At 69.3% G+C, this 57671-nt stretch carries 40 protein-coding genes (1 of these 40 running past the window's edge); 23 read left to right on the top strand and 17 right to left on the bottom strand.

All coding sequences use genetic code 11. The annotated features are described in order from the left end of the window. The 4 genes in view from ACFWDI_RS35180 to ACFWDI_RS35165 are tightly spaced (at most 4 nt apart) and all read right to left on the bottom strand, a layout consistent with a single transcriptional unit that may run on beyond the window. Positions 1-507: the 5' portion of an AAA family ATPase gene (locus ACFWDI_RS35180; RefSeq protein ID WP_385310403.1), read on the bottom strand. Its footprint begins 477 nt before the window's first position; the window shows 507 of its 984 coding nt (coding positions 1-507); the start codon lies at positions 505-507; the stop codon falls past the left edge of the window. Next, positions 504-1703 carry a DUF4350 domain-containing protein gene (locus tag ACFWDI_RS35175; protein WP_385310400.1) on the bottom strand — a complete coding sequence of 400 codons (1200 nt, stop codon included), beginning with the start codon at positions 1701-1703 and terminating at the stop codon, positions 504-506. The genes ACFWDI_RS35180 and ACFWDI_RS35175 overlap by 4 nt, the downstream gene beginning before the upstream one ends. After that, positions 1700-2389, bottom strand: coding sequence for a DUF4129 domain-containing protein (locus ACFWDI_RS35170; protein WP_385310398.1), 690 nt, complete (start codon positions 2387-2389; stop codon positions 1700-1702). Before ACFWDI_RS35170 ends, ACFWDI_RS35175 begins: the two co-directional genes overlap by 4 nt. A 4-nt stretch (positions 2390-2393) precedes the next feature. After that, positions 2394-3623 carry a hypothetical protein gene (locus tag ACFWDI_RS35165; protein WP_385310396.1) on the bottom strand — a complete coding sequence of 410 codons (1230 nt, stop codon included), beginning with the start codon at positions 3621-3623 and terminating at the stop codon, positions 2394-2396. Between the two features lie 182 nt (positions 3624-3805). On the opposite strand from ACFWDI_RS35165, the gene mtnA reads away from it, so the two are divergent. The 7 genes from mtnA to ACFWDI_RS35130 all read left to right on the top strand — a co-directional run bounded on the left by mtnA (position 3806) and on the right by ACFWDI_RS35130 (position 12297). Next, entirely contained in the window at positions 3806-4954 is a 1149-nt protein-coding gene (mtnA, locus tag ACFWDI_RS35160) for an S-methyl-5-thioribose-1-phosphate isomerase (RefSeq protein WP_385310394.1), read from the top strand. A gap of 4 nt (positions 4955-4958) precedes the next feature. Further along, a complete protein-coding gene (mtrA, locus tag ACFWDI_RS35155) occupies positions 4959-5648 on the top strand; it encodes a two-component system response regulator MtrA (protein WP_187438793.1) in 690 nt (229 codons plus the stop codon). A 1-nt stretch (position 5649) separates the two neighbouring features. Next, the gene (gene mtrB, locus ACFWDI_RS35150) at positions 5650-7683 is read left to right on the top strand and encodes an MtrAB system histidine kinase MtrB (RefSeq protein WP_385310391.1); all 2034 of its coding nucleotides are present in this window, start codon (positions 5650-5652) and stop codon (positions 7681-7683) included. Beyond that, a complete protein-coding gene (locus tag ACFWDI_RS35145; protein ID WP_385310389.1) occupies positions 7673-9529 on the top strand; it encodes an LpqB family beta-propeller domain-containing protein in 1857 nt (618 codons plus the stop codon). The genes mtrB and ACFWDI_RS35145 overlap by 11 nt, the downstream gene beginning before the upstream one ends. Before the next feature lie 72 nt (positions 9530-9601). Then, entirely contained in the window at positions 9602-10333 is a 732-nt protein-coding gene (locus tag ACFWDI_RS35140; protein WP_385310387.1) for a ComF family protein, read from the top strand. Between the two features lie 331 nt (positions 10334-10664). Further along, a complete protein-coding gene (gene hpf / locus ACFWDI_RS35135; protein ID WP_327323950.1) occupies positions 10665-11354 on the top strand; it encodes a ribosome hibernation-promoting factor, HPF/YfiA family in 690 nt (229 codons plus the stop codon). 190 nt (positions 11355-11544) lie between these two features. Then, positions 11545-12297: a response regulator gene (locus ACFWDI_RS35130; protein WP_385310385.1), complete on the top strand. Its 753-nt coding sequence runs from the start codon at positions 11545-11547 to the stop codon at positions 12295-12297. 72 nt (positions 12298-12369) lie between these two features. Here ACFWDI_RS35130 and ACFWDI_RS35125 read toward each other — a convergent pair whose 3' ends face one another. Together ACFWDI_RS35125 and ACFWDI_RS35120 are read right to left on the bottom strand one after the other, a co-directional pair. Continuing rightward, entirely contained in the window at positions 12370-13536 is a 1167-nt protein-coding gene (locus ACFWDI_RS35125; RefSeq protein ID WP_385310382.1) for a winged helix-turn-helix domain-containing protein, read from the bottom strand. Between the two features lie 138 nt (positions 13537-13674). Next, on the bottom strand, positions 13675-14256 hold the full coding sequence (locus tag ACFWDI_RS35120; RefSeq protein ID WP_385310380.1) for a GNAT family N-acetyltransferase: 582 nt from the start codon (positions 14254-14256) through the stop codon (positions 13675-13677). Positions 14257-14507: 251 nt separating this feature from the next. On the opposite strand from ACFWDI_RS35120, the gene secA reads away from it, so the two are divergent. After that, entirely contained in the window at positions 14508-17327 is a 2820-nt protein-coding gene (secA, locus tag ACFWDI_RS35115) for a preprotein translocase subunit SecA (RefSeq protein WP_385310378.1), read from the top strand. Positions 17328-17421: 94 nt separating this feature from the next. Here secA and ACFWDI_RS35110 read toward each other — a convergent pair whose 3' ends face one another. Further along, the gene (locus ACFWDI_RS35110) at positions 17422-17664 is read right to left on the bottom strand and encodes a hypothetical protein (RefSeq protein WP_385310376.1); all 243 of its coding nucleotides are present in this window, start codon (positions 17662-17664) and stop codon (positions 17422-17424) included. Here ACFWDI_RS35110 and ACFWDI_RS35105 point away from each other — a divergent pair. Beyond that, positions 17603-17914, top strand: a complete 312-nt coding sequence (locus ACFWDI_RS35105; protein WP_385310409.1) for a MarR family transcriptional regulator — start codon at positions 17603-17605, stop codon at positions 17912-17914. The genes ACFWDI_RS35110 and ACFWDI_RS35105 overlap by 62 nt on opposite strands. Positions 17915-17977: 63 nt before the next feature. On the opposite strand, the gene ACFWDI_RS35100 is transcribed toward ACFWDI_RS35105, so the two are convergent. After that, positions 17978-18406, bottom strand: coding sequence for an Rv3235 family protein (locus ACFWDI_RS35100; RefSeq protein ID WP_385310374.1), 429 nt, complete (start codon positions 18404-18406; stop codon positions 17978-17980). A gap of 279 nt (positions 18407-18685) precedes the next feature. Between ACFWDI_RS35100 and ACFWDI_RS35095 the strand changes: the two genes are divergently transcribed. Both ACFWDI_RS35095 and ACFWDI_RS35090 read left to right on the top strand, forming a co-directional pair. Continuing rightward, a complete protein-coding gene (locus ACFWDI_RS35095) occupies positions 18686-19192 on the top strand; it encodes a DUF6912 family protein (protein WP_385310372.1) in 507 nt (168 codons plus the stop codon). A gap of 145 nt (positions 19193-19337) precedes the next feature. Continuing rightward, complete coding sequence (locus tag ACFWDI_RS35090; RefSeq protein WP_385310370.1) at positions 19338-20009, top strand: HAD family hydrolase; 672 nt, start codon at positions 19338-19340, stop codon at positions 20007-20009. A gap of 44 nt (positions 20010-20053) precedes the next feature. On the opposite strand, the gene ACFWDI_RS35085 is transcribed toward ACFWDI_RS35090, so the two are convergent. Further along, entirely contained in the window at positions 20054-20620 is a 567-nt protein-coding gene (locus ACFWDI_RS35085; protein WP_327323940.1) for a DJ-1/PfpI family protein, read from the bottom strand. 443 nt (positions 20621-21063) lie between these two features. Between ACFWDI_RS35085 and ACFWDI_RS35080 the strand changes: the two genes are divergently transcribed. Continuing rightward, the gene (locus tag ACFWDI_RS35080; RefSeq protein ID WP_385310367.1) at positions 21064-25998 is read left to right on the top strand and encodes an NAD-glutamate dehydrogenase; all 4935 of its coding nucleotides are present in this window, start codon (positions 21064-21066) and stop codon (positions 25996-25998) included. Between the two features lie 102 nt (positions 25999-26100). Here ACFWDI_RS35080 and ACFWDI_RS35075 read toward each other — a convergent pair whose 3' ends face one another. Genes ACFWDI_RS35075 through ACFWDI_RS35060 form a run of 4 tightly spaced genes read right to left on the bottom strand, consistent with a single transcriptional unit; the run spans position 26101 to position 30086 of the window. Further along, positions 26101-27054 (bottom strand): serine/threonine-protein kinase, encoded by a 954-nt coding sequence (locus tag ACFWDI_RS35075; RefSeq protein WP_385310364.1) that lies wholly within the window; start codon positions 27052-27054, stop codon positions 26101-26103. Between the two features lie 45 nt (positions 27055-27099). Continuing rightward, a complete protein-coding gene (locus tag ACFWDI_RS35070; protein ID WP_385310362.1) occupies positions 27100-28350 on the bottom strand; it encodes a glycosyltransferase 87 family protein in 1251 nt (416 codons plus the stop codon). Between the two features lie 49 nt (positions 28351-28399). Beyond that, the gene (locus ACFWDI_RS35065; protein ID WP_327323936.1) at positions 28400-29173 is read right to left on the bottom strand and encodes an ABC transporter ATP-binding protein; all 774 of its coding nucleotides are present in this window, start codon (positions 29171-29173) and stop codon (positions 28400-28402) included. After that, complete coding sequence (locus tag ACFWDI_RS35060) at positions 29166-30086, bottom strand: ABC transporter permease (RefSeq protein WP_385310407.1); 921 nt, start codon at positions 30084-30086, stop codon at positions 29166-29168. Before ACFWDI_RS35060 ends, ACFWDI_RS35065 begins: the two co-directional genes overlap by 8 nt. A 199-nt stretch (positions 30087-30285) precedes the next feature. On the opposite strand from ACFWDI_RS35060, the gene ACFWDI_RS35055 reads away from it, so the two are divergent. Continuing rightward, positions 30286-30891, top strand: a complete 606-nt coding sequence (locus ACFWDI_RS35055; RefSeq protein WP_362690216.1) for a TetR/AcrR family transcriptional regulator — start codon at positions 30286-30288, stop codon at positions 30889-30891. Between the two features lie 157 nt (positions 30892-31048). Here ACFWDI_RS35055 and ACFWDI_RS35050 read toward each other — a convergent pair whose 3' ends face one another. The 4 genes from ACFWDI_RS35050 to ACFWDI_RS35035 form a co-directional block, all read right to left on the bottom strand. Continuing rightward, entirely contained in the window at positions 31049-31930 is an 882-nt protein-coding gene (locus ACFWDI_RS35050; RefSeq protein WP_385310360.1) for a carbohydrate ABC transporter permease, read from the bottom strand. After that, positions 31927-33276 carry a carbohydrate ABC transporter permease gene (locus ACFWDI_RS35045; RefSeq protein WP_385310358.1) on the bottom strand — a complete coding sequence of 450 codons (1350 nt, stop codon included), beginning with the start codon at positions 33274-33276 and terminating at the stop codon, positions 31927-31929. The genes ACFWDI_RS35050 and ACFWDI_RS35045 overlap by 4 nt, the downstream gene beginning before the upstream one ends. A gap of 4 nt (positions 33277-33280) precedes the next feature. Then, complete coding sequence (locus ACFWDI_RS35040) at positions 33281-34642, bottom strand: ABC transporter substrate-binding protein (protein ID WP_385310356.1); 1362 nt, start codon at positions 34640-34642, stop codon at positions 33281-33283. 148 nt (positions 34643-34790) lie between these two features. Further along, the gene (locus ACFWDI_RS35035; RefSeq protein ID WP_385310354.1) at positions 34791-38312 is read right to left on the bottom strand and encodes an FHA domain-containing protein; all 3522 of its coding nucleotides are present in this window, start codon (positions 38310-38312) and stop codon (positions 34791-34793) included. A gap of 469 nt (positions 38313-38781) precedes the next feature. Here ACFWDI_RS35035 and ACFWDI_RS35030 point away from each other — a divergent pair, with 469 nt between their 5' ends. The 10 genes from ACFWDI_RS35030 (at position 38782) to ACFWDI_RS34985 (ending at position 57611) form a co-directional block, all read left to right on the top strand. Beyond that, entirely contained in the window at positions 38782-40449 is a 1668-nt protein-coding gene (locus ACFWDI_RS35030) for a serine/threonine-protein kinase (protein WP_385310352.1), read from the top strand. A 222-nt stretch (positions 40450-40671) separates the two neighbouring features. Next, complete coding sequence (locus tag ACFWDI_RS35025; RefSeq protein ID WP_385310350.1) at positions 40672-41943, top strand: serine/threonine-protein kinase; 1272 nt, start codon at positions 40672-40674, stop codon at positions 41941-41943. Positions 41944-41981: 38 nt separating this feature from the next. Beyond that, a complete protein-coding gene (gene prfB / locus ACFWDI_RS35020; protein WP_327323928.1) occupies positions 41982-43091 on the top strand; it encodes a peptide chain release factor 2 in 1110 nt (369 codons plus the stop codon). 398 nt (positions 43092-43489) lie between these two features. Then, positions 43490-47029 carry a LamG domain-containing protein gene (locus tag ACFWDI_RS35015; protein ID WP_385310348.1) on the top strand — a complete coding sequence of 1180 codons (3540 nt, stop codon included), beginning with the start codon at positions 43490-43492 and terminating at the stop codon, positions 47027-47029. Positions 47030-47239: 210 nt separating this feature from the next. Continuing rightward, a complete protein-coding gene (locus ACFWDI_RS35010; protein WP_385310346.1) occupies positions 47240-53701 on the top strand; it encodes an RHS repeat domain-containing protein in 6462 nt (2153 codons plus the stop codon). Continuing rightward, positions 53698-54048: an Imm8 family immunity protein gene (locus tag ACFWDI_RS35005; RefSeq protein WP_385310344.1), complete on the top strand. Its 351-nt coding sequence runs from the start codon at positions 53698-53700 to the stop codon at positions 54046-54048. Before ACFWDI_RS35010 ends, ACFWDI_RS35005 begins: the two co-directional genes overlap by 4 nt. 544 nt (positions 54049-54592) lie before the next feature. Next, positions 54593-55843 (top strand): helix-turn-helix domain-containing protein, encoded by a 1251-nt coding sequence (locus tag ACFWDI_RS35000; RefSeq protein ID WP_385310342.1) that lies wholly within the window; start codon positions 54593-54595, stop codon positions 55841-55843. 132 nt (positions 55844-55975) lie between these two features. Beyond that, a complete protein-coding gene (locus ACFWDI_RS34995; protein WP_385310340.1) occupies positions 55976-56269 on the top strand; it encodes a hypothetical protein in 294 nt (97 codons plus the stop codon). Beyond that, on the top strand, positions 56269-56580 hold the full coding sequence (locus ACFWDI_RS34990) for a hypothetical protein (RefSeq protein WP_385310338.1): 312 nt from the start codon (positions 56269-56271) through the stop codon (positions 56578-56580). Before ACFWDI_RS34995 ends, ACFWDI_RS34990 begins: the two co-directional genes overlap by 1 nt. A gap of 356 nt (positions 56581-56936) precedes the next feature. Continuing rightward, positions 56937-57611 (top strand): hypothetical protein, encoded by a 675-nt coding sequence (locus ACFWDI_RS34985; protein ID WP_385310336.1) that lies wholly within the window; start codon positions 56937-56939, stop codon positions 57609-57611. Positions 57612-57671 lie beyond the last annotated feature (60 nt).

Genomic DNA, 57671 nt, shown 5'->3' with positions numbered 1-57671 from the left:
GAGCGGGTAGGTGCCTTCGTACTCCACCGGATTCTGGGTCGCGGCGACCAGGAACGGGTCGGGCAGCAGGCGAGGCGTGCCGTCGACGGTGACTTGCCGCTCTTCCATCGCTTCCAGGAGCGATGACTGGGTCTTGGGCGGGGTGCGGTTGATCTCGTCGGCGAGAAGGAGATTGGTGAACACGGGGCCGGGCTGGAACGAGAACTCAGCAGTGCGCGCGTCGTAGACGAGGGACCCGGTGACATCGCTGGGCATCAGATCGGGGGTGAACTGGACGCGTTTGGTGTCGAGTTCGAGGGAGGCCGCGAGGGTGCGGACCAACAGCGTCTTGGCGACGCCCGGTACTCCTTCGAGAAGGACGTGGCCGCGGCAGAGCAGAGCCACGACGAGACCGGTGACAGCGGGGTCCTGGCCAACCACGGCCTTGGCGATCTCGGTGCGCAGTGCCTCGAGGGAGGTGCGGGCGCGGTCCGAGTTCTGAGCTGTCTCGGGGGTCGGGGCGCTCATGAAGTGCGTACCTCTCTTTCGAGGGCGTCGAGTTGGTCTGCCAGACGGATGAGAGCGGTGTCGTCGGCCGGTGCCGGGCCGAAGAGCAGGGTCTTGAGGTCCCGGTCGCCGGCGGGAAGCTGGGCCGACACCGCGGGGAGCAGGGCCTCGGGGGAGTGGGCGTCGATCGGGGGGACGCCGAGGAGCGGGGCGAGGCGGGTGCGGGTTGCCGAGCGCAGGGCTGAGGCCGCGCGGTCGCGGGCGTTCACCTTGCGGTAGAGGCGGGCGCGGCCCTCGGTGGCCTCGGAGGCGCGGATGGCCACGGGGAGTTGTTCGGTCACCAGGGGGCCGAGTCGGCGGGCGCGCCAGACGGCGGCCAGGACGGCGGCGAGGGCGAGTTGGAGAGTTCCCCAGAGCCAGCCGGAGGGGATCAGGTCGAGGAATGAGCTGTTGCCGCCGCCGTCGGTGCTGTCGTCAGCGGCGGAACTGTCACTGAGCGAAGGGAGGTACCAGACCAAATGAGTGCGGGAACCGAGGAGTTGCAGGGCGAGGGACGCGTTGCCGTGCTTGTCCAGACGGTGGTTGTAGAGGATGTCGGGGGAGCCGAGCAGGACGGTGTCGCCATCGTTCGCGTCGTCGATCCTGAGCAGGGTGGGCAGGCCACCGCTCGGGTAGCAGTTGTCGGCATGGGAAGTCTCGGTGGCGTACCGCTCACCGCCGAGGTCGGCATTGCCGGCGCTGCGCGCGGCGGGGAGGGCGCACTGGGGGGTCCGCGCAGAAACCGGAGCCGGGGTTTCGGTGCGGACGCCGGGGGCCAGCGCGTCGATGGACACAGGACCGGCGGAGAGGAGGACTGTGCGTCCGCCGGACGAGGCGGTGGCGGTGTGCAAGGTCTGCTGCTGGTGGTCCGTCAGCAAGTCGGGAGCGGCGACGAGAAGCGTGGTATCGGGGCCGACCGCGGAGGTGGCCTCGTCGAGGGTGGTGACCACGCGGGTGGAGACGCCGCGGCCCTTGAGCAGTTCGGCCACGGCGCGGCTGCCGTAGCGGTCCGCAGACCGGGGATCGAGGCGGCCGTGCTGGTCCCCGGAGCGCAGGGCAGCCATGGCGATCCCGGCTACTACGAGGATGACGAGCGCGAGGAGCAGGCCGCGAGTGCGGGTCCACACCTGGCGGGTGGTGGGAGACGTGGAGGTGGAGCTGAGGGTGGCCGCGGTCATTCGGCTGCTCCTTGGGCCGCGCCGGTCAGCCGGGGCTTCGCGCGCTCCAGCTCGACGTCCAGATCCCGAAGGCGTAGGTATGCCTGCCGGTCGGCGGTGCGGCCACCGTACGTGACGTCGTCGAACTCCCGGGCGGAGGCACGGAGTCCGTCGGCGTGGTCGGGGAGGGAACGGCCGGCCTCGGCGGCGGCCTCGTCGGCTGTGCGGCCCGGGCGCGGGTCGAGGACGACTCGTTCCTCCAGGGAGCGGACGATTGCCCGCATCCGTTCCTGGACGGCTTGGTTCCAGCGTCCGGCGGTGGCGTGCTTTTCAGCGGCCGCACGGTGTTCGGACGCGCTGCGGGGGCTGTCGTCGAAAAGGGTGTCTACGGAGCCAGGGGTGCGTTGCGGCGTGCCAAGACGCCACCAGAGAGCGACCACCAGGCCGATGACGACCAGGATGACGACAAGGAGACCGAGCGGACCGCCGGGGGCGGCGCCGGACGCGGCGTCGAAGATGCTGCCGACCCAGTCCCAGAAGCGGTTGAGCGCGCGCTGGAGGAGGCTCGGGTCGTTCTCGTGGTACATCGGTTTGGACAACTCCCGCTCCGCCGCCTCTCGGGCGGGGATCCGCGGAGTGTCCACCGGTACGTCATCGCCTGCACGGATCAGTAGCCGCGCTGTCGTCACGCCCCCCGTCGTGGACACCGCATCAGCTCCTGGTGGAGTGGTTGCCAGGCGGCTCGGAGCTGTAGCCGGGGACGCCGGCGGCACGTGCGAGTTCGAGGTCGAGGGCCTCGCGGCGGATGCGCTGGTCCACGTAGAGGAGGACCGTCACGCCGGCGGAGATCGGGTAGGTGATGGACGAGGCGATCACCGAGCCGATTCCCGTGATGATCAGGAAGGGCCAGCCGAAGTCCGGGGTGGTCCCGGCGAAGAGGTCGCTGAAACTGCTGCCGTCGACCGCGTACGCGACCAGGCTGAACGGCACGGCGATGATCATCGACACCAGCAGGGTCAGCAGCAGCGTGAGGGCCAGGATGCCGAAAGTCCGCCACCAGGCGCCCTGGACCAGTTTGGCGGAACGGCGCAGGGACGGGATGACGCCCTGGCGCTCCAGCATCAGCGCGGGGGAGGCCAGGGCGAACCGGATCATCAGCCAGAGGATGACGCCGCCGGCCGCGAGGCCTCCGAGCAGGGCGAGCGCGATTCCCGCACCGCTGCCGAGCAGCACGCCGGGGAGGATGCCCACGGTCATGATGGCGGCGCTCATAAGAGGCAGCAGCAGGGTCAGGCCCAGCAGCTGAGGCAGCCGGGGTCGGGCCTCGTGCCAGGCCTCGGAGAGCGTCACCGGGCGGCCCAGTACCGAGCGGCTGATCACCATGGTGAGAAGTGCGGTGGTGAAGAGCGTGCCGATCAAGGTGATCAGCAGCGACGGGCCCATGGCGAGCAGGCTGGACTGCAGCGAGTCCACGGACTGGCTGAGGGCTTCCGACGGGCTTGCGTTCGGGTCGACCTCGGGCGGATCCGGGAGCAGGTAGCGCTCGACCAGGATGTTGCAGATCTGGGAGATCACGGAGACGGTGATCGTGACGCCCAGCACCGTGCGCCAGTGAGCGCGCAGCGTCGACACCGCGCCGTCGAGGATCTCGCCGACACCGAGAGGACGCAGCGGGATGACGCCCGGCTTCGCCGCGGCCGGCGTCCGGCCCCAGCTGCCGTGCGGCTGACCGCCGCCCCAGCCGGGGGCAGGCGGTGGCCCCGGTACGGGGTCGGTACGAGGTGCGGTCGGAGCGGACCACTGTCCCGCGGGCGGCTGTGCCTTGGACCACTTCGAGGCGGGGCCGCTCTCGTCGGCGGGCTCGGCGGGCCGCGGCACACCGGTTTCCTGCCCGTCGGAGGGAGCAGATCCGGGCGAGGCCCAGCCCGGAGTGTCGTTCACGGTCGTCCACCTCATGGCTTGGTCGCGGGGCCGGCTCGGCGAGCCGACACGTTCACGGTGCCCGTCCGCCCATCAAGGCGGCAGGTTGGCAGCCATCGTGCCACGCGTTGCCCGCTGGTGGGCCGGGCCCTGTGTCTCCTTCGTACCTTCATTGTCGGTGCCTCACGGGGCAGACTGGGCGGATGGCTGATCAGTACGTACAAAACCCGGCCGGCACAGAGCCGCCCACGCTTCCGGTGCTGCGCTGGGACGAGCCACCGGAAGGGCCCGTACTGGTGCTTCTCGACCAGACCCGGCTGCCTGCCGAGGAGGTCGAACTGGTCTGTACCGATGTGCCTGCCCTGGTGCGGGCGATCCAGACGCTCGCTGTGCGAGGGGCGCCGCTGCTGGGCATCGCCGGTGCGTATGGTGTGGCCCTCGCCGCCGTGCGGGGATTCGACGTGGATGAGGCGGTGGCCCTGCTGGAGAGTGCGAGGCCCACCGCGGTGAACCTGGGGCACGGAGTGCGGCGGGCGGCGGGCGCCTACCGGGCGGCGGTGGACAAGGGAGCGGACCCGGAGCAGGCGGCCCGGGCGGCGCTCGCGGCGGCCAGGGAACTGCACCGGGAGGATGCCGAGGACAGTGTCCGGATGGCTGAGCACGGGCTGGTGCTCCTTGATGAGCTGCTGCCGGGCGGCGGTCACCGGATCCTGACCCACTGCAACACCGGGGCGCTGGTGTCGGGAGGCGAGGGCACCGCGTTCGCGGTGGCGCTCGCGGCCCACCGGATGGGCCGGCTGCGGCGGCTGTGGGTGGACGAGACGAGGCCGCTGCTGCAGGGCGCCCGGCTGACCGCCTACGAGGCGGCGCGCAGTGGAATGCCGTACACACTGCTCACGGACAATGCCGCGGGGTCGCTCTTCGCGGCGGGCGAGGTGGATGCCGTACTCATAGGGGCGGACCGGATAGCGGCTGACGGATCGGTGGCGAACAAGGTGGGCAGTTATCCGCTGGCGGTGCTGGCGAAGTACCACCATGTGCCGTTCATCGTGGTCGCGCCGACCACGACGGTGGATCTGAACACGCCGGACGGGGCGTCGATAGAGGTGGAACAACGGCCGGGACGTGAAGTGACCGAAGTCACAGCGCCGCAGATAGCGGCGGCCGGGGCCGGAGCGGACGGCGGGCTGCCGGTCGCGCCGCTGGGAACCCAGGCGTACAACCCGGCTTTTGATGTCACGCCCCCGGATCTGGTGACGGCGATCGTCACTGAGGAGGGTGCGTTGTCCCCGGTCACAGGGGGAGGAATCGCGGAGCTGTGTGCCAGGTCACGCCAGGTAACGATTAGCTAATGGGATGATGTCGATTATGAAGGGACGAGTCCTTGTCGTCGATGACGACACCGCACTGGCCGAGATGCTCGGGATTGTGCTGCGTGGTGAAGGTTTCGAGCCGTCGTTCGTAGCGGACGGCGACAAGGCGCTTGCCGCTTTCCGTGAGGCCAAACCGGATCTGGTTCTGCTGGATCTCATGCTGCCCGGACGGGACGGCATCGAAGTGTGCCGGCTCATCAGGGCCGAGTCCGGCGTGCCGATCGTGATGCTCACCGCCAAGAGCGACACCGTGGATGTGGTGGTCGGCCTGGAGTCCGGGGCCGATGACTACATCGTCAAACCGTTCAAGCCGAAGGAGCTGGTCGCCCGGATCCGGGCGCGGCTGAGGAGGTCGGAGGAGCCGGCGCCGGAGCAGCTGGCGATCGGGGATCTGGTCATCGATGTGGCCGGTCACTCCGTGAAGCGGGAGGGGCAGTCCATCGCTCTGACCCCGCTCGAGTTCGACCTGCTGGTCGCGCTCGCCCGTAAGCCCTGGCAGGTGTTCACCCGCGAGGTGCTGCTGGAGCAGGTGTGGGGCTATCGCCACGCCGCAGACACCAGGCTGGTCAATGTGCATGTACAGCGGTTGCGTTCCAAGGTCGAGAAGGACCCCGAGCGCCCGGAGATCGTGGTGACCGTCCGTGGTGTCGGTTACAAGGCCGGGCCGAGCTGACATGTCCCGAGGCAGTGTTGCTCCGAAGCCCGGGCAGCCGGGAGTCCGTGCGGGGCGGGCTGCCGGACCGGGGTGGGGGGCCTCGCGATTCGGCCGCCTGCTCCAGGGCGGACGGCCGCTCCAGGACGGGGCGCCGGGTGGACCGGTGCTCCGGCTCGTCATGCGCTTGATCCGCCGTCCGTTGCTGCCCGCGGTGCGGCTGTGGCGACGGAACATCCAGCTCAGGGTGGTCGCGGGCACGCTGCTGATGTCGCTCGGTGTGGTGCTGCTGCTCGGCTTCGTCGTCATCGGGCAGGTGCGCAACGGTCTGCTCGACGCCAAGGGCAAGGCGGCGCAGAGCCAGGCGGCCGGTGGCTTCGCCGTGGCGCGGGAGAAGGCGAATGCCTCGGTGGGGCCCGGTGGGCAGGACGGTGCCGTCACGGACGGCCGGACCGCGCGGAGCTCCTGGCGGTCCGATCTGGTGGACCAGCTCGCCAGTGGCGGGCAGGGGGCGTTCAACCTGGTGGCGCTGAGTGCCGACTCCCAGGACGCGGGTTCCAGCCGTGCGCCCCGGACCTCGGGCGGTGTGGACCACACCAGCATTCCCGTGGCCTTGCGGGAAGCCGTCGACCAGGGCACCGGGACGTACGAGACGTACGTTCGGATCAAGTACAACAACGATGTGCACGAGCCGGAGCCCGGGCTGGTCGTCGGCACCCGGCTGAACGACATCGAGGGCAATCCCTACGAGCTCTACTACCTCTTCCCGCTGGCGCAGGAGGAGCAGTCGCTCAACCTGGTCAGGGGGACCCTTGCCACGGCGGGGCTGTTCGTGGTCGTCCTGCTGGGAGCCATCGCCTGGCTGGTGGTGCGGCAGATCGTCACGCCCGTGCGGATGGCCGCCGGGATCGCCGAGCGGCTCTCGGCGGGCCGGCTCCAGGAGCGGATGAAGGTCACGGGCGAGGACGACATCGCAAGGCTGGGTGAGGCCTTCAACAAGATGGCGCAGAACCTCCAGCTGAAGATCCAGCAGCTGGAGGAGCTCTCCAGGATGCAGCGGCGCTTCGTCTCGGACGTGTCGCACGAGCTGCGTACGCCGCTGACGACCGTGCGGATGGCCGCGGATGTCATCCACGAGGCGCGCGTCGACTTCGACCCGGTGACCGCGCGCTCCGCCGAGCTTCTCGGCGATCAGCTCGACCGCTTCGAGTCACTGCTCTCCGACCTGCTCGAGATCAGCCGCTTCGATGCGGGAGCCGCGGCGCTGGAGGCCGAGGCGATAGACCTTCGCGAAGTCGTACGACGGGTGATCGGCGGTGCCGAGCCGCTGGCCGAGCGCAAGGGCACCCGGATACGGGTGACCGGTGACGAGCAGCCGGTTGTGGTGGAGGCCGATGCCCGGCGCGTGGAGCGTGTGCTGCGCAACCTGGTCGTCAACGCCGTCGAGCACGGCGAGGGCCGGGATGTCGTGGTGCGGATGGCCGTGGCCGGCGGCGCCGTCGCGGTCGCCGTGCGGGACTACGGCGTGGGACTGAAGCCGGGCGAGGCGACCCGGGTGTTCAGCCGCTTCTGGCGGGCCGATCCGGCGCGTGCCCGTACCACCGGCGGCACCGGCCTTGGTCTGTCCATCGCGGTCGAGGACGCCCGGCTGCACGGCGGCTGGCTGCAGGCGTGGGGCGAGCCCGGCGGAGGCTCGCAGTTCCGGCTGACCCTGCCGCGTACGGCGGACGAGCCGCTGCGTGGTTCTCCGATACCGCTGGAGCCGGAGGACTCGCGGCAGAACCGTGAGCGCGCCGATTTCGCGGGACCGCAGACGAGCGGGCAACTGCTGACGTCCGTGCCGATGCAGCCGGTGTTGGACCGATCGCCCCTGCCCGTACCGCCGCGCGCCCCCGTGCCGCCCCGTACAGGGCCCGGCGGGGTGGATCCGGCGGCCCTTCCGGGCAACGGTGCCCGGGTGGTGGCACGCCAGGCCGGGGAGCGGCGAGACGGCGACTCAGCGCCACAGCTTTCTTCGGAGCGTTCGGAACGTGAGGACACGACTCGTGGGCGCTGATCCCCGTCGGACCGGCCGCACAGGCGCCGTGCGCGCGTCGGCGCTGCTCGCCTGCAGCGGTGTGCTGCTGGCCGGGTGCGCGTCGATGCCGGACAGCGGTGACATTCATGCGGTGAAGGCATCCCAGCGTGCCGACTCCCAGGTACGGGTGTATGCGGTGCCGCCGCGGCAGGGGGCGACGCCGGCCGAGATCGTCGCAGGTTTCATGGAGGCCATGACCAGCGACGACACGAACTTCGCCGTCGCCCGGAAGTATCTGACGCCCGATACGTCCAAGAGGTGGCGGCCGGAGGCCAGTACCACGGTGCTGACGGCAGCGCCGGACTCCGGACAGCCCGTAGCCGGTGGCCGGGACAACCCGGGCATGGACTATCCGCTCATCGGCAAGCAGATCGCGACGGTGGACTCGCAGCACGCCTATCAGGCGGTTTCGCCCACCCCGTACCGCACGACCATTCACCTTTCGCTGCAGAGCGGTCCGGACGGCAAGGAATGGCGCATCGACGCCCTGCCGCCGGGGCTGGTGCTCGGAGCATCCGACTTCCAGCGCAACTACCGTTCCGTTAACAAGTATTACTTCGCCTCCGCATCCAGGAGGAATGTGGTCGTTGCCGATCCTGTCTACATCCGGCAGCGACTGGATCCGGTGACCCGGATGGATCCGGTCACGCAGACGGTCAAGGCGCTGCTCGAAGGCCCGACCAACTGGCTGAAGCCGGTGGTCGAATCGCCGTTCCCTGCCGGTACGGCGCTGAAGGAGGGCACCAAGTCGCTGGCGTTCGACGACCGGAACGCGCTGAAGGTGCCGTTGAACGAGAAGGCGTCCAATGTGGGCCACCCGCAGTGTATGAAGCTGGCGGCCCAGATCCTCTTCACCTTGAAGGACCTTTCGGCCACTCGGATCGAGCAGGTGGAGATTCAGCGCGCGAACGGCTCACAGCTGTGCGTGCTCGACGGTGGCCAGGCGGAGGCGATCGCGCCGGACCACACCTCGGTCAGGCCCGTCAGCCAGTACTTCGTCGACAAGAAGAAGCAGCTGACGCTGCTGTCGGGCGGCGCCAAGGACATCAGCGAATCGCAGCATGTGCCGGGGCCGTTCGGCAATGGGCAGCTGCCGGTCGGCCTGGTCGGCGTGGCCCGCGACGAGCGGACCGCGGCAGCGGTTTCCACCGACTCCAGCCGTCTTTTCGTGGCGTCCATCAAGGCGGGGAGCGAGGTGGGCGACGCGGTGGTGCAGAGCACGGGCAAGGACGCCGCCCATCGCCTCTCGGCGCCCAGCTGGGACGGCCGGGGCGATTTGTGGGTGGCGGACCGCGACCCGAAGAATCCGGCGCTGCTGCGCCTCGCGGGCGGCTCCGGCGCACCGAAGAACGTCAGGATCGTGCCGGGTCTTGAGGGTGCGCGTATCGAGGCGCTGCGGGTGTCGGCGGACGGTGTGCGGATCGCGCTGCTGCTCACGAAGGACGGGACGACCACGCTGAAGATCGGACGCGTGGAGCGCCAGGGCGCCACCGACAACCCGGTGGTCTCCGTGGCGGATCTGCGGCCCGCCGCGCCCCAGATGGAGACCGTGACGGCCGTCTCCTGGGCCGGTCACAGCAGGCTCGTGGTGGTCGGCAAGGAGTCCGGCGGGGTCCAGCAGGTGCGCTACATCCAGACGGACGGCTCGAGTTCGGCCGCGAGCATTCTGCCGGGGCTCAACCGGGTCAAGGCCGTTGCGGCGTCGGACGACGAGAACCGGCCCCTGGTGGCGTACTCCGAGGACGACGGCATCGTATGGCTGCCGACCGGTGCCAACTGGCAGACGCTGGTCGAGGACGGATCGTCGCCGGTCTATCCGGGGTAGCGGAGCCGGCCGCCCGGGACGGGTTGTCCACAGGGGTGGCAAGGTGCCCCCGGCATCGGCACAGTGGTTGCCATGCGGGGGTGGTGGCGAGAAATCTCCGGTCTGGTGCTGCCGGCCGCCTGTGGCGGCTGCGGCACTCCTCGTACGCCGCTGTGTGAGGAGTGCGCTCGTGCGCTGTACGGCGCCGGGGCGCGCCGCGCGAGGCCTGTGCCGGAGCCTGCGGGCCTGCCGGTGGTGCATGCTGCCGCCCCGTATGCGGACGCCGTACGTGCGGTGCTGCTGGCGCACAAGGAGCGGGGTGCCCTGGGGCTGGCCCGGCCGCTGGGTGTCGCGCTCGCAGGGGCGGTACGTGCGTCGCTGCCGGTGTCCCGGGCCGCCGGGGGACGGTGGCCGCTGCTGCTCGTACCCGTGCCGTCCGCGCGGCGGGCGGTGAGGGCGCGCGGGCACGACGCCGCGCGACGGATCGCGCTGGCGGCCGCGGGTGAGCTGCGGCGTACGGGGATCGAGGCGAGGGCTCTGCCGGTGCTGCGGCAGCGGCGGGCGGTGGCCGACCAGTCGGGGCTCACGGCCCGCGAGCGGGTGTCGAATCTGGCGGGGGCGCTGGAGGTCGTGGCGGGGGGCGGACGGCTTCTGGAGGGCGGCCCGGCGGTGCTGGTGGACGATCTCATGACGACCGGGGCTTCGCTGGCTGAGGCGGCGCGGGCGCTCCGCGCGGCCTCCGATCTGCAATTTTCTGGATTCGTACAGCCGAGCGCAGCGGTTGTCGCAGTGCCGCCGCTGTCTTTCGAAATAAACTGGAACTGACAGAGTACTTGCGTCGTTGCACGTAGTGAGAGGCGAAAACGCTCTGATCGGAAGTACGCGCTGGTAGCGGGTGCCGACACCCGTCCGATCGAGCTATGTTCGGATGTGAGGAATGGCGACAGCTGTTTACCTCACCGAATGCACTGTCGTGCCTCCGGCCAGGCTTTCGAGGAAGTGAGAACCTCGAAAATTGGTGGGGTGGGGATCTTGTCGACTGGGGAGGAGGAGGTGAAAGTCCGTCCGAGGCTCCGGTGATCACCGGGGTCTGGTGCAAGAGGGAGATGCTCCGCAGCCTGCGAGCGGGCGGGGCTATCCGGGAACGGAGTTCTGCGTGGACATCGTCGTCAAGGGCCGCAAGACCGAGGTGCCCGAGCGGTTCCGCAAGCACGTGGCCGAGAAGCTGAAGCTGGACAAGATCCAGAAGCTCGACGGCAAGGTGATCAGCCTGGACGTCGAGGTGTCCAAGGAGCACAACCCGCGGCAGGCCGACCGTTCCGACCGTGTGGAGATCACACTCCACTCCCGAGGCCCGGTGATCCGGGCGGAGGCAGCGGCAGCCGATCCGTACGCAGCGCTCGATCTCGCCACGGGCAAGCTGGAGGCGCGGCTGCGCAAGCAGCACGAAAAGCGCCACAACCGCCGCGGCAACGGCCGCATTTCGGCATCCGAGGTGGCCGATGTCGTTCCCGGCGTCGCCGAGTTGAACGCCAATGGCCGGCCCGTCGCCGAAGAGGCGCCCCAATCCGTTGCCACCACCAGGATCGGCTCGCTCGAAGTCCAGGGCGAAGGACCGCTGGTGGTCCGCGAGAAGATCCATACCGCAGCCCCGATGTTGCTCGACCAGGCGCTCTACGAGATGGAGCTGGTCGGGCACGACTTCTACCTGTTCGTCGACTCCGAGACGAAGCAGCCCAGTGTCGTCTACCGACGGCATGCCTATGACTATGGCGTCATCCACCTGGAGACCGACCCGCTGGCCGGGTCCGAGGCGGGCGGCGCAGGAGGTGCACTCGGCGGCTGACTCCGTCAGCAGGCGGCTGGTGCCCCTGGAGCGCCCTATGTGCCCCCAGGGGCACCACCGTGCGGCCACGGGATCACCGCTCTGTCGTCCGGGCATGAAAGCATGGCGTCGCAAGCCAACCGATGCGCTGTGCACTGACGTTGGCGAACCACACATGATCTTCAGGCCACGGCCTTCAGGGGGAGGAACGATGGCGGACAGCTTCGGCCCGGTTCACGACGACTCCGGCGACGCCGGTGCCACAGTCAATGACACCGGCGCGGACGCCGACGACTCACGCAAGGAGCCGATCCGGGTCCTCGTGGTGGACGACCACGCCCTCTTCCGGCGGGGCCTGGAGATTGTCCTCGCGCAGGAGGAGGACATCCAGGTCGTCGGCGAGGCGGGCGACGGCGCGGAGGCCGTCGACAAGGCGGCCGATCTGCTGCCCGACATCGTGCTGATGGATGTGCGGATGCCCAAGCGCGGCGGTATCGAGGCCTGTACCTCGATCAAGGAGGTGGCCCCCAGTGCGAAGATCATCATGCTGACGATCAGTGACGAGGAGGCCGACCTCTACGACGCGATCAAGGCGGGCGCCACCGGCTACCTCCTCAAGGAGATCTCCACCGACGAGGTGGCCACGGCGATCCGTGCGGTGGCCGACGGCCAGTCGCAGATCAGTCCGTCCATGGCGTCGAAGCTGCTCACCGAGTTCAAGTCGATGATCCAGCGCACCGATGAGCGCAGGCTCGTCCCCGCGCCCCGGCTGACCGAGCGGGAACTCGAAGTGCTCAAGCTGGTCGCCACGGGGATGAACAACCGCGATATCGCCAAGCAGTTGTTCATTTCCGAGAACACCGTGAAGAACCACGTCCGCAACATCCTGGAGAAGCTGCAGCTGCACTCCCGGATGGAGGCCGTGGTCTACGCGATGAGGGAAAAGATCCTCGAGATCCGGTAGGGGCAGCCGGCGGCTGCGGCAGCGGTCAAGAGCAGCGGCTCCGGCAAGCAGGAGCAGCGGCTGCGGCTGCGGTCAGGAGGAGACGGCCCGCACGAGGCCCGCGGTGAGCTCGGCGCGGTCGACCCGTTCGATCCGTACGGAATCGCAGCCGACCCACTCCGCCGCCTCTCGCAGCGCCTGAGCCATGGGTGCCACGGCCTTCGGGGTGTCCAGGGACACCTGGCGTGCCACCAGTGTCGTCCCCTCGCGCGCCGGGTCGACGCGGCCCAGCAGCCTGCCACCCGACAGCAGGGGCATCGCGAAGTAGCCGTACACCCGCTTCGGCTTCGGTACGTACGCCTCCAGGCGGTGGGTGAAGCCGAAGATCCGCTCGGTGCGCGCCCGCTCCCAGATGAGGGAGTCGAACGGCGAGAGCAGGGTTGTACGGTGCCGGCCGCGCGGCGCCGAGGCGAGTGCCTCGGGGTCCGCCCAGGCGGGCTTGGACCAGCCCTCGACGGTGACCGGGACAAGACCGGAGTCCGCGACCACCGCGTCGAACTGCTCGCCCTTGAGCCGGTGATAGTCCGCGATGTCGGCGCGGGTGCCGACGCCCAGCGCCTGTCCGGCCAGCCGGACGAGCCGGCGCAGGCACTCGGTGTCGTCCAGCTCGTCGTGCAGAAGCGCATCGGGCACGGCGCGCTCGGCGAGGTCGTACACCCGCTTCCAGCTGCGCCGCTCGGTGCACACCACTTCGCCGTACATCAGCGCGCGCTCGACGGCTACCTTCGACGCCGACCAGTCCCACCACTCGCCGCCGTTCTTCGCGCCGCCCAACTCCGTCGCGGTGAGCGGGCCTTCGGCGCGCAGCTGTTTGATCACCTGGTCGTACGAGCCGTCCGGCAGGTCGTGGTGCCAGTGCGGGCGGCCACGGTAGGCGCGGCGGCGGAAGGCGAAGTGCGGCCACTCCTCCACGGGCAGGATGCAGGCCGCGTGCGACCAGTACTCGAAGCTGTGGCCCTCCGTCCAGTACGCGTCCTCGACCGTCCTGCGGCCCACCGCGCCGAGGCGGGCGTACGGAATCAGCTCGTGCGAACGCGCCAGCACCGAGATCGTGTCCAGCTGTACGGCGCCGAGATGCCGCAGCACGCCCCGCACTCCGCCCCGCCGGTCGGGCGCGCCCATGAACCCCTGGGCGCGCAGCGCTATACGGCGCGCCTCGTCGGCGGAGAGTTCGGTGGCGGGAGGCGGCAACGTCGTCATGTTCCGCACGATAGACGGCGGCACTGACAGCCGGCCCCGGGTCCGGTCCCGCCCGAGGTCGGCCCACCGCCCCGTCGGCCCACCGCCCCGTCATGCCGCGGTCACGACGCGCCCGGCCCCGTCAGCCCTCGGGGCCCGTCAGCCCCCGGCACGTGCCGGGAGATACGGATGCGTGCTCGCCAGCCCAAGGTCCGACGGCAGCAGCGCGCCGACCCAGGTGTCCCTGAGGGTGTCCTTGTTCAGCAGAGCCGCGCGCAGCGCGCCCTCCATCACGAAGCCGGACTTCTCCGCGACGGCCCGGGACCCCGCGTTGCCGACTTCCGCCCGCCACTCCAGACGCGTCGCCCCCAGCCTGCTGAAGGCCCAGTGCGCCACGGCGCCCACGCTCTCCGCCATGACACCGCGCCCGCGGTGCTCCTTGCCCGTCCAGAAGCCGATCTCCCAGGTGCCCGAGAAGGTCCGCAGCGTGACCGCGACCGACGCCATCAGCGGACCGCCCGCGCGCGGCAGCACCGCGAAGGTGCACATCGTGCTGGTGCGCCAGCCGTCCGGCACCATCTGCCCGGTGAACTCGGCCGCGTGCTGCCGTTCGTACGGCGAAGGGACCGTCGTCCACCGCTGGATGTCGGGATCCTGGCAGGCCTGGTAGACGGCCTCCGTGTCATCGGCCGTGAAGGGACGCAGCAGCAGGCGCTCGGTGGTGAGAGTGATGGGCTCCATGCCCGGATTCTGGTCAGGACCGCGGGCGGATGCGAGCACTTTTCGGGCCTCACCGGCACCTTCCGCGAGTCCCGAGCGTTCTTCTTGCGGGTGACAGCAGGCCCGAGCGACGGCGGACTGACGGCGGACCTCCCGACCCGGCGGGGTCCTCGCTTACGATGGCCGTTGCGGTGGGGCCCACCTGCCGCGCCCGCGCCAGTGTCCATAACACGACCCAGTGCCAGGCCCGATCGGCAAGGAGACCAACCTCAGTGTCCGTCTTCAACAAGCTCATGCGTGCAGGCGAAGGCAAGATCCTGCGCAAACTGCACCGCATCGCGGACCAGGTCAACTCCATCGAAGAGGACTTCGTCAACCTCTCCGACGCCGAGTTGCGGGCGCTCACGGACGAGTACAAGGAGCGCTACGCAGACGGCGAAAGTCTGGACGACCTGCTCCCCGAGGCCTTCGCGACCGTCCGCGAGGCCGCCAAGCGCGTCCTCGGTCAGCGCCACTACGACGTACAGATGATGGGCGGCGCCGCCCTGCACCTCGGATACGTCGCCGAGATGAAGACCGGTGAGGGCAAGACCCTCGTCGGCACCCTCCCCGCCTACCTCAACGCGCTCTCGGGCAAGGGCGTCCACCTGATCACGGTCAACGACTACCTGGCCGAGCGCGACTCCGAGATGATGGGCCGGGTCCACAAGTTCCTGGGCCTGAGCGTCGGGTGCATCCTCGCCAATATGACGCCCGCCCAGCGCCGCGAGCAGTACAACTGCGACATTACGTACGGAACGAACAATGAGTTCGGTTTCGACTACCTCCGCGACAACATGGCGTGGTCCCAGGACGAGCTCGTCCAGCGCGGCCACAACTACGCCATCGTCGACGAGGTCGACTCGATCCTTGTCGACGAGGCCCGTACGCCACTGATCATCTCCGGCCCCGCCGACCAGGCCACCAAGTGGTACGGCGACTTCGCCAAGCTGGTGACGCGCCTGGCCAAGGGCGAGCCGGGCAACCAGCTCAAGGGCATCGAGGAGACCGGCGACTACGAGGTCGACGAGAAGAAGCGGACCGTCGCCATCCATGAGCCGGGTGTCGCGAAGGTCGAGGACTGGCTGGGCATCGACAACCTCTACGAGTCGGTGAACACCCCGCTCGTGGGTTATCTGAACAACGCCATCAAGGCCAAGGAACTGTTCAAGAAGGACAAGGACTACGTCGTCATCGACGGCGAAGTCATGATCGTCGACGAGCACACCGGCCGTATCCTCGCCGGCCGCCGCTACAACGAGGGCATGCACCAGGCGATCGAGGCGAAGGAAGGGGTGGACATCAAGGACGAGAACCAGACCCTCGCCACGATCACCCTGCAGAACTTCTTCCGCCTCTACGGCAAGCTCTCCGGAATGACCGGTACGGCCATGACGGAGGCCGCCGAGTTCCACCAGATCTACAAGCTCGGCGTCGTGCCGATCCCGACGAACAAGCCGATGGTCCGCAAGGACCAGTCCGACCTGATCTACCGGACCGAGGTCGCGAAGTTCGCGGCGGTCGTCGACGACATCGCCGAGAAGCACGAGAAGGGCCAGCCGATCCTGGTCGGCACCACCTCGGTCGAGAAGTCCGAGTACCTCTCGCAGCAGCTGAACAAGCGCGGTGTGCAGCACGAGGTCCTCAACGCCAAGCAGCACGACCGGGAGGCGACGATCGTCGCCCAGGCCGGCCGTAAGGGCGCCGTCACCGTCGCCACGAACATGGCCGGCCGTGGTACGGACATCAAGCTCGGCGGCAACCCCGACGACCTCGCCGAGGCGGAGCTGCGCCAGCGCGGCCTGGACCCGGTCGAGCACGTCGAGGAGTGGGCCGCGGCCCTGCCTGCCGCGCTGGAGCGGGCCGAGGCGGCCGTCAAGGCCGAGCACGACGAGGTCACCGACCTCGGCGGCCTCTATGTGCTGGGCACCGAGCGGCACGAGTCGCGCCGTATCGACAACCAGCTGCGCGGTCGTTCCGGCCGTCAGGGCGACCCGGGCGAGTCCCGTTTCTACCTGTCGCTGGGTGACGACCTGATGCGTCTGTTCAAGGCGCAGATGGTCGAGCGCGTGATGTCGATGGCCAACGTGCCGGACGACGTGCCGATCGAGAACAAGATGGTGACGCGCGCGATCGCGTCGGCCCAGTCGCAGGTCGAGCAGCAGAACTTCGAGACGCGTAAGAACGTCCTGAAGTACGACGAGGTCCTCAACCGCCAGCGCGAGGTCATCTACGGCGAGCGCCGCCGTGTCCTGGAGGGCGAGGACCTGCAGGAGCAGGTGCGTCACTTCATGGACGACACCATCGACGCCTACATCCAGGCGGAGACCGTCGAGGGCTTCGCGGAGGAGTGGGACCTGGACCGGCTGTGGGGCGCGTTCAAGCAGCTCTACCCGGTGAAGGCCACCGTCGAGGAGCTGGAGGAGGCGGCCGGCGACCGGGCCGGGATCACCGCCGAGTTCATCGCCGAGTCCATCAAGGACGACATCCACGAGCAGTACGACGAGCGCGAGAAGCAGCTCGGCTCGGACATCATGCGTGAGCTCGAGCGGCGCGTGGTGCTGTCCGTACTGGACCGCAAGTGGCGCGAGCACCTCTACGAGATGGACTACCTCCAGGAGGGCATCGGCCTGCGCGCGATGGCGCAGAAGGACCCGCTGGTGGAGTACCAGCGCGAGGGCTTCGACATGTTCACCGCCATGATGGAGGGCATCAAGGAGGAGTCCGTCGGCTATCTGTTCAACCTGGAGGTCCAGGTCGAGCAGCAGGTCGAGGAGGTCCCGGTGCAGGACACGGCGGAGCGGACCTCGCTCGCCAAGGAGGACGCCGTTCCCGCGGGCGCTTCGCGTCCGGAGATTCGCGCGAAGGGCCTCGGCGCCCCGCAGCGGCCCGACCGGCTGCACTTCTCCGCTCCCACGGTGGACGGCGAAGGCGGTGTCGTCGAGGGCGACTTCGACAACGACGGCGAGCCTGCCCGGTCGGAGATGGACGGGCTGACGCGTGCCGAGCGACGCAAGGCGCAGAAGGGCGCCGGCCGCCGCCGCAAGAAGTAACGCCTGCTCGATGCGAACGGCCGGGGCCGGACACCTCTTGCGGTGTCCGGCCCCGGCCGTTTCGTTCCGGTCCTTCCGGCCCCGGCCGTTTCCTTCAGACGCCGGCGCCGGCCCCGGCACTCGCCGTGTTGTGGCGGCCGAGGCCGCCGCGGCACGGCTCGGCGTGAACCGCACCGACCTGCGCTGCCTCGATCTGGTGCTGGGGGCGGGCGAGCGGTCGGGCCGCGAGCGGTCGGGCGGTCGGGCGGTCGGGCGGCGAAGGGTCTGTCGGCGAGCTGTCGGCCGGTGAGCTCAGCGCCGCACTGAAGCTCAGCCCGGCGGCGACGACCACGGTCATCGACCGGCTCGAGCGCGCCGGCCTCGTCACCCGCAGTCGCGACGCGGCCAACCGGCGGCGCGTACTCGTCACCGCCACGGATTCCGCCCGTGCCGCCGAGGCTCAGGTCTACCTGCCCGTCGGCGCCGCCGGGGCCGAGGCGCTGAGCCGTTACGACGAGGACCAACTCGCCACGATCCTGGACTTCCTTCAGGCTGCCCGTCAGGTGCAGGAGGGGCAGGCGGCCAGGCTCGGTGTGGACGGCGGCTGAGCCGGGCGCCGGCGGCCGCTACCGGTCGGCTGCGCCGCGACATGCTCCCTGCCGAGCCGGCCGCTACCGGGCCGGCTGTGCGGCGACACGCTCCCCGCCGAGCTCCACCGCCGCGCAGCGCCAGCGCTGGTCCGCGCCCTGCTCCAGGCGGAAGGCCATCGCGCTGACCCGGTCGCCCGAGCCGATCCGGGCGAAGGCTTCGATCACGCCGGGGCCCGGGTGGTACTCGCCGCAGTGCCGTACGACCGGCGTGACCCGTTCCGCCGGGCGCAGCGGAGCCCCTGGAGCCAGCCGCACCAGCTGCTCGTACGCCTCCCCGATGGTGTGCCCGAGCATCCAGTGCACCGGTCGCTGTCCGCTGAGCACCGCGAGCAGGCGGTCGGCGAACCAGTAGTGCGGCTGGTGCTGCCGCCGTGCGCGGGCCATCGCCGCTGCCGCCACCACTGCGGGCCTGCGTTGATCGCGCCGTCCTGCGGGCCGGGTCCTGTCCATGCAGATCGCCCCCGATATCCGGGCCCGGTCTCGATACCGGGCGGTAACTTCACTGGTGATCTTCTACGGGGGCGGGGCGAGCGGCCGCAATGTGTGCGGGCACCGTCGGAGGGCGACGGGAAACTTCACCTATCAGGGTGACGAGCGGTGGCCCCGGGCCGTGGTGGGCAGGTGCACGGGGTATTTCAGGTGGACGGTGCGCGAGCCCTGGAGCGGCACCCCGAAGGGGGACGTCGCACGTATCCTGAGGGCGTCTTCCGACTACGAAAGCGGCCAGCCATGCGCGTCTACGTCCCCCTGACCCTCCCCGGTCTCGCAGAGGCGCACAAGGCGGGCAAGCTGGGCCCCGGTCCGCTGGCCGCCTACGCGGTGACCCCGGGACTGCGCGAGTGGTACGTCTCCGACGACATCGAGGAGCTCGAGTACGCCGCGCTGAACCGTGCCGCGGCCGCCTCGCTGCGGCTGCTCGCGGGTGCTCCGGCCGCTGCCCGGCGCCGGGTCGTCGTCGCCGTCGACGTACCGGACCAGGACGCGGTGGCCGATCCCGACCGGGTGCTCGTCGCCAGCGCGCTCGGCGAGGTGCGGATCGCGTCCGCGGTGCCACTGGCCAAGGCGGCAGCGGTGCATGTGGACGCCGACGACGCGGTGGACGATGTGGCGGCGGCGGCGGAGGCACTGGGAGCGGCGGACCAGGGCGACGACGACGCCCAGTTCACGGTGGACGGCGCGGAGGACCACGAGCTGCTCTGGTTCGGGGTGCAGGAGATCCCGAACCTGATCTCCTGACGCCTGCCGGCCCTGCCCCGCCCCCTTCCACCTCGCCCGGCACCTTGCGCCTGCCCGCCCCTTTCCGCCTTGCCGGCACCTCCTGCCGCTTCCCGACGGTCATCCCGTCCGGCCGCCTGTCAGTCCTGCTGGGTACTGTTTTGGTATGGGGAAGCACGCGGACACACACATCGTCTGGGACTGGAACGGCACGCTGTTCCACGACATCGACGCGGTCATCCAGGCGACGAACGCCTCGTTCGCGGAGATAGGGCTGCCCGCGATCACGCTCGAGCGCTACCGGGACCTGTACTGCGTGCCGGTGCCGCTCTTCTACGAGCGGCTCCTGGGCCGGCTGCCCACGGATGCGGAGTGGGCCGTCATGGACGAGACCTTCCACCGGCACTACTGGGTGCTGGCCGAGAGCGCGGGACTGGCCGCCGGAGCCAGGGAGCTGCTGGTCGACTGGCAGGCGTCCGGGCTGACGCAGTCGATGTGTTCGCTCGCCCCGCACGAGAACCTGATACCGATCGTGCGCACGCACGGCATCGAGCAGCACTTTGTGCGGGTGGACGGCCGGGTCGGCGGATCGCACACCGGTAAGGCCGAGCACATGGCGCGCCACCTCGCGGGGCTCGACGGAGTACGGGCGGAGCGCGTGGTGGTCATCGGCGACGCCGTCGACGACGCGGTTGCGGCGCAGCATGTGGGAGCGCGAGCCGTCCTCTACACGGGCGGCTCACACAGCCGCACCAGCCTGCAGGCGGCGGGGACAGGCGTGCCCGTGGTGGACACACTCGCTGAGGCAGTGGCCGAGGCCCAGCGTCTGGCGGCCTGACGCGCACCGCCGGACGCTTCGCCGTGGCGGCGTGCGTGGCGGCGTCAGCTCACCGGGGCCTTCGCGCGCAGCACCTTCAGGAACTCCCGCATCCACGCGGAGTGGTCCGGCCAGGCGCGGGAGGAAACGAGGGTGCCGTCGACGACCGCCTCCGCATCCTGGAAGCTGGCGCCGGCCGCCTGCATGTCCAGTTCCAGCGCCGGGTAGGCGGTGACGCGCCGGCCCTCCAGGCTGCCGAGCGCCGCCGTCAGCAGCGGGCCGTGGCAGATCTGGGCGACCGGCTTGTCGGAGTCGAAGAAGGACTTGAGGAGCTTGCGGAGTTCCGGGTCGTTGCGCAGATACTCGGGGGCGCGGCCGCCGGGGATCACCACCGCTGCGTACTGCCCCGGATCGACTTCCGAGAAGGCCAGGTCGGCGGGCCAGGTGTAGCCCGGCTTCTCGGTGTACGTGTCGAAGCCCGGTTCGAAGTCGTGCACCACGAACTGCAGCTTTTTGCGGGAGGGGGCCGCGATATGCACCTCGTACCCCTCCTCCCGCAGCCGCTGGTACGGGTAGAGGACTTCGAGGGACTCGGCTGCGTCGCCGGTGACGATCAGGATCTTCGCTGTCATGGCTGCTCCCGGTGTCCTGCTGTCGACGGTACTCCCGGTGTCGTGCTGTCGACGTGTGACCGTGTCGTCACCGTCAACGTGCACCGCGAGGGGGCTGCTTGCCAAGAGGGCCTGTGTCGCTGTCCAGACTGTCAAACTTCAGGCCCCGCTTTTGTACACATACGGCTCATGACGGGTCGGGGGGGCGGGACGATAGCCTTGACCCGTGATCAGCGCGATACGCCGCGGGGGCAGCGAAGCCCCCGGCCTGCGCCCGGAGTGCCACAGCACCCGGGCGATCGTTGCTCTCCTCGTTCCGACCGGGTTGCCGAACTTGGCCAATAACCGCTCGGACGACTCTCATCGCGGCATAACGTCGACTTCGACCGGATACCCCGCGTCACGGCGTTGCGTCGCTTCTTTCACCTACGTCACGCAACGGCGCGCGACAGGAGCCAGAGGACATGCAGACCAAGCTGGACGAAGCCAAGGCCGAGCTGCTCGAACGGGCCGCCCGGGTAGCTGAGAACAGCCCGCTCGGGGGGAACCTTCCGACTGGGTCCGAGCAAGGGAAGCGTCCTGACCGGGACGCTCTGCTCACGTACCTCCAGCGCTACTACCTGCACACCGCTCCAGAGGACCTCGCCGACCGCGACCCGGTCGACATCTTCGGTGCGGCACTTTCCCACTACCGGCTGGCCGAGAACCGCCCCCAGGGGACGGCCAATGTGCGGGTCCACACTCCGACCGTGGAAGAGAACGGCTGGACGTGCAGCCACTCCGTCGTCGAGGTCGTCACCGACGACATGCCCTTCCTCGTCGACTCGGTCACCAATGAGCTCTCCCGCCAGGGCCGCGGCATTCATGTCGTGATCCACCCGCAGGTCACCGTCCGCCGCGATGTGACCGGCAAGCTCATCGAGGTACTGCCCTCCGAGGCCAACAGCAAGGCGCTGCCGCACGACGCGCTCGTCGAGTCCTGGATCCATGTCGAGGTCGACCGCGAGACCGACCGCGCCGATCTGAAGCAGATCACCTCCGACCTGCTGCGGGTCCTCTCCGACGTCCGCGAGACCGTCGAGGACTGGGAGAAGATGCGCGACGCCGCGCTGCGCATCGCCGAAGAGCTGCCCAGCGAGCCGAAGGCCGACGATCTGCGCGACCAGGAGGTCGAGGAGGCGCGTGAGCTGCTGCGCTGGCTCGCCGCCGACCACTTCACCTTCCTCGGCTACCGCGAGTACGAGCTCACCGAGAACGACGCGCTCGCCGCCGTCCCGGGGACCGGACTCGGCATCCTGCGCTCCGACCCCCAGCACAGCACGGACGAGGCGCACCCGGTCAGCCCGTCCTTCAGCCGGCTGCCCGCCGACGCCCGTGCCAAGGCCCGTGAGCACAAGCTGCTCGTGCTGACGAAGGCCAACAGCCGCGCGACCGTGCACCGCCCCAGCTACCTCGACTACGTCGGCGTGAAGAAGTTCGACGCCGAGGGAAATGTCGTCGGTGAGCGCCGCTTCCTCGGTCTCTTCTCCTCCGCCGCGTACACCGAGTCCGTGCGCCGGGTGCCGGTCATCCGCCGTAAGGTCGCCGAGGTCCTGGAGGGCGCCGGCTTCTCGCCCAACAGCCACGACGGCCGCGACCTGCTGCAGATCCTCGAGACCTACCCGCGCGACGAGCTCTTCCAGACGCCCGTCGACCAGCTGCGTTCCATCGTCACGAGCGTGCTCTACCTCCAGGAACGCCGCAGGCTGCGGCTCTACCTGCGGCAGGACGAGTACGGGCGCTACTACTCCGCCCTCATCTACCTGCCGCGCGACCGCTACACCACCGGCGTACGGCTGCGCCTGATCGACATCCTCAAGGAGGAGCTCGGCGGCAGCAGCGTCGACTTCACCGCCTGGAACACCGAGTCGATCCTCTCCCGGCTGCACTTCGTGGTCCGCGTCCCGTCCGGGACCGAGCTGCCCCACCTGACCGACTCCGATGTCGAGCGCATCGAGGCCAGGCTGGTCGAGGCCGCCCGTTCCTGGGCCGACGGCTTCGCCGAGGCACTCAACGCCGAGTGCGGTGAGGAGCGCGCCGCCGAGCTGCTGCGCCGCTACGGCTCCGCCTTCCCCGAGGGCTACAAGGCAGACCACTCGCCGCGTGCCGCCGTCGCCGACCTCGTGCACCTGGAACGGCTGACCGAGAACGGCAGGGGCTTCGCGCTCTCGCTGTACGAACCGGTCGGTGCCGGCCCGGGCGAGCGCCGCTTCAAGATCTACCGCACCGGAGAGCAGGTCTCCCTCTCCGCGGTCCTGCCCGCGCTCAACCGGCTCGGTGTCGAGGTCGTCGACGAGCGTCCGTACGAGCTGCGCTGCTCGGACCGTACGACCGCCTGGATCTACGACTTCGGTCTGCGCATGCCGCTGGCCAACGGCAACGGCGACTACCTCGCCGACGATGCCCGCGAGCGTTTCCAGGACGCCTTCGCCGCGGTCTGGACCGGCAAGGCCGAGAACGACGGCTTCAACGCCCTCGTTCTGGGTGCCGGTCTGAACTGGCGGCAGGCGATGGTGCTGCGCGCGTACGCCAAGTACCTGCGTCAGGCCGGTTCGACCTTCAGCCAGGAGTACATGGAGGACACCCTCCGTACCAACGTCCACACCACCCGGCTGCTGATCTCGCTCTTCGAGGCCAGGATGTCCCCGGAGCGCCAGCGCGCGGGCACCGAGCTGATCGACGGTCTCCTCGAGGAACTCGAGGGCGCGCTCGACCAGGTCGCCAGCCTGGACGAGGACCGGATCCTGCGTTCCTTCCTCACGGTCATCAAGGCGACGCTGCGGACCAACTTCTTCCAGGAGGCCGGCGGCGGCACGCACCACAGCTATGTGTCGATGAAGTTCGACCCGCAGGCCATCCCGGATCTGCCTGCGCCCCGCCCGGCGTACGAGATCTGGGTGCACTCCCCGCGCGTGGAGGGTGTGCACCTGCGCTTCGGCAAGGTCGCGCGCGGCGGTCTGCGCTGGTCCGACCGGCGTGAGGACTTCCGTACGGAGATCCTGGGCCTGGTCAAGGCGCAGATGGTGAAGAACACCGTGATCGTGCCGGTCGGCGCGAAGGGCGGCTTCGTCGCCAAGCAGCTCCCGGACCCGTCCGTGGACCGGGACGCCTGGCTCGCCGAAGGCATCGCCTGCTACAAGATCTTCATCTCCGCGCTGCTCGACATCACCGACAACCTGGTGGCGGGCGAGGTCGTACCGCCGGCCGATGTCGTACGCCACGACGGGGACGACACCTATCTCGTCGTCGCCGCGGACAAGGGCACCGCGTCCTTCTCCGACATCGCCAACGAGGTCGCGCTCTCGTACAACTTCTGGCTCGGCGACGCCTTCGCATCGGGCGGCTCCGCCGGATACGACCACAAGAAGATGGGCATCACCGCCCGCGGCGCGTGGGAGTCCGTCGAGCGGCACTTCCGCGAGCTCGGCCACGACACCCAGACCCAGGACTTCACGGTCGTCGGCGTCGGCGACATGTCCGGTGACGTGTTCGGCAACGGCATGCTGCTCAGCGAGCACATCCGGCTGGTCGCCGCCTTCGACCACCGGCACATCTTCATCGACCCGAACCCGGACGCGGCAACCTCGTACGCCGAGCGCAGTCGGCTCTTCGAGCTGCCCCGCTCCTCCTGGGCCGACTACAACAAGGAGCTGCTGTCCGCGGGCGGCGGCATCCACCCGCGTACGGCCAAGTCGATCCCGATCAACGCGCACATGCGCGCGGCGCTCGGCATCGAGCCCGGCATCTCCAAGATGACGCCTGCCGAGCTGATGAAGACGATCCTCAAGTCCCCGGTGGACCTGCTGTGGAACGGCGGCATCGGTACGTACGTCAAGGCCTCCACCGAGTCCAACGCGGATGTCGGCGACAAGGCCAACGACGCGATCCGCGTCAACGGTGAGGACCTGCGGGCCAAGGTCGTCGGCGAGGGCGGCAACCTGGGCCTGACCCAGCTCGGCCGGATCGAGTTCGACCGCAGCGGCGGCAAGATCAACACCGATGCCATCGACAACAGCGCGGGCGTGGACACCTCCGACCACGAGGTGAACATCAAGATCCTGCTCAACGGCCTGGTGTCGGACGGCGACATGACCGTCAAGCAGCGCAACAAGCTGCTCGCGGAGATGACCGACGAGGTCGGGGCGCTGGTACTGCGCAACAACTACGCGCAGAACGTCGCCCTGGCGAACGCCGTCGTCCAGGCGCCGAGTCTGCTCCACGCCCACCAGCGCTTCATTCGGCGGCTGGAGCGGGACGGGCATCTGGACCGGCCCCTGGAGTTCCTGCCGACCGACCGGCAGATCCGTGAACTGCTCAACGCGGGCAAGGGGCTCAGCCAGCCCGAGCTGGCCGTGCTGCTCGCCTACACCAAGATCACGGTGGCGGACGAGCTGATCGGGACGGGGCTGCCGGACGACCCGTATCTGCGCCGGCTGCTGCACGCGTACTTCCCGCAGCCGCTGCGCGAGAAGTTCCCCGAGGCGATCGACGGGCATGCGCTGCGCCGCGAGATCGTCACGACGGTGCTGGTCAACGACACGGTGAACACCGGTGGTTCGACCTTCCTGCACCGGCTGCGCGAAGAGACGGGTGCGTCGACCGAGGAGGTCGTGCGGGCGCAGACCGCGGCCCGCGAGATCTTCGGACTCGGTGCGGTGTGGGACGCCGTCGAGGCCCTCGACAACAAGGTCGCGGCCGACGTCCAGACCCGTATCCGGCTGCACTCGCGCCGCCTCGTCGAGCGCGGTACGCGATGGCTGCTGGGCAACCGGCCGCAGCCGCTGGAGCTCGCCGAGACCATCGACTTCTTCGCCGAGCGCGTGGAGCAGGTCTGGGCGGAGCTGCCGAAGATGCTGCGTGGCGCGGATCTGGAGTGGTACCAGGGGATCCTGGACGAGCTCACCGAGGCCGGTGTTCCCGAGGAGCTCGCGCTGCGGGTCGCCGGGTTCTCCTCCGCCTTCCCGACGCTCGACATCGTCGCGATCGCGGACCGTACGAAGAAGGAGCCGATGGCGGTCGCCGAGGTGTACTACGACCTCGCCGACCGGCTGCGGATCACCCAGCTGATGGACCGGATCATAGAGCTGCCGCGGGCCGACCGCTGGCAGTCCATGGCCCGCGCCTCCATCCGCGAGGACCTGTACGCCGCACACGCCATGCTGACGGCGGACGTGCTCTCCGTGGGCAACGGCAGCTCGACGCCCGAGGAGCGGTTCAAGGCCTGGGAGCAGAAGAACGCGGCGATCCTCGGCCGGGCGCGTTCGACGCTGGAGGAGATCCAGGGCTCGGACACGTTCGACCTGGCGAACCTGTCGGTGGCGATGCGGACGATGCGGCAGCTGCTGCGTACGCACAGCTAGCGGTACGGGAACGAGGGGCGCCGGGTCCGTCCGGCGCGCTTCGCCCTCGATCGCCGGACGGGCTTTTGAGCACAAGCCCGTCCGGCGGTCGAGGACATCTCGTCAGGGAGCCCGGCGGATTCTGGTCCGCCAACCGGACGCCCTCGGGTCCTTGGCGGCCCGCTCGATCCCTGCCAGGGTCGCCGCGAGCGGCTTGGGCAGCCAGCCGTCGAAGTCACGTACGTCGCGTCCCGCTGCCCGCCGGCACAGCTCGGCCGCCTCCGCCGCCGTCGGCCGCTCCTCGGGCCGGGCGGCGAGGCAGCCCGTCAGCACCTCGCGCAGCGCCGCCGGATGCGCGCGCAGATCCGGCGGCTCGTGGTCGGTGCCGGCGATCCGGGTGGCGACCACCAGGCCGCCGCCCTCTCCGTACGGATGGCGCCCGGCGGCGGCTTCGGCGGCGACGAGTCCGAGCGTGAACACATCGGATGCGGGCGTGAGCTGCTTGCCGAGCGCGTGCTCGGGAGACATGTACTTGGGTGTGCCGACCATCCGGCCGACGGTGGTCATGGATGACGTCCCGACGTCCCGCGCGATGCCGAAGTCGAGCAGCCAGGGCCCTTCCGCGGTGAGCAGCAGATTGCCCGGCTTCACATCGCGGTGGATGACCCCGGCGGTGTGTACGGCGTCCAGCGCGTGGGCCGCGCAGGCGGTCAGCTGAAGCACGCACTTCAGCGGCAGCGGCCCGTGTTCGGCCAGCGCGTCGTCGAGCGGCAGCCCCGGTACGTAACGGGTGGCGAGCCAGGGCCGGGCGGCCTCCGCGTCATGGTCGACGACCGGTACGAGGTGGTGTCCGTGCACCCGGCGGACCGCCTCGACCTCGCGGGCGAAACGTTTCCGGAAGCTCTCGCTCTGTGCGTGCTCGCGGCGGATCAGCTTCAGCGCGACGGGCCGTCCTTCGCCGGTGCGGGTGAGATAGACGGTGCCCATCCCGCCCTCGCCGATCCGCGCCTCGAGCACATAGCCCGCGATCTCCCGCGGATCGTCGTCGCGCAGCGGCTGAGGCCCCCCGTTCCGCATTCCCACTCCCCTTGGCGTGCCCCTGCCCATCGTCGGCAGCGGAGCCTATCGCGCGGCCGTGGCCGTCCACAGCCGCCTGCAGGAGAGCAGAGCCGCCGTGACCAGCAGACCGTTCCGTACGACCATGATCAGACAGCCGAGCGGAGTGCCGCCCAGCACATCGTCGTAGAGCAAGGGGTAGGCCAGCGCGCTCAGCGCGGCCGCGGGCAGCATCAACAGCGCGACCGGGCGCTGGGTGGTGTGCCGGGAGGTGAGGCAGACCGCGGCCAGTCCGAGCAGCCAGACCAGATACTGCGGGCTGATCACCCGGCTGGTGACGGTGAAGAGCAGGACGGCGGCGAACGCGGCGTCGAAGGGTGTCGCCGCACTCCAGCGCCGGGCCCTGACCCGCCAGAGCAGCAGCCAGCACAGCGCCGCGGCGGTCAGCAGCAGCGAGAGCCGCGCCACGCTCGACACATAGGGACCGATGAACTCGAAGGCCCCGTACTGGTACCTGACCGTGCCCGCCCAGCCCGCCTTCCGCGCGAGCTGGAGCGCGGTTCCGCCGAGCGACTCGATCTGGACGCCTCTGGCGCCCTGCTGCCGCAGAAAGTCCAGGGAGTGCGTGAAGGCGAGCGCGAGGACGGCGAGCAGCGCGACCGCGGAGGCGGCGGCCGAGAGCCAGGCGGCGCGTGTCGTACGTCCCCGGGGTGTGCCGAGCAGGGTGAGCAGCGGCCAGACCTTGATCATCGCGCCGAGGCCGGCGAGCGCCCCGCCGAGCAGCGGCCGGCCGCGCATCGCCAGTAGCGCGAGCACGGCGAGGGCGGTGACCTGGACGTCGTACCGCGCGAAGGGCAGATGCAGCAGCAGCGGCAGTCCGCACACCCACATCCAGGCGCCGGGCACACCGGCGCGGGCGAGCGCGAGGGTGACGACGGCGTCGGCGGCGAGGGTGATGGCGACGAAGGCCTGGAAGTAGGTGAGCCAGGGCAGCGTGCCGGGGAAGAGGAACACCAGCGCGGCGCCGGGCGGGTACTGCCAGGTGACGTCGTTCAGGGGGAAAGCGCCCTGGCCGAGCTGCTCGTACCAGTGCCGGTAAAGGGTGTGCACCTCGCCGGCGACGCCGCTGTCGCCGAGGCGGTCGACGATGAGCAGGAGCAGCATCCCGATGCGGGTGGCTGCCCAGACGGCGCCGAGGGCGACGGCCTGCGTGGGCCGGGGCGGGTCGGCGCCGAGGGGCGCCCGGGTGCCGGGGAGCGAGGTCCCGGGCACCCGGGCGGAGCCATGGGCGGGCGGTGCAGTCCGATGATTCGTCATCGGCCTGCACTTTAGCCCGCGTTACGGGTAATTTGAGGTGATTTAGGGGCTATTTCTTGGGGCTGGTGAACTCGTTGTACGCGGCGACGACGTCCTTCACGGGGCCGTCCATCCGCAACGTCCCGGCCTCCAGCCAGATCGCGCGGTCGCACGTCTCGGAAATCGTGCCGATGCTGTGGCTGACCAGGAAGACCGTGCCGGCCTCCTCGCGCAGCTCGTTGATGCGCTCCTGGCTGCGCCGCTGGAAGCGGGCGTCGCCGGTGGACAGGGCCTCGTCGATCAGCAGCACGTCGTGGCTCTTCGCCGCGGCGATCGAGAACCGCAGCCGGGCGCCCATGCCGGAGGAGTACGTACGCATCGGCAGCGTGATGAAGTCGCCCTTCTCGTTGATCCCCGAGAAGTCGACGATGTCGTCGTAGCGGTCGCGGATCTGCTCGCGGGTCATGCCCATCGCGAGTCCGCCGAGGATGACATTGCGCTCGCCGGTCAGATCGCCCATGAGTGCCGCGTTCACGCCGAGCAGCGAGGGCTGGCCCTGGGTGAAGACCCTGCCCTTGGACGGCGGCTGCAGGCCCGCGATGGCCTTGAGCAGGGTCGACTTGCCCGAGCCGTTGGAGCCGATCAGGCCGATCGCCTCGCCCTTGTACGCGGCGAAGCTGACGCCCTTGACGGCGTGCACCTCGCGAACGCCGGGTGCGCCCTTGCGGGAGACGATCCGGCTGAGGGCGGTGGTGGCGCTGCCCTTGCCGGTGCGGACGCCGTTCACCTTGTACGTGATGTGGACGCCGTCGACGACGACGGTGGGAATCCTGGAGTCAGCCACGGCCGTACTCCTCCTCTGCCTTCCAGAAGTACAGGAATCCGCCGGCCCCGAAGAGCACTGCCCAGAAGAGGGCCACGGCCCACACGTGCGGGGGGAGTTGGGCGGCGGTGAAGCTGTCGATGAGCGCGAAGCGCATGAGGTCGATGTAGACGGCGGCCGGGTTGCACTGCAGCGCCAGCTTGACGGTGTGCGGCACCTTGTCGTGGCTGAGCACCTTGTCGATCGACCACATCACACCGGAGACGTACATCCAGGTGCGCAGGATGAACGGCATCAGCTGGGCGATGTCCGGGGTCTTGCTGGCCAGCCGCGCCATGATCATCGAAATGCCGGTGTTGAACACGGCCTGCAGGGTCAGTGCCGGGATCGCGAGCAGCCAGCCGACCTGGGGAAGCTGCCCGAAGCAGACCAGGATGGCGAGCAGCGCGCCGAGCGAGAAGAGCAGCTGCTGGAGCTGCTGGAGCGCGATGGCGATGGGCAGGCTGGCGCGGGGGAAGTGCAGGGCGCGTACGAGGCCGATGTTGCCGGAGATCGCGCGGGTGCCGGCCATGATCGAGTTGGCCGTGAAGGTCCAGATGAACACGCCTGTGACGAGGAACGGGATGAAGTCGGGCACGTGCTTACTGGTGTCGAGCAGCATGCCGAAGATGAAGTAGTAGACCGCCGCGTTCAGCAGCGGGGTCATGACCTGCCAGATCTGGCCCAGCTTGGCCTGGCTGTACTGGGCGGTCAGCCGGGCGGTGGCGAAGGCGACGATGAAGTGGCGGCGGGACCAGAGCTGGCCGATGTAGGAGCGCAGGGTGGGGCGGGCGCCGCTGACGGTCAGACCGTGGCGGGCGGCGAGCGCGGCGAGGTCGGACGGGCCGTCCGGGGCGGATTCGCTCGGGTCGGGATGCGGCTCTGGCCGGCCGATCGTCTGGCTGCTCACGGTGCTCGCTTTCGACAGGCGCGGAGGCAGGGACAGGGGTGGGGGTACGTCGGGCGCGGGCGTTGGCGGCGCCCGCGATGGGAGTCGCCCAGCGATGGGACGGACCCGTATCGTCGCTACGGCGAGAGTAGGACGTAGTGACGTCGCAACGCAACCGTTTCGTCGTCCCGGTATGCTCCTGTGCATGACCACGGATCCGGGAACACCACGTCGCGCGCCGGCGGGAGCCGCAGTGCTCCGGGAGGACGTGACCCACGCCATCCGCGCCGCCGTCTTCGAGGAACTGGCCGCGGTCGGCTTCGCGCGGATGTCGATCGAGGGGATCGCGCGGCGGGCGGGCGTCGGCAAGACGGCGGTCTACCGGCGCTGGAAGTCGAAGCTGTCGCTGGTGCTGGACCTGGTCTCGGTGTTCGCGGCGCAGGGACTGCCGGCGCCGGCGACGGGTTCGCTGTACGGCGATGTACGGGCGCTGCTCGAGGTGGCGTCGCACGCCCTGCGCCACCCGGTGGCCTCGCAGGTCATCCCGGACCTGCTGGTGGAGGCGGCGCGCCACCCGGAGATCTCGGACGCGATCAAGGCGGCGCTGCTGGACAGCCAGCAGGGCGTGGCGGCGATGGTGGTACGGGACGCGGTGGCACGGGGCGAACTCCCCGAATCGACGGACCCGGACAAGGCGCTGGACCTGATTGTGGGGCCGCTGTACTGGCGGCTGGTGGTGGTGCGGACGGGGCTGCCGAAGGGGTACCTGGACGAGCTGGCGCGGGGGGCGGTGGCGGCGCTCCGGTCGTGACCGGGGGTTTGACCGGGGTTTGTTCCCCTCCCCGCCCCGCCCCTTCCCGAACCGGGGCAGGCCCCCTCGGGGCCGGATGCGGCGCACCCGCACGCCTCCGGGCGGCGGTTCGCACCGGGCCGGCCCCGACACCGCTCAACTACTCATCCGCACCGGCTCACTTGACCGCTCCTGCCATGACTCCCGTCACGAACTGCCGCTGGAACGCGAAGAACACCGCCAGCGGGATGATCATCGAGACGAAGGCGCCGGGCGCCAGGACGTCGATGTTGTTGCCGAACTGCCTCACCTGGCGCTGGAGTGCCACCGTGATCGGCGCGCTCTCGGAGTCCGCGAAGATCAGCGCCACCAGCATGTCGTTCCACACCCACAGGAACTGGAAGATTCCCAGCGAGGCGATCGCCGGGCCGCCCAGTGGCATCACGACGCGCGTGAACAGCCGTATCTCGCCCGCCCCGTCGAGCCGCGCCGCCTCCAGCAGTTCTCTCGGGATCTCCGCGAAGAAGTTCCGCAGCAGGAAGATCGCGAACGGCAGACCGAACGCGACATGGAAGATGATCACGCCGATTGTCGTCTCGAAGATGCCGATCTGGCCGAACAGCTTGGAGACCGGCACCAGCGCGACCTGGACCGGGACCACGAGGAGGCCGACGACCAGCATGAACCACCAGTCGCGGCCCGGGAATTCCATCCAGGCGAAGGCGTATCCGGCGAGCGAGCCGATCACCACGACCAGAACCGTGGCAGGGACGGTGATCAGCACCGTGGACAGCAGCGAATCGGTGATCGCCGTGTTGTCGAGGAGCCGCGAATAGTTCTCGGTGGTCAGCTGTGCCGGGGCCGAGAACACCTTCCACCAGCCGCTCTCACTGATGTCCGTCGCGTCGCGCAGCGACGACAGCAGCAGCCCGAACGTCGGCATCAGCCAGAACAGGCCCACCAGGATGAGGAACACCCGCATCACGCCACCGCCGGCGCGTGCCGCGATACGCGCCGGGAGTGACTGCTTGGCCTTCACCACACCGTCGGTCGTGGTCATCGGCGGCTCTCCCTTCGCATCCTGCGGATGTTGAACAGCATCACCGGGATCACCAGCAGCAGCAGGAGTACGGAGATGGCACTGCCCAGCCCCACATTCGAATCCGTACCGAACGACGAGCGGTACAGCTGGAGAGCGAGGACGTTCGCGTCGTCCTGGGCCGAGCCCGGCGCGATGATGAAGACCAGGTCGAAGATCTTCAGCACATTGATCATCAGGGTGACCAGGACGACCGCGAGTACCGGCGCCAGCAGCGGCACCGTGATCTTGCGGAAGACCTGCCATTCGTTCGCGCCGTCCACCCGCGCCGCTTCGAGGAGTTCACGCGGCACGCTCGCCAGGCCCGCCGCGATCAGCACCATCGCGAAGCCCGCCCACATCCAGACGTAACTGCCGATGATCGCCGGGGTGACGAGCGAGGGGCCGAGCCAGTTGACGCCGTTGTACGGCTCCCGGAAATTGTCGGCGGGCAGCCGGAGTCGGGCGCCCTCGGCGGACGCGGGCAGGCTGAACGTACCGTCCGCTCCGGCCCGTGCCGATGCGACGACCTTGCCGTCCTTGACCGCCTCCACCTTGATGCCCTTGAGCCCGAGCTCCTTGGCGTCGATGGCGTTGGGCTTGCCGCCGCCGCCCTTGGTGAAGTCCAGCCAGGCGGTGCCGGTGATCTTTCCGTCGTCCGGCTGGGCCGCCTTCGCGGGCTTGGCGTCGGACGGCATCTTGTCGGGCGCGACACCGACCAGCGGGAGCTGGACCTGTTTGCCCGCGGTGGCCGGCTCCTTGGTGACGAAGGACCCGCCCGGACCTGCCTCGAGCGGATGGACGGCCAGCGGACGCGCCTTGGGGAATCCGGCCGACTCGGCGAAGGTGTCGTGAACGCCCACCCACACCGCGTTGGCGACACCGCGGTCCGGGTCCTGCTCGTACACCAGCCGGAAGATGATGCCCGCGGCGAGCATCGAGATCGCCATCGGCATGAAGACGATCAGCTTGAAGGCCGTGCCCCAGCGGACCCGCTCGGTGAGCACGGCGAAGATCAGACCGAGTGCCGTCGAGACGGTCGGCGCGACCACCACCCAGATCACATTGTTCTTGACCGCGGTGAGGATGGTGTCCTCGGTGAATATCTCCTTGTAGTTGTCGATCCCGGCGAACCCGCTGCCGGACTGGTCGAAGAAGGACCGGTAGACCGAGTACCCGATCGGGTAGACCACGAGCGCGCCCAGCAGCACCAGCGCGGGCAGCAGAAAGCCGACCGCGATGATCTTACGTGTGCCTGTCACGCTCTTGCGCTTGTCGGCGGGGGGCGTCGGACGTACGGAGCCCCTCGCGGTCGCCGCAGTTGTCACCGATTCAGCTCTTGTACGCCTTGGCCGCGTCCGACTCCAGCTTCTGCTGGGTCCCGGCGACGTTCTTCGGGTTCTTCAGGAAGTCCTGGAGTGCTTTCCACTCGCCCTTGCCGGGCGTACCGCCGAACGACTGCGGCATCTGGTCCGACATGTCGAAGCGGAATGTGTCGCCCGCCGCGATCAGCGCCTTGGCGATATCGCGCTGCACATCATTGGGGTACGCGGAAATGTCGAGCGACTTGTTCGGTGAGATGAACCCGCCCGACTCGGCCCAGATCTTGGCAGCGTCCGGGGAGGCCAGGAAGGTCAGCAGCGCCTGCGCGCCCTTGGAGTCCTTCAGCGCCACGGCCGCATCGCCGCCGGTCACCACCGGAGGCTCGGCGCCCACCGCCGGGAACGGGAACACCTTCGCGTCCGTACCGATCTTGGCGTCCGTCTGCGCGATGTTGACCGAGACGAAGTCGCCCTCGAAGACCATCGCGCCCTTGGGCTGCTCACCGCCGGTGAAGGTCTGGGTGACCGATGCCGGGAACTCCGTCTGGAGCGCGCCGTCGGCGCCGCCCGCGATCAGGTTCGGCTTGCCGAAGAGCTCGCCGAGCGTGGTCAGCGCGGTCTTCACGGACGGGTCGGTCCACTTGATCCGGTGCTTGGCCAGCTGGTCGTACTTCTGGGGTCCCGCCTGGGAGAGATAGATGTTCTCGAACCAGTCGGTGAGCGTCCAGCCGTCCGCGCCGCCGACCGAGACCGGGGTGACACCGGAGGCGGAGATCGTCTCGGCCGTCGACAGGAAGTCCTTCCAGGTCTTCGGCTCGCTCGCGCCCGCGTTCTCGAAGGCCTTGGCGTTGTACCAGACCAGGGACTTGCTGGCGGCCTTGAAGTAGACGCCGTACTGCGTGCCGCCGACCGCGCCGAGATCCTGCCAGCCCTTGGTGAAGTTCTTCGCCAGCTCCGCCTTGGCCTCGGCGCCCAGCGGCTTGACCCATTTGCGCTGCACGGCCTGCTGGAGCGCGCCGACCTGCTGGAGGAGTGCCACATCCGGGGGCTGACCGCCGGCGATCTTCGTACCGAGGTAGTTGAGCATCGCGTCCTGGGTGGGGACGAAGGTGACGGAAGCCCCGGTGCGCTTCTCGAACTCCTTGAGGACCTTGGTGAAGTTCTCCTGCTCGGGGCCGGTCCAGACGGCCACGACCTCGATCTTCTCGCCGTTCAGTTTGGGCAGTTGGACGGTCGCCGCGGACTCCTTGCCCTTGCCCTCGCCCGGTTTTGCCTTGTTGTCGTCCTTGTTGTCGCCGCAACCGGCGAGTGCGAGAGCACCGATGGCGGCGAACACCACTGCGGTCCTGCCCGTGCGAAGAGTTGTGCGCATCACTGCCCCGTCTCTCCCGTGCCCTGTCCCGTGCCGACAGGTGTACGCCCGGTACTGGAGGGCCGCAATACCGCACCAGGCGTCAACCAGCCTTTTGTGATGGCCTTGTGACGTGATGTCAGGTCAAAGGGCGGGCCTGTGCTGTCGCTCAGGGGCGGGCCGGATTCAGCGGCGGAACCGGAGTCGCGTCCACTGATCGTGCAGCTCGCTCCAGGGCACTGGCCAGAAGTGCCAAGTCCGTTGGCCCATTGCCCAGTTCACGAACGGGCCGACGGGTCGGCGGGTCACCCATCCGCTCCCACTCGAGCGGCACCACAGTGGGACGCAAGGTCGCCGTACGCGGAATGCGTCCCGTCACCCGGCCGCTCTGGAACGGGGTCACCCGGCCGTCCGGATGCCCGAGCCTGCCTCGCCCTGGAGCAGGGTCGTCCGGCCCCGGCGCGGCGGGCGGCGCATCCAGCACGGCACGCAGCCGCGCACCCTGTGCCAACTCGGTGTCGGCCGTACGGTCGGGACGCGCGGACGTCGCTATCAGATGTACACCGAGCCGCTCGCCGTCCCGGGCCACGGTTTCCAGGGCTCGTACGACCGAACCGGCCGCGGGCCGCCCGGGGCTGCCGAGCGCCGGTGCGACCAGCGCGTCGAAGTCGTCCACCAGCACGACGAGCCGCGGCAGCGGAGGCGGACCCTCGGACTTCGTACGGGCCCCGGGGCGCAGCCGGAGCGTGCCGCTGGCGGGGGAGTCGAGGTCACCGCGCTGCTCGGCGGCGGTCGGCGGGCGCTGGCCCACCATCCGGTCGGCCACCTCGCGCTGGGTGTGCCACTCGGCGAAACCGACACTGCCCAGCAGCTCGGACCGCCGCTTCAGCTCGGCCCCGAGCGCCTGCGCGAACGCTCGCATCCGGACCGGGTCCGAGGCCACCAAATGCTCGGTGACATGGGGCAGTTCGGTACAGGCGGCCAGTCCTTCGCCGCGCTCGCCGCCGGCTCCGTCGACCAGCAGCAGCCCGAGCCGGTCCGGGCGTCCCGCGGCGGCCAGCGAGGCCGCGACGGAGCGCAGCAGCTCAGTGCGGCCGCTGCCCGCCGGGCCTTCGATCAGCAGATGCGGGCCCTCTTCGGTGAGATCGACGGTGAGCGGGCCGCGCGGACCCGCGCCGAGCACAGCGGTGCCGTCGCCCGCCGATGCCCAGCGCGCCATCAGGGATGCGGGGGTGGCGCGGGCGAGACCCAGCTCGTCCAGCAGCCGTGCGGAACGCGGCAGCGCCGCGACCCGGTCGAGGTGTGTGCCGGTGCCCTCGGCGCGCAGCGGCGCGACGGCGCGCCCGAAGCGCTCCGCCCAGGGCGCCGAGACCGCGTCCACCGCGCCGACCGTGCCGTGCCCGACGGGCTGCCCGCCGACCGTACGCATCAGCCGCAGCGCGGTCGCCACATCACCGCTGAGCAGGGCGACCGCCCCGCACTCGCGGAAGGCGAGCGAGGCCGCGCACGCCGCCTCGTAGGTCGCGGCGACGGGTGAGAGCGGCGAGGCGGCCGGGGTCTCGGCCAGACAGATCAGATGGATCCCGGCGGCGGGTCCGGCGCCGGCCAGCCTCGCCGTCGTCTCGCGCAGCGCGGCCGAGCCGGGGTCCCCGTCGACGATGACGACGGTACGCGCGCCTTCGTACCGCGCGGCGGCTTCGGTGACGGCCCTGCGCTCGGCGCTCGGCCAGCCCGGGCCGAGCGGCCCGTCGTCCAGGCGGCGGGTGAGTTCGGCACTGCGGGCGGTGGCCTGGTCCCGGTCGTAGGCGAGGAGCAGTCGGCAGTCCTGGCCGTGCGCGGGCCGCAGATGCGGCAGCCAGCCGAGCCAGGCCCACTCGCTCCTGCGCTCCTCGAGGCTCCGCGACCGGTCCGTGGAGATCAGCACGATCTCCAGATCGACAGGCGAGTGCAGCGCGGCGAGCTGCGCCACGGCGGACCTGGCAAGACCGGCCAGCCGCGCCCTGGGCCCGGCGAGCCCGAGCGAGCCGGCCTCGCGCAGGCCTACGGTCACCGGCACGGCAGGCAGCTCGGCCCGGTCGGTGGTGCCGAGGCGGAGCACAAGGGACTCGGGATGCCCCGCTCCCCGCTCCCAGAGCCGGGGGCCGGGGCCGAGCGCGGTGAGCAGCACCGCGGCCGGATCGGGCCAGCTCTCGACGGCGCGCGTCGCGGCGCTGCGCGGTCCGGGCTGCGGCGGGAGCTCCGGGACAGGCTCCTCCCGGCCTCCGGCGAGCCGCCGGGCCCAGGCTCCTATACCGCGTCTGCGGGGGGTGGCGCCGTCGGGCAGGCGGGTGCCGCGGAAGGGGGCGGCTTGGCGGGGTGGGCCGCTGGGAGCTGCGGGGCTGTGGGCCTCGGGCGGTTCGGGGACCTCGTGGGTCTCGTCCGCCCTGGAGTGCATGGCGTCGCCGTGGGCGCTGTCGTCGGGGCCGTATGTGCCGTACGTGTCGTATGTATAGAGCGTCTCGGCATCGCCGCGCCCGGCGCTCGTCGGGGCTGCGGGAGCGGTGGGGTCGTACTGGAAGGGCACACGACGCTGATCGCCTGCCTGGGGGTCTTCGCGGGGGCCCGAAGCGCCCGGAGCCGATGCGTCGGGGCCGTAGCCGCCGGTGCCGGAGCCGGGGCCGGTGCCGGAGCCGGCGTCGTCCCGGCGGGCCCAGCTGGGAACCGGTCGGCGATGTCCGGGGGCGGCCGGACCGGAGCTGCCGAGGCCCGAGCCGCCCGGCCCGGAACCGCCAGGAGCTGATCCGCCGGAACCGGAGCTGCGGGGTCCTGAGCTGCCGGGGCCGTCGTCCCCCGGACCGACTCCGCCGCCCGGAGCCGATCCGCCCCGAGCCGACCCGCCAGGACCGAAGGCCCCCGCCGCGGCTCCACCGGGACCGGAGCCACCGGAACCGGAACGGGCCTCACCGGGGCCGGACCCACCGGAACCGGACCCGCCCGGACTAGCCCCGTCCGGACCAGCCCCGTCCGCCCGGGTCACCCGCAGATGTCCCTCGCCGTCCGGTGCCGTCGGCAGCGCGGGCGTCCGGTCGCACGGGGTGACCCGGAGCGTCGACTCGCCCAGTCGCAGCAGCGCGCCCGCGGGCAGCCTGACCGGGCGGGCACTCAGGGCCGCGCCGTCCAGCGTGGTGCCGTTCGTCGAGCCGAGGTCGGCGACCGTCACCCGGCCGTCCTCGGCGACCGTGACAGCGCAGTGCAGCCGCGAGACGTCCGGGTCGTCCAGCGGTACGTCCGCCTCGGCGGAGCGGCCGATCCTGATCCGGCCGCCGTGCAGCAGATGGACCCCGCCCGCGTCGGGACCGGCGACCACATGGAGCTGGGCCGAGGCGTCCGCCCCGGGAGACTCGTCCTCACCGGGGACCTGAAGGGAGAGCACCGCGCCGTCCACCAGCGGCGGCTCGCCCAGCGTGCGCCGCTGCGCGTCGAGCCGCTCCTGGCCCGCGTACAGCACGACGGAACCCGAGACATCGGCGCCGGAGACGGCCGCCGCGAGGCCGGAGGCCACGGCGGCCAGCGCCGTCCCGGCAGGCGCGGTGATCAGCACGTCGCAGGCGTGTCCCGCGGCATGTCCCGCCGCGGCGTGTCCCACGGAGGCATGCCCCGCGGTCGCGGATCGGCCGCTGCGCGGCGCGAGGACAGTCAGCCGGATCTGCATCGCCGTCAGCAATCCCTTCTGCGCGGGGTGCCCGGCAGGGGAGCCGCCCTGTGATCGCCCCCACCCGGCAGGTCGGCACGCGCCACAGGGCTCCCGCCCCCACGACTCCGTGCTGAGGGCATCCTCGCACCTGCCACTGACAACACGCCCGGGGACCACCAGTACGTGATCTTGATTGGTCGGCTCTGGGCGTAAAAATGCCTGGTTGGGATCTGATCCGGAACGTGCGTGACGTTCGCGGCACGGCTCTTCGGCAACCATCCGTACGATGCCCGCGTCTTCCTTTCGAACACGACCAGCGGTCCATCAGGAGGGGATGCGCAGGAGGAAGTCGGGCAGACGACCGGCCGGTGCCGTGTCCGGCGGCACTAAAGTGGGTCGGACACCCGGGCGGGCCACCGCGCCTCCGAGCAACGGCCACAGCGGCCCGGGACCACGCAAGGACCACGATCAGCAGGGAGCGCATGACGTGCGGCCGGTAGGCAGCAAGTACCTGCTCGAGGAGCCCCTCGGGCGCGGCGCCACGGGCACCGTCTGGCGAGCCAGCCAGCGGGAGACCGCGGGCGCCGAGGCGGCCGTCGCGGGCCAGCCCGGCGAGACCGTCGCGATCAAGGTCCTCAAGGAGGAGCTTGCGAACGACGCGGACGTGGTGATGCGCTTCCTGCGCGAGCGCTCCGTCCTGCTCCGCCTCACCCACCCGAACATCGTGCGCACCCGGGACCTGGTCGTCGAGGGGGATCTCCTCGCCCTCGTCATGGACCTCGTCGACGGCCCCGACCTGCACCGCTACCTCCGCGAGAACGGCCCGCTCAGCCCGGTCGCCGCCTCGCTGATGACCGCCCAGATCGCGGACGCGCTCGCCGCAAGCCACGCGGACGGCGTCGTCCACCGCGACCTCAAGCCCGCGAACGTACTCCTCAAGACAGACGCCGACGGCCAGATGCACCCGATGCTGACCGACTTCGGCATCGCGCGCCTCGCTGACTCCCCGGGCCTGACCCGTACGCACGAGTTCGTCGGCACGCCCGCGTATGTCGCGCCGGAGTCGGCCGAGGGCCGTCCGCAGACCTCCGCCGTCGACATCTACGGCGCGGGCATCCTGCTGTACGAACTGGTCACCGGCAGGCCCCCGTTCGCGGGCGGCACAGCCCTCGAGGTGCTCCACCGCCACCTCAGCGAGGAGCCCCGCCGCCCCACCACCGTCCCCGAGCCGCTGTGGACGGTCATAGAGCGCTGCCTGCGCAAGGAGCCGGGCCAGCGGCCGAGCGCCGAGAACCTCGCCCGTGGACTGCGTACCGTCGCGGCCGGAGTCGGCGTGCACTCCACGCCCGCGCAGGTCGACGCCGCGCTCGGGGTCGCCGCGCTGCTCGCGCCCGACCCTTCGCCCGCTCAGGTGCCCGAGGCGCCTGGTGCGGCCGACCCGACGCAGGTCCTGCCGAGCAACGCGGGGTCGTACGACCCCAACGCCGCGACCAGCTTCCTGCCGCAGACCGGCGCCCCGCAGTCCGGACCCCCGCAGAGCGGCGACCCGACCACGGTGATGCCGCCCGTACCGCCGGGTCAGCCGCGTCCGGAGGACCCGCACCCCTGGCAGTCCCAGCTGCAGGCGGCCCGCGACCGCAACGAGCAGACACAGGTCCAGTACCTCGACCCGAGTCAGGACCCGCTGCGCCGGCGTCCCCAGCGCCAGCAGCAGAGGCCCCCGCAGCAGCCGCCGCGGCAACCGCAGCAGTACGCGCCGCAGCCTCAGCAACAGCGCCCTCAGCAGCAACGTCCTCAGCAACAGCGCCCGCCACAGCGGCAGCAGTACGCCCCGCCGCCGCAGCCTCAGCAGTACGCGCCGCCGCCCCAGCAGCCCGCGCCGCGCCAGCCGAGGCAGCCGCGCCAGCCCAACCCCAACCGCATGAGGATCCCGGGACTCGGCTGCCTCAAGGGCTGCCTCTTCACCGTCCTGATTCTCGTCGGCGCGGGCTGGCTGGCGTGGGAGCTGTTCCTCCAGGACTGGGTCTCCCAGGGCCAGAGCTACTGGGACGCGATCGGCGACGGCATCTCGAAGGTGACGAAGTGGATCTCGAATCTCGGCGGCTCGGACCCGGGCACCGGAGGCACCGGCAACGGCTCGGGCGCCGGACAGTAGTGACTCAGTAGTTTTGTCGACTTCTGCGGGGTGATTTCCCCCGCAGAAGTGAAGGTTGGCGCCATCCGGGGCACACAGCCCCCCGATGCCCGCGTACGTTACTCAGGTGCGCCTCGCGTGTCGCCGTCCGCCACGGTGCCCGGCCTTCTTTTCGGGCCGGGGGTCCGGGGGTCGTCCCCCGGGTAGACACAGCGGGCAACGCCAGCCGCTGAGGGAGCAGTCTTGGCACGGAATATCGGCAGCCGGTACACGGCCCACCAGATCCTGGGGCGGGGCAGCGCCGGCACGGTGTGGCTCGGCGAGGGACCCGAAGGGCCCGTCGCCATCAAGCTGTTGCGCGAGGACCTGGCCTCGGACCAGGAGCTCGTCGGGCGCTTCGTCCAGGAGCGGACGGCCCTGCTCGGACTCGACCACCCCAAGGTCGTCGGCGTCCGCGACCTCGTCGTCGACGGCAACGATCTCGCGCTCGTCATGGACCTCGTCCGCGGCACCGATCTGCGCACCCGCCTCGACCGGGAGCGCCGCCTCGCCCCCGAAGCGGCGGTCGCGATCATCGCGGACGTCGCCGACGGCCTCGCCGCGGCCCATGCCGCCGGAGTGGTCCACCGCGACGTCAAGCCGGAGAACATCCTCCTCGACATGGAGGGCCCGCTCGGCCCTGCCGGTTCGCACCCGGCGCTGCTCACCGACTTCGGCGTCGCCAAGCTGATCGACACCCCGCGCCGCACCAAGGCACTGCGCCCTTCGGCGGGACACGCCCCGAACCCGTCGGGCATCATCGGCACCCCCGACTACATCGCCCCCGAGATCGTCGAGGGCCTGCCCCCGCGGGCCGCGGTCGACATCTACGCCCTCGCCACCGTCCTGTACGAGCTCCTCGCGGGCTTCACACCCTTCGGCGGCGGCCACCCCGGCGCGGTCCTGCGCCGCCATGTCACCGAGACCGTGGTCCCGCTCCCGGGCATCCCCGACGAGCTGTGGCAGCTCATCGTCCAGTGCCTGGCCAAGGCCCCCGCGTCCCGCCTTCGCGCCTCCGAACTGGCCACCCGCCTCCACGACCTGCTCCCGCTCCTCGCGGGCATGCCGCCGCTGGACGTCGACGAGCCGGATGCCGAGCCACCCTCGGAGCCGTACGCGCAGGTGACTCCGACCACCCCCGACGAGCCCCGCCGCCGCGGCGCCGTCCCGCTCGTCCCCGGCGCCGCCCCCGCGGACTCCAACCGCGACACCCACACCTCGATGCGGGTCCCGGCCCCGGACGAGCTGGCAGGCGGCGCCCGCGGCACGGCCCGCGCCCCCCGTACCCCCGGCCAACGCCGCCCGGGCTCGGCCCGCCACAAGTCGGACGCGGTCCGCAAGCGCCGCATCACGCTGGGGGCGGCAGCACTGGTGCTGGCCGCGGTGGTGGGCGTCGGAGGCTGGCTGGCCACCGGCGACGGCGATACGGAAGCGCCGCCGCAGGACTCGAAGCAGTCGGCACCCTCCGAGCCCTAGCGGGTCGGGCCGCCGCGCCCAGCCGTTACGCTGGGGGCGTGGCAGTCGTCGATGTATCCGAAGAGCTGAAGTCCCTCTCCTCGACCATGGGGTCGATCGAGGCCGTCCTGGACCTCGACAGGATGAGGGCAGACATCGCTGTGCTCGAGGAGCAGGCCGCGGCACCGTCCCTCTGGGACGACCCCGAGGCGGCGCAGAAGATCACCAGCAAGCTTTCGCACCTCCAGGCCGAGCTCCGCAAGACCGAGGCGCTCCGTGGGCGGATCGACGACCTCGGTGTGCTCTTCGAGCTCGCCGAGGACGAGGACGACGCGGACGCCCAGGCCGAGGCGGAGTCCGAGCTCGCCGCGGTCCGCAAGGCGCTGGACGAGATGGAAGTCCGTACGCTCCTGTCCGGCGAGTACGACGAGCGCGAGGCGCTGGTCAACATCCGCGCCGAGGCCGGCGGCGTCGACGCCTCCGACTTCGCCGAGCGCCTGCAGCGGATGTATCTGCGCTGGGCCGAGCGCCACGGCTACTCCACCGAGGTCTACGAGACGTCGTACGCGGAAGAGGCCGGCATCAAGTCGACCACCTTCGTCGTGCGGGCGCCGTACGCCTACGGCACGCTCTCCGTCGAGCAGGGCACGCACCGCCTGGTGCGCATCTCGCCCTTCGACAACCAGGGCCGCCGCCAGACGTCGTTCGCCGGCGTCGAGGTGCTGCCGGTCGTCGAGCAGAGCGACCATGTCGAGATCGACGAGTCCGAACTGCGTGTGGACGTCTACCGCGCCTCCGGCCCCGGTGGCCAGGGCGTCAACACGACGGACTCCGCCGTGCGCATCACGCACATCCCGACCGGCATCGTCGTCTCCTGCCAGAACGAGCGCTCCCAGATCCAGAACAAGGCGAGCGCGATGAACGTCCTCCAGGCCAAGCTTCTTGAGCGCCGCCGCCAGGAGGAGCAGGCCCTCATGGACTCCCTCGGCAAGAGCGACGGCGGCAACTCCTGGGGCAACCAGATGCGTTCGTACGTCCTGCACCCGTACCAGATGGTCAAGGACCTGCGTACGGAGTTCGAAGTGGGCAACCCCCAGTCGGTACTTGACGGTGAGATCGACGGCTTCCTCGAAGCAGGAATTCGCTGGCGCAAGCAGCAGGAGAAGTAACCGCACACTTGTCAGGCCACGGCGCCGGGTCCTTCGGGAGCCGGCGCCGATGGTGTTTCCGGTGGTAGCCGGTGATCGAATTTGAGTCAACCTCTGACATGTGGAGGTTGCCGGTCGACCGTATTCTCGGCTTTCCCAGGGTGTGGAACCAGCCAGGTCGTTCCGACGTGAGGGATTCGTCCTCCAAAACCTTTGACGTGTGCAGGCCGTAACGGAGAGCATGCGGCAGGCTTAAGAACGTTTGTTCTTATAGGGGTGGGGGACGGGGAATGTCTGCACGTGCCTTGAAATGGTGGCGCCGAAGAACCATCACGGCGGCCCTGGTCGGGACGCTTGCGTGGGCCGGGATGCCGGTGCTCTTATCCGCTCCGGCGCATGCCGCCGGTCCGCCGGCCAGTGTGGAGCAGAGGGCACTCGCCCGTGCCGCTGAAACGGGCCAGCGGGTCGAGGTTGTCGGCGCGCGTACCGAGTTCGCCACTACGTACGCCAATCCCGACGGGTTCACCTTCCGGCTCGAACAGTCAGCGGTCCCGGTACGGGTGAAGGGCCGGGGCGGCTCCTGGGTCACGCCGGACGCCACGCTGCAGCAGCGTTCTGACGGGACCGTCGCGCCGAAGGCGGCAGCAGTCGACCTGACCTTCTCGGGTGGCGGCGCCGGCACTGGCCTCGTGAAGATCGCTCGCGATGGCAGGACCCTGGCGTTGGGCTGGCCGGGCCGGCTGCCCGAGCCCACGCTCGACGGTAACAGCGCCGTGTACGCGAACGTCCTCCCGGACATCGACCTGCGGATGACGGCCACGGTCGAGGGCTTCCGCGAGGTTCTGGTGGTCAAGACGCCCAAAGCGGCTTCCGACCCGGAACTGAAGAAGATCACGTTCTCGGCACATGCCACCAGGCTGAAGCTGTCTCCGACCGAGGGCGGTGGAATGACTGCGGTGGACGGCAATGCCACCGAGGTGTTCTCCGCCCCTCCCGCGATGATGTGGGACTCGTCGGGCAAGGCTGCACCGGCGGCCGGACCGGCTGCCTCGGCACGAGCAGCGACGACGAGGCCCGCCGCGCATGGGGACCGCACCGCCGGACCCGTCCCAGGAGATGAGACGGCAGATCTGCCCCTCCAGGTGGGTAGGAACGCCATCAGCCTGGCCCCTGACGCGAAGATGCTCAAGGAGACCGACGCCTCGGCCTTCCCGCTCTACATTGACCCGACGGTCAGCTGGGGCGAGGCGGAGCGGACCCTGCTGCGCTCGGACGGGTACAGGTTCTACAACTTCGACAACCAGGACGAAGACGGCGGTGAGCGCGGCAAGGGTGTCGGCAAGTGCGGCACATGGGGCGGCTACTACTGCGGCCCCGGCTATGTGCAGCGGCTCTACTACGAGTTCTCGCCGGCCAACCTTGCGGGCAAGCACATCCTGGGTGCGACCTTCCGGGTGACCGAACCCTGGGCGTTCCAGTGCGATCCGCGCTGGGTGGATCTGGTCCGTACGAACAACATCTCCTCGTCGACGGCATGGTCCAGCCGCCCCGGCGAGCTGGATCTGATGGTCGACAGGAACGTCTCGGCGGGCCGGGGCTCACTCTGCGACCCGGACACCCCGGACGCCCCCATCGATTTCGCGGACAACGCGGACGAGACGAACGAGAACCTCACGGCGACGGTGCGCAACTTCGCGGCGGGCAAGTTCGCGCGGCTGACGCTCATGCTCAGGGCCCACGACGAGGGGGACACCAGCGCCTGGAAGAGGTTCAAGAACGACGCGACGCTTGTGGTCGACTACGTCGGAAAGCCCAACTCCCCCACACCGTTCGGCTTCGTCACCGGGACCGGACTGTCCTGCTCGCCGAAGATCGATGCTCCCGGGACGATCAGCGACCCCACGCCACAGGTCTCGGCCACCGCGCGCACCGTGGTCGGCGGGTCACCCGAAGCGCAGCTCCGGGTCCGTTTCCAGGTGCAGAAGCAGACCGGCACGACGTGGACCGCGCTTCCGGACTTCATGTCACCGACATCCGGATATCTCGGCACGGGGCAGGCGGCGAGGCCCTCGGTGCCGCAGACACTCGAGGAGGGGCCTCTCTACCGCGTGCAGGCGTGGACCAGGTCGTACTGGAACAACTTCGGAAACTGGCTGACCTCGCCCGGAAGCGTGACCTGCTACTTCAAGGTCGACAAGACAGCCCCGAAGGCGCCGACCGTGACGCTCAACTCCACATACACGCCGTGCACCACGACGGCCTGCGCACCGGGCGGCGGGCCGGGCAAACCAGGCTCCTTCACCTTCTCTCCCGCGACCGGTGACGCGAACAACGTCGCCTATCAATACAAGCAGTCGACCGAGACGGTGTGGAGAACACCGAAGAACACCGGCGCGAGTGTGACGGAGACGATCACTCCGCAGCTCCCGGGTACGTACCAACTGGAAGTACGGGCCAAGGACAACGTGGGCCGATGGGGTGCGTCGCAGGTGGTGTCCTTCCTGGTACAGGAAGGACCGGGGCCTTTGGGGCGGTGGCACTTCGACGAGGACTCGGGTCAGGCGCTGGACTCGTCGACCGCGGACGCCGCCAACCAGGACAACGCGACGCTGTCTGCGGGTGCGGTTCGCGACGACCTGGGGCGTCGAGGGGAACTCCGGTACGACGCTCAGGGCAATCCACTGAAGACGCCGAAGCAGGACAAGGGCCTGCAACTCGACGGTGTAAATGGGTTCGCGGCAACGTCTGGGCCGGTACTCGAGACCCGATCGTCCTACACGGTTTCAGCGTGGGTGCGGCTGGATCCCTCGGCCACCAAAACAGTTACGGCCTTGAGCCAGCAGTCATCCACCAGCAGTCCGTGGGGTCGTCAGTACAGCCCGTTCATGGTGTCCCACGGAACGGCGGGCTGGAGTATGCGTGTGCTGTCGACGTCGTCCGTCGGCGGTTCGAACATGCACGAGATCAAGGCGAAGCAGTCTGTGCCGAAGGGGGTCTGGACGCACGTCGCTGCAATTCATGATGTGGCTGCCCACAAGGCCAGCTTCTACGTGAACGGTCAATTGCAGGGAACTGCCGACACTGGCACTGCCTGGACCGCGGACGGCCCGTTGCAGATCGGCCGCCTGATGTACAACGACGTCTACATAGACCACTTCGCCGGATCCATCGACGAAGTCGCAGTTTGGCAGTACGCCCTGCAGCCGGAGGAGGTAGCCCAGGAAGCCCGAACCCTGGCCGGCGCGTCCGGTCTCCCGGACGTCGAGCTGGTCGGGAGCTGGAATGCCGAGGGCGCGAGCGGCACTACCGTTGCCGACACGACCTCCGGCTACGGGCGCACCGTCTCATTGGCCGGTGGCGCCACGCTCGATGGTGAGTCCATCGTCCTGGACGGCTCGGACGGTGCCGCGACCACGGCAGGGCCCGTGGTCGACGACTCCGCGTCCTTCACCGTCACCACCAGCGTTCAGCTGGACAAGGCCAAGTTGCTGACCAAACAGGCCGGATACGTCGGACAGGTCGTCGGACAACGCACCGCCGACGGCTCCTCCTGGGGTCTCTGGTTCGAGCTGACCGGCACGAAGACCGAGGCCGACGACGACGGCAACGAGCACACCGTGCCCGTCGGCTACTGGCGGTTCGGCCGGGTCAACAAGGACGGCACAAGCACCTGGGTCAGCTCCGACGAGGACGCTGCTATCGGTTCCCCCGTCCGCCTGACCGGCATCTTCGACGCCCTCTCCGAAGACGGCCCCGTCATCCGCCTGTACGTCGGCCTCGACCAGAACGACAGCGACAAGGCCTACTCCGCCCTCGTCGGCTCGGGGGACCTCGCCGTGGGCAAGGGCTACAGCAGCACGGCCTGGGGGCACTTCCTCCCCGCGCGGATCGGTGAGGTCCGCCTCTGGGCAGGAGCCATGGCCGGCAAGGACCAGATCGAGGCCGTGATCGGCGACTGACCGCCCAGCTCCGGGGTGGGACCACCACGTCGCGTTCCGCGGCGAGTGGTCCCACCCCGGACCGGGCGATCGAGCGATCGCGTTTCACAACGCACTTCTTGAGCTGCATCGGCGCGTACGTACGGCTGGTGCGTACGCGACATCATGGGGGTTGGGGTCATGGGCAGGGGTTCAACAGCACGTCACAGACGCACCAGAGCGCGGACCTGGGTGATCACGGCTCTCGCCGCGGTCCTCGCCGTGCCGGCGGGGCTGAGCCCCGTCGCGCAAGCGGCACAGGCGGCCGACGGCGGTCCCGGCCGTCCCGTGGTCCCCAAGCCGCGCGAGGGCAAGGTCAAGGAGCTGAGCGCCACCGGTGCCAGGAAAGCGCGCGAGCGAGTGGCCCAGGAGAAGGCAGGCAACGCCTCCGATGCCGCCCGGGCTTCCCAGCAGCAACGCGCCCACTGGCCAGGCCCGGGGACCGCCACGATGACGCTCACGGGTACGAGCGCGCGAACCACGGTCGGTGGCATCCCCGTGACCGTCAAGACCGGCATGTCTGCCAAGCCCGCCCGCACTGTCGCCGGACAAGCCAGGATCAGCGTCCTCGACCGCAAGACCACCAAGGCGGCCGGGGTGCGCGGTGTCCTGCTCACCGCGCAGACGAACCAGCCCGGCAAGGCCGAACTGACCGTCGACTACGCCTCCTTCGCCTCCGCTATCGGCGGCGGCTGGTCCAGCCGACTGCGGCTCTCACAGCTCCCGGCCTGCGCGCTGACGACGCCCAAGCTCGCCAAGTGCCGCACGCTCACCTCACTGAACTCCCGCAATGCCGTCCGTGCCCAGAGCCTGTCGGCCGCCGTGAGTCTGGCCGCCCCGACCGTGCTCGCCGTGACCGCCTCGGGCCCCGGGCCGTCCCCCTCCGGAGCCGGTGACTACTCCGCCACCCCGCTCGCCTCCTCCTCGACCTGGGAGGCCGGCGGATCGTCGGGCTCGTTCACCTGGTCGTATCCGATGGATGCCCCCAAGGCCGCCGCGGGTCCGTCACCGTCCCTGAATCTGACGTACGACTCGGGCAGCATCGACGGCCGTACCGCCGCGACGAACAACCAGGGCACCTCGGTCGGCGAGGGCTTCGACCTGTCCACCGTTTCCTACATCGAGCGAAAGTACGGCTCGTGCGACAAGGACGGGCACGACAAGCAGTACGACCTGTGCTGGAAGTACGAGAACGCCTCCCTCGTCCTCAACGGCAAGTCGACCGAACTCGTCAAGGACGACGTCACCGGCAAGTGGCGGCTGAAGAACGACGACGCGTCGACCGTCGCCTACGGCACGGGCGCCGCCAACGGCGACGACAACGGTGAACACTGGACCGTCACCACCGGCGACGGCACGAAGTACGTGTTCGGTCTCAACAAGCTCAGCGGCGCAGACACTGAGCGCACCAACTCCGTATGGACCGTTCCCGTCTTCGGCGACGACTCCGGCGAGCCCGGGTACACCCAGGGCGACACCTTCGGCGACCGCTGGCTGAACCAGGCCTGGCGCTGGAACCTCGACTACGTCGAAGACACCCACGGCAACGCCATGTCGTACTGGTACACGGCCGAAACCAACCACTACCGCAAGAACAAGGCCGGCACCGCCGATGCCAGGTACACGCCGAGCGGCTATCTGAACAAGATCCTCTACGGACAGCGCTCCGACACCCTCTTCACCGCTGAGGCGCCGGGCCGGGTCAACTTCACCTACGCCGAACGCTGCACGGTCTCCAACTGCTCCCCGCTCGGCGACGACACTTCCAAGAACTGGCCCGACGTCCCCTACGACGCCATCTGCGCCTCCGGGGCCAAGGAGTCCGACTGCCTGGCCGAGAGTCCGGCGTTCTTCTCCCGGAAGCGTCTCACCAAGATCGACACCGCGGTGTACTCGGGCACTGCCCCCACCCCGGTCGACTCCTGGGCGTTCACGCAGCACTACGCCGACAACGGCGACATCGCCGACTCCTCCGACCAGACGCTGAGGCTGGACAGCATCCAGCGCACCGGTCACACCGGGACGGCGATCACGCTGGATCCGGTGTCGTTCACGTATCTCAAGCGGCCCAACCGGGTCGCCGGTGGCACTCAGCCGGGCGGGGGCAACATCCTTCCGCTCACTCGCCCTCGCGTGAGCACCATCACGTCGGAAGCAGGCGCCATCACGACGGTCACGTACAACGACCCGGAGTGCGTGCGCGGTTCGCGGATGCCTGCTGCGGAGGACAACAACGCCGAGTCCTGCTATCCGCAGTACTGGAACATCAATGGTGCGACGGACGCGAACCTGGACTGGTTCCACAAGTACCGCGTCACCGCCGTGACCACCGCGGACCCGTCCGGCTCCGGCGAACCGGTTGAGAACGCGTACACGTACGAGGACCCCGCCTGGCACTTCAACGACAGCCCCTTCGTCCCCACCGACGAGCGCACCTGGTCCATCTGGCGCGGCTACCAGAAAGTCACCGTCCAGACCGGCGCCTCCACCGGTACCCGTTCACGGACGGTGACGAGTTACCTCCAGGGCATGCACGGCGACCCCCGGAAGGCGGGCGGCACCCGGAGTGTGAACGTGCCCGGCATCGACTTCAGCGGGCTGGACGTTCCCGACGCCGTCGACGCGGACCAGTACGCCGGTTTCACCCGCCAGCAGATCACCTACAACGGCGGCACCCCTGTCGGCGTCACGGTCAACACCCCCTGGTCGGCCAGGACTGCCACGCAGCACAAGTCGTACGCCGACATCGAGTCGTACTACGTGCGTACCGGGACGCAGTCCACGCACACCTATCTCACCGGACCCAAGACCTGGCGCACGGCGAGTGCGGTCACGAAGTACGACGCCTACGGCATGGCGTACGAGGTCGACAACACAGGCGACATCAAGGACGGCAGCGACGACACCTGTACCCGCACCTGGTACGCCCGCAATGACGCGAGGGGCATCAACAGCCTGGTCTCCCGCACCCGTACGGTCGGCCGTAACTGTGCGATCGCGGAGGCAGAGCTGAAACTGCCCACGTCAGCGGCCAAACGCGAAGACATCCTGGCCGACACGGCGATTGTCTACGACAACGCCGCTGCCACTGCCTGGTCTGCCAGCCAGACCCTCACGAAGGGCGAGGCGACCTGGACCGGCCGCGCTTCCGCCTACCCGGCCACCGCGACAGGCGGCGAACGCCATCCGTCGACCTGGCAGACGATGTCCAAGGCCACGTACGACACTCTCGGCCGTCCCCGCAGGATGACAGACGCGGCCGGCCAGCCGACGACAACGGACTACTCCCCAGTCGGCGCCGGAATCCTCACGAAGACGATTGTCACCGACCCCAAGACCTACAAGACGATCACTTTCCTCGACGGCGTGCGCGGACTGCCACTGCGCACCTACGACGCCAACTTGAAGAAGACCGAGCAGACGTACGACGGTCTGGGCCGTCTCACGGGAGTCTGGCTGCCCAACCGCAACAAGGACGGCGGCCAGTCGGCCAGCATGACCTTCGCCTACACCTTCAAGCGGGGTGTGGTCCCCTCCATCGCCACCTCGAAGATCAAGTCCTCGGACACGGTGACGACGTCGTACGAGATCTTCGACTCGCTGCTCCGCCCGCTGCAGACACAGAGGCCGACACCGAACGGCGGGCGGCTGCTCACGGACACGCGATACGACTCTCGTGGCCTGGCCTACGAGACGTACGCAGACATCTACGACTCCGCCAAGACACCGAACGGCACGTACGCCCGGGCCGAATACGGAGGTGCGCCCAAGCAGGCCACCACGGTCTTCGACGGTGCCGGGCGCGCCACGAGCAGCAGCTTCCATGTCTTCGGTGTGAAGAAGTGGACCACGACCACGAGCTACACGGGCGACTCCACTGCGACGAGCGCGGTGAGCGGAGGACAGGCCACCCGGGTCATCACCGACGCCCTCGGCCGTGCGGTCGAGCGCCGTGAGTACGCGGGTCCCGACCCGGCGGACGTCGAATACGGCGGCGGTCTCGGCGCCCAGTACACGTCCACGTCCTTCACGTACACCCGCGATGCCAAGCAGGACACGATCACCGGACCGGACGGTGCCAAGTGGTCCTATACCTATGACCTCTTCGGCCGTCAGGTCACGGCGACGGACCCGGACACGGGCACTTCCAAGACCGGATACACGGTGTTGGACCAGACCGACTGGACCGAGGACTCAGAGGGCAAGGGACTGCTCTACGGCTATGACGAACTCGGCCGCAAGACGGGCCTCTGGTCGTCCGCGCGCACGGACGCCAACAAGCTTGCAGCCTGGACCTTCGACACCCTGGCCAAGGGATACGGAGACAGCTCCACGCGCTACGACGGCGGAGCGACCGGCAAGGCGTACACGAAGAGGATCCTCACCTACGACACCCTCTACCGGCCCACGAAGACAGAGCTGCTGCTGGACGCCAACGAGCCGCTTGTCCTGGCCGGTGGCGCACAGACCAGTTACACCTTCGAGAGTGCCTTCAACCTCGACGGCACTGTGCAGAACTCCACCGAACCGGCAGCCGGCGGACTAGCCGCGGAGACCATCGAGAACCGCTACACACCCACTGGCCAGCCGACTGCCGTCTACTCGGGAACGTCGGGTTACTTGCAAGGCGCGAGCTACAGCGAGCTGGGCCTGCCCCAGCAGCTGAAGCTCGGCGTCTCCGCGTCGGCCGAAGCCAAGATGACGTATGTCGACAACCGGTACGAGCCGGGCACGGACCGCCTCGCCCGCTCCTTTGCGACGACGCCTCAGACCGCTCCGTACAAGCCGCAGGATCTGAGCTACGCGTACGACGACGCGGGCAATGTCACGAAGATCGCCGACACCCCCAATACGGCGCCTGCGCTGGCGACCGACATCCAGTGCTTCGCCTACGACGGTCAACGCCGTCTGACGGAGGCATGGACGCCGTCGACGGACGACTGCACGAGCAAGGCCCTGGGCGGCCCGGCACCGTACCGGACCGGGTACACCTACAACCCAGCCGGCCAGCGGGCCACCGAGACCGTGACTCCCGGGACCGGTGCCGCGACGACCACCAACTACTGCTATATGAGCGCGTCTCAGCGCCACACCCTGACCGCGACGACGAAGACGCCGGACTGCAAGGGCGTCACGCCGGGGTACGGCTACGACAAGACGGGGAACACCACCGGGCGCCCAGGCCCGACCGGAGTCGCCCAGGTCCTCGTCTGGAACGCCGAAGGCAAGATCGCCACCCTGACCGAGGGGGCGAAGAAGACGGGCTACCTCTACGACGCGGAGGGCACGCTCCTGATCCGTCGGGCGAACGGGGACGGGGAGAGCGTCCTGTATTTGGGCGCGACGGAGATCCACCACAAGGTCGCGGGCGCGGCCAAGAAGACCTGGGCGACCCGTGCATACTCGGCGGGCCCACAGACGATCGCGCTCCGCACGAATGAATCGGGCACCTCGAAGGTCTCGTTTCTGGCGGGCGACCACCATGGCACGAGCAGCCTGGCGCTGGATGCCGCAACTCAGGCGATCACCAAGCGCTTCACGATGCCATTCGGTGCACCGCGCGGGGGAGCGGTGGGCACTTGGCCGGACGACAAGGCATTCCTCGGCAAACCGGCCGACACCGCCACCGGCCTCACCCACATTGGTGCCCGCGAATACGACCCAGGCATCGGCCAGTTCATCAGCGTCGACCCCGTCCTCGCCACCGACAGTGCCCAGTCCCTCAACGGCTACAGCTACGCCAACAACGCCCCCGTTACCACCAGTGACCCCACCGGCATGTGCGCCGAGGTCGACTGCCCTGCACACGGCGTAACCCCAGTGCCCGCCGGCTCCCCCCATCAGCAAAAGCCTTCCAGCGGCCAGAGTGTCCACGCGGGCCAAGGCACCGGCAGCACCGGCGGAACAGCCAGTGGTGGCGGTGGAGGCACATCAAAAGACGGCCAACCGATGATCGACGGCATCCGAATGCCCAAGTACACGGAACTGGGCAACTATGCAGCTGGATATGCCGACCAGGATTCCTATGGCTACCGGATAGAGAAGTGGGCCAAGAATAATTGCTTTGGGCCTAATGGGCCTAGTGCCGACTATGCAGCCTTCTGTGGCACGGCGAAGACGGCGGGGCTGCTGGAAGTTGGCGATGACCCGTTCGGAGTCAAGGTCGTCGGGCGCTGTGCCACCAAGCAGGAAGACTGCGGGGAAGCCGCCATTACTGTCGCTCTCTATCTCGTTGGAGCGGGGTGGAGTAAAGTTGCTGCCCGTGGTGCTGCTAGCGGTCTGGCCGCGCGGACAGCTGTATTGAGGTCAGTCGCCGAGCGCGAGAGCTTTATGCAGCTCAACGGAGACTTGCGAATGGCTCGGATGCTGGCTGATGCAGGCGCAGCGAAGGGTTTCTCGGGTATCGGGCAGGGGACGGCAGCGGAGGCTCAGGTTATGGGTCAGGCGTGGGTTGGACCAGGCTATAGGGTTGCTAGGGATGGGCGTACGCTCATCAGCCAAGATGCGCTGCGTCAGTATCGTCCTCCGTCGTTCAAGCCTAATCGACCCATTCGGTTTGGTGGCCCTGGATATCAGGCGAACTTCGAATGGCGTGTATTTCCTGAAGGTAGATTTACTGGAGATGCGCACCTCAACATTACGGATATGCCATGAGAGCTGCAGTGTATGGATTCATCAGTCCGGACGTTGACTTGGATGACTTTCGGCCCGAGGATCCGCTGAACTTCTCGTTCCTTCTGCAGGCCTTGATCGGGCCAAGTGATCGTGAAGCTGGAGAGTCGCTACAGTTCATCGTCTGTACGCCGGAATGGCTAGCTAGGCGAGTTGGGTCGGAAAGAGTGGTACTTGGTCGTTCCCTCGTGGTGGTGGACTCTCCTGACGTGGGGATGATCCTCGATCACGTCGAAAGGATCATTGGTGCAGTTGAATCCCCGAGCTGGGCGGCGCTCACTCGAAAACTCTCGTGCCTCGGCGATTACGAGTTTGAGGAGTTCGTTTGATCTGTCTGGTCGGGTAGAGGCAGTGGGGCTCGGATAAGAGTGTGTGAGTACCGAGCTCGTGCCCGTTTGGTGGCGGGCGGTTGTTGTGACCGGGAGCCCCGCCAGCTTGGTACCGGACATGGGTCCCGCCGGGCTGACCTGACTTTGAAGGCAGCCCGACGGGCAGACGATGAACTGGAAGGACTCTTCCCATGGCCGGTGGGGAGGGGCCGGTCAGAAGTTGAACAACGGGGAACATGAAGCGCTCGGGTTCGTCCGGCACGAGGGTGTGTGGGTCGATGCGGTGTATGCAGGTGGCGGATCTCGGCTTTCATGTGGTCCTCAGGCTAGGTGTCGTGGCGTCGGATGATGGGCGTCCCGCATTGTCGGATGCGGCGACGTCCGCTTGTTTGAGCGGGGCGTGGCTTGGCAGTACCCCCATGCTTGGGGCCAACTCCCATGAAATAAATGCTTCTCCGGGGTGAGGGGGGCTGATCTTTGTGCCCCTCTAGGCCTCGCGTCGTACTCTGCTGTGACGTGGGTTGCGTCAGAGAGAGGCAGGGCCATGTCGTCCGATGTCACCCCTAACCCCCTCATCGAGCCCATCGCGTTCGGCCAGCGGATGCAGGTCCTGCGAACCCGTCGTGGCATGAGTCGCACCGTGCTCGCCGGGCTGCTTGGTAAGTCTCCGAGTTGGGTGAAGCAGGTGGAGGGGGGGCAGCTGCAGATGCCCAAGCTGCCCATGGTGCTGCGGATCGCCGAGGCGTTGCGCGTACGGGATCTTTCCGAGCTCATGGGTGATCACTCCGTACCCACCGCATTGTTCGCCGGTCCGGGCCACGCGCGACTTCCGCAGGTGCGTGCGGCTATCGATGCGTACCCGTTCACGGCTGACTCCGAGGCTCCGCCTGCCGCGCATTTGGAGGCTCGCCTTGTGCGGGCCTGGAGGGCTCGGCACTCATCGCCGAACCACCGAGACGTCGTTGGTTCTCTGCTTCCCGAGTTGATCCGTGACGCGCAGCTCGGTGTGCGGCAATCCGAGACGGCGGCTCAGCGGCGCTCCGCGCAGTCGCTGCTGTCGCAGACGTACAGCCTCTGCCAGTTCTTCATCGCCTACCAGCCCGACGCTTCGCTGCTGTGGCGTGTGGTGGAGCGGGGGATGGTTGCGGCACTGGAATCGGAGGACCCGCACACGCTCGGGGTGGCGGCCTGGCTTGCCGCGCAGGCGCACCGTGACAGTGGCCCGGCCCATTTCGAGGCGGCTGATGCGGTGACCCTGGAGACGATCCGCTACCTGGAGCCGCTGCTGCCGGGGGCCGATGATGACGTGCTGGCCATCGCGGGAGCCCTCCAGTTCGAGGCGGGATACACGGCAGCGCGCCGGGGCGATACAGGTTCTGCATGGGGGTACTGGGATGTGGCACGAGCCATGGCCGAGCGACTGCCGGCCGATTACTACCACCCCGTCACATCGTTCTCCCGGGCCGTCATGGGGGCACACGCGGTGACTGTCGCTGTTGAGCTGCATGCAGGTGGGGAGAGTGTCAGGCAGGCCGCTGTGGCCGATGCCGCGACGATTCCGTCCCGCCCGCGGCGCGCCCGGCACCGTATTGAAGAGGCCCGTGGGTACCAGTTGGACGGGCAGCCCGAAGTGGCCTTGGCGGCTCTGGACAAGGCGTACGAAGCGGCCCCGGAGACCATGCGCTACAACGGCTACGCGCGCCGCATCCTCTTGGAGGAAGTGGAGTCGAAGAGCCCGTCACAGCGGCGGCGGGCCGGCGAACTCGCTGTGAAGGTCGGGATGTTGGCTTCCTGACGGAAGGGGCAGGAACTCTGCCCCTTCCCCCTGCGCAGGGGTCCTACGGTCGGTGGTCGTACGACTACCGAAGACCCCCGCGACCGCGGTAACGGCCCGGGGGCGTGGTCCACCTGAAGAAGGCAGGTCGACGTGCCGCACTGTATCGCCCGTATCTTCGAGCAGTTACTGAGACTGCTGTTCCCCGCCCGTGGCCGGCACAGGGTTGCCCGGTCGGCGCCCCTCGGCGCAGCCCTGGCTGTGCCGGACACCGCTGCTTGCGTACGTGTCCCGTCGTTGCTGCGGGGCGAGGACTCCGCGCTCGTACGTCCCTATCTCGTCGCGCACGAACAACGACGCCGCAGGCAGTGCCGCCGGGTGCTGTGGCTCGCGTCGTACGGCATCGATCTCGACACTCGGGACATCCACAGGCTGGGAGCCGCTTGATGGGCATGGAACCGGCCGCCCGGCTGCTGCCTTGGAGCGGCCCTGAGGGCAAGCCCTGCTACCTGCTCACGGACAAGGGTGGGGGCTACGTCTCCCGGGTCGCTGACCAGATCGAGTCCGTTCAGCTCGGAATGGGTGCCGAACTGCTCGGCCATGCAGAGGCGTTGCTCGACGACCCGCGAGCCGACGCCTTTCAGCTCCGCTATCTCTCGGCTCGGCTGACTGAAGCGCTGCGGGACGCCGTGCGCATCGCTGAAAGCCGCGGTGCCGGCCTGCCCGAACCCGACACCGCCGCGCCGTCCGGACCCTGATGGCCTCAGTGGGCCCGGCAGAGCCCCATGAGCAGCGCAGCTGCGGTTGAGTTTCGGATTCGCTGGAGCAAGCAGCAGGAGAAGTAAAAGGACGCTTTGTCGACAAGGGAACTGTCGCCTCCGAGGCGGCAGTTCGCTTTTATGTCACAGTTGCATCCCCGCAGGTCAGGCAACCTCCCTCATACCGGACATCGCACGCGCAACCGCCTTGACGCCTTTCCAAATCTTGGGAAAGCTGACGCGCGGCATGCGTATCTACTGGGGCGCGTGTGAGTGGGGCCGAACGAAACAGCCCCCAACGGCAGTTGCCCCGGACGCTGCTCCATTGACGAATAGCTACTGGGGGTAGCAACCAGATGACCAAGAAGACGCGTATCCGTGTGGCGCGCATTGCCGCCGGCGCGGTGATCGCCGCCGGTGCGTCACTGACCGCTGCCGGCGCCGCTTCGGCCGTCGGTGTCGGCATCAACGTGGGTCCCCTCGAGGTGTCGGCCAACGCCGACGAGAACGGCATCGACGCCGGCATCGGTGTGGATGACCCGACGATCCCGACCACGCCGGGCGACCCGGGCCCGACGGAGCCGACGGACCCCGGTCCGACGGAGCCCACCGACCCGGGCCCGACGGAGCCGACGGACCCCGGTCCGACGGAGCCCACCGACCCGGGCCCGACGGAGCCGACGGACCCCGGTCCGACGAAGCCCACCGGTAAGCCGACGGACAAGCCGACCGGTAAGCCGACGGGCGACCCGTCCGAGAACCCGACCGGCAACCCGGGCACCGGCACCGGTGACAACGGCGACGCCGGTACCTGCACCGTCGACCTCGACGGTGCCAAGTGCGCGGACAACACCGACACCGACAGCGCCGGCTCCAAGCCGGTCGAGCAGGGCAAGGCCAAGGAGGAGCTGGCTGAGACCGGCGCCGCCGAGACCACGTTCCTGCTGATCGGTGCCGCGACGATGATCGCCGGTGGCATCGGCTTCCGTATGCTGCCGCGCCTCGTCGGTGGCGGACGCACCGTTGCCTAAGCGACACAGCACGTAACAGCACGTAAGAGGAGGGCCCGGGACGCTACAGCGTGCCCGGCC

The sequence above is a fragment of the Streptomyces sp. NPDC060064 genome (assembly GCF_042736455.1).
In the GTDB taxonomy this organism is placed as follows: Bacteria; Actinomycetota; Actinomycetes; order Streptomycetales; family Streptomycetaceae; genus Streptomyces.
This window is presented reverse-complemented; position numbering and strand designations above follow the sequence as displayed.

Coding starts and splice junctions, on each gene's coding strand:
- ACFWDI_RS35175 (WP_385310400.1), bottom strand. CDS start 1,703: ATGACCGCGGCCACCCTCAGCTCCACCTCCACGTCTCCCACCACCCGC.
- mtnA (WP_385310394.1), top strand. CDS start 3,806: ATGGCTGATCAGTACGTACAAAACCCGGCCGGCACAGAGCCGCCCACG.
- mtrA (WP_187438793.1), top strand. CDS start 4,959: ATGATGTCGATTATGAAGGGACGAGTCCTTGTCGTCGATGACGACACC.
- mtrB (WP_385310391.1), top strand. CDS start 5,650: ATGTCCCGAGGCAGTGTTGCTCCGAAGCCCGGGCAGCCGGGAGTCCGT.
- ACFWDI_RS35140 (WP_385310387.1), top strand. CDS start 9,602: ATGCGGGGGTGGTGGCGAGAAATCTCCGGTCTGGTGCTGCCGGCCGCC.
- ACFWDI_RS35130 (WP_385310385.1), top strand. CDS start 11,545: ATGGCGGACAGCTTCGGCCCGGTTCACGACGACTCCGGCGACGCCGGT.
- ACFWDI_RS35125 (WP_385310382.1), bottom strand. CDS start 13,536: ATGACGACGTTGCCGCCTCCCGCCACCGAACTCTCCGCCGACGAGGCG.
- ACFWDI_RS35120 (WP_385310380.1), bottom strand. CDS start 14,256: ATGGAGCCCATCACTCTCACCACCGAGCGCCTGCTGCTGCGTCCCTTC.
- ACFWDI_RS35110 (WP_385310376.1), bottom strand. CDS start 17,664: ATGACCGTGGTCGTCGCCGCCGGGCTGAGCTTCAGTGCGGCGCTGAGC.
- ACFWDI_RS35100 (WP_385310374.1), bottom strand. CDS start 18,406: ATGGACAGGACCCGGCCCGCAGGACGGCGCGATCAACGCAGGCCCGCA.
- ACFWDI_RS35095 (WP_385310372.1), top strand. CDS start 18,686: ATGCGCGTCTACGTCCCCCTGACCCTCCCCGGTCTCGCAGAGGCGCAC.
- ACFWDI_RS35090 (WP_385310370.1), top strand. CDS start 19,338: ATGGGGAAGCACGCGGACACACACATCGTCTGGGACTGGAACGGCACG.
- ACFWDI_RS35085 (WP_327323940.1), bottom strand. CDS start 20,620: ATGACAGCGAAGATCCTGATCGTCACCGGCGACGCAGCCGAGTCCCTC.
- ACFWDI_RS35080 (WP_385310367.1), top strand. CDS start 21,064: ATGCAGACCAAGCTGGACGAAGCCAAGGCCGAGCTGCTCGAACGGGCC.
- ACFWDI_RS35075 (WP_385310364.1), bottom strand. CDS start 27,054: ATGCGGAACGGGGGGCCTCAGCCGCTGCGCGACGACGATCCGCGGGAG.
- ACFWDI_RS35070 (WP_385310362.1), bottom strand. CDS start 28,350: ATGACGAATCATCGGACTGCACCGCCCGCCCATGGCTCCGCCCGGGTG.
- ACFWDI_RS35055 (WP_362690216.1), top strand. CDS start 30,286: ATGACCACGGATCCGGGAACACCACGTCGCGCGCCGGCGGGAGCCGCA.
- ACFWDI_RS35050 (WP_385310360.1), bottom strand. CDS start 31,930: ATGACCACGACCGACGGTGTGGTGAAGGCCAAGCAGTCACTCCCGGCG.
- ACFWDI_RS35040 (WP_385310356.1), bottom strand. CDS start 34,642: ATGCGCACAACTCTTCGCACGGGCAGGACCGCAGTGGTGTTCGCCGCC.
- ACFWDI_RS35035 (WP_385310354.1), bottom strand. CDS start 38,312: ATGCAGATCCGGCTGACTGTCCTCGCGCCGCGCAGCGGCCGATCCGCG.
- ACFWDI_RS35005 (WP_385310344.1), top strand. CDS start 53,698: ATGAGAGCTGCAGTGTATGGATTCATCAGTCCGGACGTTGACTTGGAT.
- ACFWDI_RS35000 (WP_385310342.1), top strand. CDS start 54,593: ATGTCGTCCGATGTCACCCCTAACCCCCTCATCGAGCCCATCGCGTTC.
- ACFWDI_RS34990 (WP_385310338.1), top strand. CDS start 56,269: ATGGGCATGGAACCGGCCGCCCGGCTGCTGCCTTGGAGCGGCCCTGAG.
- ACFWDI_RS34985 (WP_385310336.1), top strand. CDS start 56,937: ATGACCAAGAAGACGCGTATCCGTGTGGCGCGCATTGCCGCCGGCGCG.